The 57,671-nt window shown below is 51.2% G+C and carries 55 protein-coding genes and 1 pseudogene (2 of these 56 cut by a window edge); 46 read left to right on the top strand and 10 right to left on the bottom strand.

Annotated elements, in window-relative coordinates; translation table 11 throughout:
* From MKZ24_RS21860 to MKZ24_RS21850, 3 genes are all read left to right on the top strand, one after another.
* On the top strand, positions 1–922 hold the 3' portion of the coding sequence (locus MKZ24_RS21860; protein ID WP_340786388.1) for a cell wall-binding repeat-containing protein. Its footprint begins 272 nt before the window's first position; the window shows 922 of its 1,194 coding nt (coding positions 273–1,194); its start codon lies beyond the left edge, outside the window; the stop codon is at positions 920–922.
* Positions 923–1,069: 147 nt separating this feature from the next.
* Positions 1,070–1,783, top strand: coding sequence for a response regulator transcription factor (locus MKZ24_RS21855; RefSeq protein ID WP_231637866.1), 714 nt, complete (start codon positions 1,070–1,072; stop codon positions 1,781–1,783).
* A complete protein-coding gene (locus MKZ24_RS21850; RefSeq protein WP_042236288.1) occupies positions 1,773–3,158 on the top strand; it encodes a sensor histidine kinase in 1,386 nt (461 codons plus the stop codon). The genes MKZ24_RS21855 and MKZ24_RS21850 overlap by 11 nt, the downstream gene beginning before the upstream one ends.
* Here the strand turns inward: MKZ24_RS21850 and MKZ24_RS21845 are convergent, their stop codons facing one another.
* Both MKZ24_RS21845 and MKZ24_RS21840 read right to left on the bottom strand, forming a co-directional pair.
* Positions 3,159–3,836 carry a DUF1796 family putative cysteine peptidase gene (locus MKZ24_RS21845; RefSeq protein ID WP_340786385.1) on the bottom strand — a complete coding sequence of 226 codons (678 nt, stop codon included), beginning with the start codon at positions 3,834–3,836 and terminating at the stop codon, positions 3,159–3,161.
* Positions 3,837–4,068: 232 nt separating this feature from the next.
* Positions 4,069–4,554, bottom strand: coding sequence for a DUF6803 family protein (locus MKZ24_RS21840; protein WP_039291493.1), 486 nt, complete (start codon positions 4,552–4,554; stop codon positions 4,069–4,071).
* 121 nt (positions 4,555–4,675) lie between these two features.
* Here MKZ24_RS21840 and MKZ24_RS21835 point away from each other — a divergent pair, with 121 nt between their 5' ends.
* The 8 genes from MKZ24_RS21835 (at position 4,676) to MKZ24_RS21800 (ending at position 17,827) form a co-directional block, all read left to right on the top strand.
* The gene (locus MKZ24_RS21835) at positions 4,676–5,341 is read left to right on the top strand and encodes an HAD family hydrolase (RefSeq protein WP_042236291.1); all 666 of its coding nucleotides are present in this window, start codon (positions 4,676–4,678) and stop codon (positions 5,339–5,341) included.
* Positions 5,342–5,795: 454 nt separating this feature from the next.
* Positions 5,796–7,709: a threonine--tRNA ligase gene (gene thrS / locus MKZ24_RS21830; RefSeq protein WP_042236292.1), complete on the top strand. Its 1,914-nt coding sequence runs from the start codon at positions 5,796–5,798 to the stop codon at positions 7,707–7,709.
* Between the two features lie 56 nt (positions 7,710–7,765).
* Entirely contained in the window at positions 7,766–8,362 is a 597-nt protein-coding gene (locus MKZ24_RS21825; protein WP_340786372.1) for a GNAT family N-acetyltransferase, read from the top strand.
* A 244-nt stretch (positions 8,363–8,606) separates the two neighbouring features.
* Complete coding sequence (locus MKZ24_RS21820; protein ID WP_340786370.1) at positions 8,607–10,112, top strand: hypothetical protein; 1,506 nt, start codon at positions 8,607–8,609, stop codon at positions 10,110–10,112.
* Positions 10,113–10,123: 11 nt separating this feature from the next.
* The gene (locus MKZ24_RS21815; RefSeq protein ID WP_340786367.1) at positions 10,124–10,882 is read left to right on the top strand and encodes a DUF6063 family protein; all 759 of its coding nucleotides are present in this window, start codon (positions 10,124–10,126) and stop codon (positions 10,880–10,882) included.
* Entirely contained in the window at positions 10,869–15,362 is a 4,494-nt protein-coding gene (locus MKZ24_RS21810; protein ID WP_340786365.1) for a hypothetical protein, read from the top strand. The genes MKZ24_RS21815 and MKZ24_RS21810 overlap by 14 nt, the downstream gene beginning before the upstream one ends.
* A 38-nt stretch (positions 15,363–15,400) precedes the next feature.
* A complete protein-coding gene (locus MKZ24_RS21805) occupies positions 15,401–16,231 on the top strand; it encodes an aldo/keto reductase (protein ID WP_340786362.1) in 831 nt (276 codons plus the stop codon).
* 126 nt (positions 16,232–16,357) lie between these two features.
* A complete protein-coding gene (locus tag MKZ24_RS21800) occupies positions 16,358–17,827 on the top strand; it encodes a TPM domain-containing protein (protein ID WP_340786360.1) in 1,470 nt (489 codons plus the stop codon).
* A 129-nt stretch (positions 17,828–17,956) separates the two neighbouring features.
* Here the strand turns inward: MKZ24_RS21800 and MKZ24_RS21795 are convergent, their stop codons facing one another.
* Positions 17,957–18,808, bottom strand: coding sequence for an aldo/keto reductase (locus MKZ24_RS21795; protein WP_340786357.1), 852 nt, complete (start codon positions 18,806–18,808; stop codon positions 17,957–17,959).
* A 168-nt stretch (positions 18,809–18,976) separates the two neighbouring features.
* Between MKZ24_RS21795 and MKZ24_RS21790 the strand changes: the two genes are divergently transcribed.
* Positions 18,977–19,426: a MerR family transcriptional regulator gene (locus MKZ24_RS21790; RefSeq protein WP_340786353.1), complete on the top strand. Its 450-nt coding sequence runs from the start codon at positions 18,977–18,979 to the stop codon at positions 19,424–19,426.
* A gap of 360 nt (positions 19,427–19,786) precedes the next feature.
* Here MKZ24_RS21790 and MKZ24_RS21785 read toward each other — a convergent pair whose 3' ends face one another.
* Positions 19,787–20,155 carry a VOC family protein gene (locus MKZ24_RS21785; protein ID WP_042236306.1) on the bottom strand — a complete coding sequence of 123 codons (369 nt, stop codon included), beginning with the start codon at positions 20,153–20,155 and terminating at the stop codon, positions 19,787–19,789.
* A gap of 131 nt (positions 20,156–20,286) precedes the next feature.
* Positions 20,287–21,237: a helix-turn-helix transcriptional regulator gene (locus MKZ24_RS21780; protein WP_340786350.1), complete on the bottom strand. Its 951-nt coding sequence runs from the start codon at positions 21,235–21,237 to the stop codon at positions 20,287–20,289.
* Between the two features lie 252 nt (positions 21,238–21,489).
* Here MKZ24_RS21780 and MKZ24_RS21775 point away from each other — a divergent pair, with 252 nt between their 5' ends.
* The 15 genes from MKZ24_RS21775 (at position 21,490) to MKZ24_RS21705 (ending at position 38,301) form a co-directional block, all read left to right on the top strand.
* Positions 21,490–22,611 carry a phosphodiester glycosidase family protein gene (locus MKZ24_RS21775; RefSeq protein WP_340786348.1) on the top strand — a complete coding sequence of 374 codons (1,122 nt, stop codon included), beginning with the start codon at positions 21,490–21,492 and terminating at the stop codon, positions 22,609–22,611.
* A gap of 118 nt (positions 22,612–22,729) precedes the next feature.
* On the top strand, positions 22,730–23,662 hold the full coding sequence (locus tag MKZ24_RS21770; protein ID WP_039291538.1) for a LysR family transcriptional regulator: 933 nt from the start codon (positions 22,730–22,732) through the stop codon (positions 23,660–23,662).
* A 15-nt stretch (positions 23,663–23,677) separates the two neighbouring features.
* A complete protein-coding gene (locus MKZ24_RS21765) occupies positions 23,678–24,793 on the top strand; it encodes a 5-methyltetrahydropteroyltriglutamate--homocysteine S-methyltransferase (RefSeq protein ID WP_340786342.1) in 1,116 nt (371 codons plus the stop codon).
* A gap of 686 nt (positions 24,794–25,479) precedes the next feature.
* Positions 25,480–27,033: a lysine--tRNA ligase gene (lysS, locus tag MKZ24_RS21760; RefSeq protein ID WP_340790203.1), complete on the top strand. Its 1,554-nt coding sequence runs from the start codon at positions 25,480–25,482 to the stop codon at positions 27,031–27,033.
* A gap of 95 nt (positions 27,034–27,128) precedes the next feature.
* Positions 27,129–27,848, top strand: a complete 720-nt coding sequence (locus MKZ24_RS21755; RefSeq protein ID WP_042236318.1) for a YebC/PmpR family DNA-binding transcriptional regulator — start codon at positions 27,129–27,131, stop codon at positions 27,846–27,848.
* Between the two features lie 140 nt (positions 27,849–27,988).
* Entirely contained in the window at positions 27,989–28,168 is a 180-nt protein-coding gene (locus MKZ24_RS21750; protein ID WP_042236321.1) for a hypothetical protein, read from the top strand.
* 191 nt (positions 28,169–28,359) lie between these two features.
* Positions 28,360–28,794 (top strand): NUDIX hydrolase, encoded by a 435-nt coding sequence (locus MKZ24_RS21745; RefSeq protein ID WP_042236323.1) that lies wholly within the window; start codon positions 28,360–28,362, stop codon positions 28,792–28,794.
* A gap of 122 nt (positions 28,795–28,916) precedes the next feature.
* Positions 28,917–29,681 (top strand): TSUP family transporter, encoded by a 765-nt coding sequence (locus MKZ24_RS21740; protein ID WP_042236324.1) that lies wholly within the window; start codon positions 28,917–28,919, stop codon positions 29,679–29,681.
* 23 nt (positions 29,682–29,704) lie between these two features.
* Positions 29,705–30,151 (top strand): GNAT family N-acetyltransferase, encoded by a 447-nt coding sequence (locus MKZ24_RS21735; RefSeq protein WP_197073092.1) that lies wholly within the window; start codon positions 29,705–29,707, stop codon positions 30,149–30,151.
* On the top strand, positions 30,144–31,316 hold the full coding sequence (locus MKZ24_RS21730) for an alanyl-tRNA editing protein (protein WP_340786331.1): 1,173 nt from the start codon (positions 30,144–30,146) through the stop codon (positions 31,314–31,316). The genes MKZ24_RS21735 and MKZ24_RS21730 overlap by 8 nt, the downstream gene beginning before the upstream one ends.
* A gap of 130 nt (positions 31,317–31,446) precedes the next feature.
* Positions 31,447–33,018, top strand: a complete 1,572-nt coding sequence (locus tag MKZ24_RS21725) for an ABC-F family ATP-binding cassette domain-containing protein (protein WP_042236328.1) — start codon at positions 31,447–31,449, stop codon at positions 33,016–33,018.
* A 136-nt stretch (positions 33,019–33,154) separates the two neighbouring features.
* Complete coding sequence (locus tag MKZ24_RS21720) at positions 33,155–35,506, top strand: ABC transporter permease (RefSeq protein ID WP_340786328.1); 2,352 nt, start codon at positions 33,155–33,157, stop codon at positions 35,504–35,506.
* 42 nt (positions 35,507–35,548) lie between these two features.
* A complete protein-coding gene (locus MKZ24_RS21715; protein ID WP_340786325.1) occupies positions 35,549–36,325 on the top strand; it encodes an ABC transporter ATP-binding protein in 777 nt (258 codons plus the stop codon).
* Positions 36,326–36,347: 22 nt separating this feature from the next.
* Complete coding sequence (locus MKZ24_RS21710) at positions 36,348–37,028, top strand: response regulator transcription factor (protein WP_340786322.1); 681 nt, start codon at positions 36,348–36,350, stop codon at positions 37,026–37,028.
* The gene (locus tag MKZ24_RS21705) at positions 37,015–38,301 is read left to right on the top strand and encodes a sensor histidine kinase (RefSeq protein ID WP_340786319.1); all 1,287 of its coding nucleotides are present in this window, start codon (positions 37,015–37,017) and stop codon (positions 38,299–38,301) included. The genes MKZ24_RS21710 and MKZ24_RS21705 overlap by 14 nt, the downstream gene beginning before the upstream one ends.
* 98 nt (positions 38,302–38,399) lie before the next feature.
* Here MKZ24_RS21705 and MKZ24_RS21700 read toward each other — a convergent pair whose 3' ends face one another.
* Positions 38,400–38,603 carry a TOBE domain-containing protein gene (locus MKZ24_RS21700; protein ID WP_042236335.1) on the bottom strand — a complete coding sequence of 68 codons (204 nt, stop codon included), beginning with the start codon at positions 38,601–38,603 and terminating at the stop codon, positions 38,400–38,402.
* A 65-nt stretch (positions 38,604–38,668) separates the two neighbouring features.
* Here MKZ24_RS21700 and MKZ24_RS21695 point away from each other — a divergent pair, with 65 nt between their 5' ends.
* The 7 genes from MKZ24_RS21695 to MKZ24_RS21665 all read left to right on the top strand — a co-directional run bounded on the left by MKZ24_RS21695 (position 38,669) and on the right by MKZ24_RS21665 (position 44,215).
* A complete protein-coding gene (locus MKZ24_RS21695) occupies positions 38,669–38,908 on the top strand; it encodes a GNAT family N-acetyltransferase (protein ID WP_042236336.1) in 240 nt (79 codons plus the stop codon).
* Positions 38,909–39,343: 435 nt separating this feature from the next.
* Positions 39,344–40,327, top strand: coding sequence for an aldo/keto reductase (locus MKZ24_RS21690; RefSeq protein WP_340786313.1), 984 nt, complete (start codon positions 39,344–39,346; stop codon positions 40,325–40,327).
* A gap of 9 nt (positions 40,328–40,336) precedes the next feature.
* Positions 40,337–42,295, top strand: coding sequence for a translation factor GTPase family protein (locus MKZ24_RS21685; protein ID WP_340786310.1), 1,959 nt, complete (start codon positions 40,337–40,339; stop codon positions 42,293–42,295).
* Between the two features lie 19 nt (positions 42,296–42,314).
* Positions 42,315–42,716, top strand: a complete 402-nt coding sequence (locus MKZ24_RS21680; RefSeq protein WP_042236340.1) for an NUDIX hydrolase — start codon at positions 42,315–42,317, stop codon at positions 42,714–42,716.
* 183 nt (positions 42,717–42,899) lie between these two features.
* Positions 42,900–43,325: a DMT family transporter gene (locus tag MKZ24_RS21675; RefSeq protein WP_039291582.1), complete on the top strand. Its 426-nt coding sequence runs from the start codon at positions 42,900–42,902 to the stop codon at positions 43,323–43,325.
* Positions 43,326–43,402: 77 nt separating this feature from the next.
* Positions 43,403–43,897, top strand: a complete 495-nt coding sequence (locus MKZ24_RS21670) for a DMT family transporter (RefSeq protein ID WP_042236342.1) — start codon at positions 43,403–43,405, stop codon at positions 43,895–43,897.
* A gap of 192 nt (positions 43,898–44,089) precedes the next feature.
* Entirely contained in the window at positions 44,090–44,215 is a 126-nt protein-coding gene (locus MKZ24_RS21665) for a hypothetical protein (protein WP_340786306.1), read from the top strand.
* A 356-nt stretch (positions 44,216–44,571) separates the two neighbouring features.
* On the opposite strand, the gene MKZ24_RS21660 is transcribed toward MKZ24_RS21665, so the two are convergent.
* Positions 44,572–45,618, bottom strand: a complete 1,047-nt coding sequence (locus MKZ24_RS21660; protein ID WP_340786304.1) for an anthranilate phosphoribosyltransferase — start codon at positions 45,616–45,618, stop codon at positions 44,572–44,574.
* Positions 45,619–45,630: 12 nt separating this feature from the next.
* A complete protein-coding gene (locus MKZ24_RS21655; RefSeq protein WP_042236346.1) occupies positions 45,631–46,227 on the bottom strand; it encodes an ANTAR domain-containing response regulator in 597 nt (198 codons plus the stop codon).
* 342 nt (positions 46,228–46,569) lie between these two features.
* Here MKZ24_RS21655 and nirB point away from each other — a divergent pair, with 342 nt between their 5' ends.
* From nirB to MKZ24_RS21630, 5 genes are all read left to right on the top strand, one after another.
* Positions 46,570–48,996 (top strand): nitrite reductase large subunit NirB, encoded by a 2,427-nt coding sequence (gene nirB / locus MKZ24_RS21650; RefSeq protein WP_340786300.1) that lies wholly within the window; start codon positions 46,570–46,572, stop codon positions 48,994–48,996.
* Between the two features lie 18 nt (positions 48,997–49,014).
* Positions 49,015–49,326 (top strand): nitrite reductase small subunit NirD, encoded by a 312-nt coding sequence (gene nirD, locus MKZ24_RS21645; RefSeq protein WP_340790202.1) that lies wholly within the window; start codon positions 49,015–49,017, stop codon positions 49,324–49,326.
* Between the two features lie 29 nt (positions 49,327–49,355).
* Complete coding sequence (locus MKZ24_RS21640; protein WP_340786297.1) at positions 49,356–50,225, top strand: formate/nitrite transporter family protein; 870 nt, start codon at positions 49,356–49,358, stop codon at positions 50,223–50,225.
* Positions 50,222–50,989 carry a uroporphyrinogen-III C-methyltransferase gene (cobA, locus tag MKZ24_RS21635; protein ID WP_340786294.1) on the top strand — a complete coding sequence of 256 codons (768 nt, stop codon included), beginning with the start codon at positions 50,222–50,224 and terminating at the stop codon, positions 50,987–50,989. Before MKZ24_RS21640 ends, cobA begins: the two co-directional genes overlap by 4 nt.
* 193 nt (positions 50,990–51,182) lie before the next feature.
* Positions 51,183–51,503, top strand: a complete 321-nt coding sequence (locus MKZ24_RS21630) for an iron-sulfur cluster biosynthesis family protein (protein ID WP_042236352.1) — start codon at positions 51,183–51,185, stop codon at positions 51,501–51,503.
* Positions 51,504–51,571: 68 nt separating this feature from the next.
* Here MKZ24_RS21630 and MKZ24_RS21625 read toward each other — a convergent pair.
* Positions 51,572–51,802 (bottom strand): annotated as a pseudogene (locus MKZ24_RS21625) (SDR family oxidoreductase); the annotation flags it as partial.
* A 94-nt stretch (positions 51,803–51,896) separates the two neighbouring features.
* Between MKZ24_RS21625 and MKZ24_RS21620 the strand changes: the two are divergent.
* The 4 genes from MKZ24_RS21620 (at position 51,897) to MKZ24_RS21605 (ending at position 54,957) form a co-directional block, all read left to right on the top strand.
* Complete coding sequence (locus tag MKZ24_RS21620; RefSeq protein WP_340786289.1) at positions 51,897–52,505, top strand: FGGY family carbohydrate kinase; 609 nt, start codon at positions 51,897–51,899, stop codon at positions 52,503–52,505.
* Entirely contained in the window at positions 52,451–53,284 is an 834-nt protein-coding gene (locus MKZ24_RS21615; RefSeq protein WP_340786286.1) for an FGGY-family carbohydrate kinase, read from the top strand. The genes MKZ24_RS21620 and MKZ24_RS21615 overlap by 55 nt, the downstream gene beginning before the upstream one ends.
* Positions 53,285–53,388: 104 nt before the next feature.
* Positions 53,389–54,306, top strand: coding sequence for a class I SAM-dependent methyltransferase (locus MKZ24_RS21610; RefSeq protein ID WP_340786282.1), 918 nt, complete (start codon positions 53,389–53,391; stop codon positions 54,304–54,306).
* A 78-nt stretch (positions 54,307–54,384) separates the two neighbouring features.
* The gene (locus tag MKZ24_RS21605; protein ID WP_042236357.1) at positions 54,385–54,957 is read left to right on the top strand and encodes a GNAT family N-acetyltransferase; all 573 of its coding nucleotides are present in this window, start codon (positions 54,385–54,387) and stop codon (positions 54,955–54,957) included.
* On the opposite strand, the gene MKZ24_RS21600 is transcribed toward MKZ24_RS21605, so the two are convergent.
* The gene (locus tag MKZ24_RS21600; RefSeq protein WP_340786280.1) at positions 54,954–55,556 is read right to left on the bottom strand and encodes an AAA family ATPase; all 603 of its coding nucleotides are present in this window, start codon (positions 55,554–55,556) and stop codon (positions 54,954–54,956) included. The two genes, MKZ24_RS21605 and MKZ24_RS21600, sit on opposite strands and share 4 nt — an antisense overlap.
* A 392-nt stretch (positions 55,557–55,948) precedes the next feature.
* On the opposite strand from MKZ24_RS21600, the gene MKZ24_RS21595 reads away from it, so the two are divergent.
* From MKZ24_RS21595 to MKZ24_RS21585, 3 genes are all read left to right on the top strand, one after another.
* Complete coding sequence (locus MKZ24_RS21595; RefSeq protein ID WP_231637868.1) at positions 55,949–56,428, top strand: GNAT family N-acetyltransferase; 480 nt, start codon at positions 55,949–55,951, stop codon at positions 56,426–56,428.
* Between the two features lie 126 nt (positions 56,429–56,554).
* Positions 56,555–57,160 (top strand): hypothetical protein, encoded by a 606-nt coding sequence (locus tag MKZ24_RS21590; RefSeq protein WP_340786278.1) that lies wholly within the window; start codon positions 56,555–56,557, stop codon positions 57,158–57,160.
* A 289-nt stretch (positions 57,161–57,449) separates the two neighbouring features.
* Positions 57,450–57,671, top strand: partial view of a discoidin domain-containing protein gene (locus MKZ24_RS21585; protein ID WP_340786274.1) — the start only. 3,735 nt of this gene lie beyond the right edge of the window; 222 of the gene's 3,957 nt are visible here — the first part of the coding sequence; the start codon lies at positions 57,450–57,452; the stop codon falls past the right edge of the window.

The following is a 57,671-nucleotide window of genomic DNA, read 5'->3' as shown; positions in this document are numbered from 1 at the left end:
GCAGATTGCGGCGGTAAGCACGGACCTGATCCACCATCCGAACAACGGTCCGGTGCTCTTTTTCACCCAAGATGGTGTGCCGGATGAGACTCTTACTGAATTGAAGCGGCTGAAGCCGCTTGGTGCGGACGGCAATGACGGCATTCAGGTTGTAATTGTCGGTCCTTCGTCTGAAGCTGTCGAGTCGCAGCTCAGCTCGCTTAATCTGAAGCTGGACAAGATTGAAGGGGATGATCCAGCCGCAGTGGCAGGCGCTATTGATGCTTACTATGCGAAAGTGTCAGGCGAGCTGCCGCAGAGTGTAATTATCGGATCGGTGGATAGTCCTGAATATACCCTCCCGGCTGTGAACTGGATCGCCCATATGCCAGAACCTTTACTATATGTGAGAAGTAGCGAAATCCCGGCTGCAACAACAGACGCGCTCAAGGAACGCGGCGGCAGTGCAGCAATCTACATTCTCGGTCCCCAATCTGTCATTTCAGCTGATGTGGAAGAGCAGCTTAAGCAATACGGAACGGTTACGCGTATAGCGGGAGAGGATCCTTATGAGAATGCCATTGCCTTTGCCAAATTCAAGGATACGGCGAACGGCTTCGGCTGGGGAATCACTGCTCCCGGACATAATCTGTCCTTGTTGACTACGGATTCAACGATGCTTGCGATTGCCGCAGCCCCCTTCTCCCATCTGGGCAAACACGCGCCGCTGGTCTTCATGAAGCAGGACGGATTGCCGGATTCTCTGATGAATTATACGATGGAGCTGCAGCCCAAATTCAAGGATTCACCGGCGGAAGGCCCGTATAATCACGCTTGGCTGACTGGCGATGCAGCAACGATCAGCGCCGCGGCGCAGAGTGAGATCGATGACATGCTGGAAATTTCCTCCGCCTCCGGTGACAATCCGCACTCGGGGCATTAGACAGAGCAAGCCGGCAGCGGGACCCGCTGTCGGCTTGCTCTTTTTTCGCGGAAACGGACCTCACCCCAAAAGAACGGCATAACCGTTCCCACTTGGGTATAATGAATGCACGAACGATTAACCATTCCACAAAAAAGGGTGAACGGCTTGTCCAAATCTCAAATACTTATAGTAGACGATGAATGGAATATGCGGAATTTGCTGCGTATATATCTGCTGAACGAGGGCTTCACCACCAAGGAAGCGGCCACGGGGCAGGAAGCCATCCGCATGGCGGGGCAGCACGCGTTTGATCTGATACTGCTCGATGTGATGATGCCTGACATGGATGGCTGGCAGGTCTGCCGTGTGATCCGGGAGCAGAGCCATATCCCCATCCTGATGCTCACCGCGCGTTCGGAGATTAAGGATAAGGTGCAGGGTCTTGGCATCGGCGCGGATGATTATCTGACTAAGCCGTTTGAGCCGGAGGAGCTGCTGGCCCGGATACATTCGCTGCTCCGCCGCTCTGCACTGACGCAGTCACTGGCACCCCAGGAAGAAGTACTGGAGTACCCCGATTTGCGGATTTACCCGGAGGCACGCGAGGTGCGTGTACAGGGAAAGAATGTTGATTTTACGTTAAAAGAGTTCGATCTCCTGGCCTTGCTTGCGCGCAGCGGACAACGGGTATTCACCCGCGATGAGCTGGTCGAACGGTTATGGGGCAACGATTACGGCGGTGAAACCCGGGTCATCGACACCCACATCAAGAATATCCGCGAAAAGATGCAGAGAGCGGGACTGGCGTATAATCCGGTGCAAACGGTATGGGGCCTCGGTTATAAATTCCAGGTCACGGGTAGTCCGGATGAAACATAATATCATCGGCTCCAAGCTTGGGCTGGTCATCATGTCCGTATTCCTGATCGTGCTGCTGTCGCTGGGCATGGTGATCGACAGGATGTTCACCAGCTTCTATTACAACGAAATGCAGACGGAAACGGAGGAGCTCGCCTCCCATTTCACGGTCATGGCCCAGTCCAAGGAATCCACGACCAGCCAGATGATGACGACGTTTGCTGAATTCTCTAATGTCAGTATATTTAACATACTTCCCGACGGCCATACGAATCTCCATTCAGGCGTTCACGATTCTTCGGACAGGGCGTTTATCCGAACCGGGGATCTAACTGATATTTTCAACGGCAAAACGGTCAGCTTCCTGTACAAAGATCCAGAGGGGCACCGTTATTTCGTTACTGGTCAGCCTATCTCGGGCAGTGAAGGTGTCAGTTCGGCGCTATATGTGATGTCCTCCACCACGAATATGGAAGAATCGCTGGCCTCAGTACGTAATATACTGCTGCTTGCCGGGATCGGCGCATTCCTTCTGGCGCTCGGCATCACCTGGATTATTGCCGTGGTCCTGTCCCGTCCGCTTCTGCAGATGCAGAGAGCCACCCGCAAGATCGCCGCCGGTGAACTGGAGACACGCCTTACCATCCGCGGTAAGGATGAGATTGGTTTCCTCGCAGGAGCCATTAACGATCTGGCCGTTGATCTGCAGCGTTACAGGGATACCCGACAGGAATTCCTCGCTAACATTTCACATGAACTGCGGACACCGATTACTTACCTGCAGGGATATGCCAAGGTATTGAAGAGCGGGTTGTATGAGACGGAGGAAGAGAAGGGACTGTATCTCGACATCATCGATCAGGAAGCGCACCGGCTGCAGCATCTGGTCGACGACTTGTTCGAGCTGGCCAAGATGGAAGAGGGCAGAATTCCACTGAACCTGGAACAGGTCGATCTCAGACAGATCGTGGATCAGGCGGTCCGCAGGGTGGAATTACCGGCGAAGGAGAAAGGTCTGCTGCTGACAGCGTCGTACGATGGCGGGCAGGACGTGAGGGTATTAGGCGATGGCAAACGGATGGAGCAAATTGTGATGAATCTGCTGGAGAATGCTGTCCGCTATACCGAAAAGGGACAGATCAAGGTGAATCTAAGATTCACTCCGGACTCAGCAATATTTGTTGTAGAGGATACGGGAATCGGAATTCCGGAGGCGGAGCTTCCCTTTATTTTTGACCGTTTTTACCGGGTAGAGAAATCCCGCTCGCGGCAATACGGAGGCTCCGGCCTCGGGCTTTCAATTGTGAACAAGCTGGTCGAGCTGCTCGGCGGTACGATTGTATTTACAAGTAAGGTCGGCGTAGGAACACGCTGTGAGGTTACTTTTAAGAGATAACTAAGAATGATTTAGACTTATCCCTTGGAGGATGTAATCCCAATTCGCATAATCATTCATATCGCCGGGCACTTCCAGAACGCAGACATTGCCGATACCCCATTCCGCTTCTCTTGTTAGGGTAAGGCCGGGTATGGGATTTAGGATGAGTATTGTGAATTTCTTGTTGTCTAAAAGTTTTGATAATATCCTATGCAGCTCCAGTACCTGTTCAGCGCTTGCAAACCATCTGATAAATAAACTATTGTCGCTGCTGAGCAGACTGTTCCAGAACCGGCCGACCCGGTATTCCAGCTTCAGTCTGTAGGCGGGATAGGAAGCGCTCCAGCCCTGACCTGGAATAATCGGGAAATCGTGGGCAGAGATGATGTTATACAGAGAGTCCCGTATGAAATAGGATGGTGACAGATTGTTCCTGGAATGATCCAAATATACGGGATCTCCATCATCCAGCAAAAAATGAGTCTCATCCAACGGATGCAGATTTCTGAAATCCATAAAGTTCTTGAACTCATTCTTTAGAAGCCGGTTGACGTCTGCCAGTGAATACGAAATCATCCAGTCTAGAGGCATTGAGAATTTACGTAGACCGTATCTCTTCAGGTTAATTGCTGGCGCACAAGATGAACCTAAGCTGACGATCAGTCCATAGTCCTTTTTGACGTCTTGTAGTTTCATGAATTCACCCATCTCTATCCAGACTTCATCGTTAGTAAATCATATACGAGATGCTCCGGGATTGATTGGACGGATGAGACAAAATTCAGCGGTACACATGCTTCGGATAGCTGAGAGGCGATTTCATTCTGAGGGGTTTGTGCGTAATGAAAACCAAAAGGCGCCCGGGCAGCTATTTCTATAGTCTCCCCGGACACCTGTCAATCTTTTATAAACTTAGGTGACTCAACTCTTAGTGGCTCATGCCAGCCATTCCGCCCATAATTTCCGGATTCACCATCCCGAAGATCATAGCGATGTGGGCAACAACGAGGAAGCCGCTGATCAGCAGGAAATGCAGCTTAAGCTTGCTCTCTTCACTGCGTTTGCGGGCGATGAGACCGAGATCCAGCAGGGCCAGAGGCAGCAGGAAGATGACTCCGCTCAGATAAAAGCTTACCGCAACCACATCCACCCAGGTGTGCCATTCACCATTTGCGGTGAGCGGAATGAAGGCGGTAGGGAACAAGTACAGGAAAACTCCGGTGAAATAGAGTCCGGCAAGAATACTACATACCCGGTTGAACGCTCGGAGCGGCCCGTTCAGCTTCTTGGTGAACAGAATAATAAACTCCGTAACCGTAATCGTCTCGGCAAAAATCACGGGAATCGCCATAAAAAGAATCAGATTCCATGGCTGATTGTCCGCCAGCAGGGACATATAATGCGTCATGTTCATGTTACATCCTCCAAATTCAAATATAGCTTACATAGTGATGTTAGTAGATAAGTGTGTGGAAAGTATGAAGAAAGGAAGGTATGATGGATAAAAGTTAAACAGGAAGGGAGCACGAACGGAAGTGAAGGACGCGTTGCATCATATTTTATTTGATCTGGACGGCACATTAACCGACCCCAAAGAAGGCATCACCAAATGCGTGGAATATGCACTGCATAAGTTAGGGATCGGGGTGGAGCATCCCGACCTGCTAATCCCGTATATCGGGCCGCCGCTCTACGATTCTTTTGTTCACATCCAGGGTCTGACACATGAAGCTGCCCTGCAGGGCGTGGACTTCTACCGGGAGCGTTACCGGACGCTAGGCATGTTCGAGAACAATGTGATCCCAGGGGTTCCGGAGTTACTGGAGAACCTGCGGAATCAGGGGTTCAGCCTGTATGTGGCGACATCCAAGCCCACGGTCTTTGCTGAGGAAATTCTCCGCCATTACAAGCTGGATCACTTCTTCAGGTTCACCGCTGGCAGCAATCTGGACGGGACACGCTCGAAGAAGCGCGAGGTGATCCAGTATGTGCTGGACCAGAATGATATTCCTGCCGCACAGGCGGTGATGATCGGGGACCGGGAGCATGATATTATCGGGGCGAAGGCCTGCGGTGTGCCCTCCATTGGCGTGTTATTCGGCTACGGTTCGGAGGAGGAATTATCAGCTGCCGGAGCGGATTATATTGCTCCTACGGTTGAAGAAACGGGTAAGATTATTTCACGGATTTCAAGTGAATGATAGTAACGGATAGATTGCCGGGGGGGCAGCGGCATACAACTATTTTTACATTGAGGTATTGACTTATAGCAAAGGCATTCAGTATTATGTAACCAGCAACACCATATCTAAGGCAATGACCAGAGACAGGATATCCTCCCAGGACTGACCAGAGAGAGAAGTGCAAGGTGAGAGCTTCTTACAGAGACCAGCCGGATGTTACCCCTTTGCAGCCGTGACACTGAACCCTCCTGCTGTTAGTGAGGCTGTAAATGCCACCGACCCATCCCCGTTAACGGATGCCATGAGGATTGTGCTTATCACGTTTCCGCCGAACAGCCGGGGGTCCGTGAATACATAGTCGAATTAGGGTGGAACCACGAGCGTAGACGCACTCGTCCCTTTCCGGGATGAGATGCGTTTTTTTGCGTTCAAATCACACTAACAGAAACCTGAAGAAATGGAGGCCACAATCATGGAGATTCAAGTGAAACTGCCGGATGGAACAATTAGGAGGTATTCGCGTAACACCACAGTTGCGCAGGTTGCGGAGTCAATCAGTGCAAATCTGAAGAAGAATGCGGTAGCAGGTAAGATCGACGGCAGGCTCGTTGACCTTGATCACCCGGTTGAACAGGATAGCCTCGTTGAAATTATAATGGCGGACAGCAGTGACGGTCTAATGATCCACAGACATAGTACTGCTCATCTGATGGCCCAGGCTGTCAAACGGATCTACGGGGATCAGAATGTTAAATTGGGTATCGGTCCGGTCATAGAGGATGGATTCTATTACGATATTGATATAGCACGTCCGTTGTCCGTGGAGGATTTGAGTGCGATTGAGCGGGAAATGGAGAAGATAATCGGAGAAAATCTGCCGATTCTGCGCCGGGTTGTCAGCAGAAGTGAAGCGATGGAACGGTTCCGGCAGCTGGAGGAGCCCCTTAAGCTTGAACTGCTCCGTGACCTGCCGGAGGATGCAGTGATCAGCTTGTATGAGCAAGGTGAATTCACTGATCTGTGCCGGGGGCCGCATTTGCCGTCTACTGGCCGGATCAAGGCCTACAAGCTGCTTAGCGTAGCGGGAGCCTATTGGCGCGGGGATTCAGATAATCAGGTGCTCCAGCGGATCTACGGAACTTCATTCTTCAAGAAATCCCAGCTGGAGGAGCATCTCCACATGCTGGAGGAAGCGAAGAAGCGTGATCACCGCAAGCTGGGTAAAGAACTTGGGTTGTTCATGTTCTCCGAAGAAGCGCCGGGTATGCCGTTCTATCTGCCGAAAGGGATGCTTATCCGTACAGAGCTGGAGAACTTCTCGCGTGAATTACAGAGGTCCAGCGGCTACGATGAGGTCCGTTCACCGTTGATGATGAATAAACGGCTATGGGAGCAGTCCGGACACTGGGATCATTATAAAGACGAGATGTATTTCACAAAAGTAGATGAAACAGATTTTGCGCTCAAACCGATGAACTGCCCCGGACATATGCTGATCTACAAGAACAGCCTTCGTTCCTACCGTGAGCTGCCGATCCGGATTGCTGAATATGGCCAGGTCCACCGCCATGAATTCTCAGGGGCGCTGAATGGTATGATGCGTGTCCGCACGTTTTGCCAGGATGATGCCCACCTGTTTGTCCTGCCGGAACAGATTGAGGATGAAATTAGCCGGGTGCTGGAGCTCATTGATCAGATGTACAAAGTATTCGGTTTCGAGTACAAGGTGGAGCTGTCCACACGTCCGGATGATTATATGGGGGCTGAAGAACTCTGGGATCAGGCGGAGCTGTCGCTCGAACGCGTGCTGAAGAATAACGGGACCCTGTATCGGGTGAACGAGGGGGATGGCGCTTTTTACGGGCCTAAGATCGATTTCCATGTCCTTGATGCCTTGAAAAGAAGCTGGCAATGCGGTACAATCCAGCTGGATTTCCAAATGCCGGAGAAGTTCGATCTGACTTATATTGGTGAAGATAACGTAAAACACCGTCCGGTAGTCATTCACCGTGCTGTATTCGGCTCCATTGACCGGTTCATGGGCATTCTTACAGAGCACTTCAGCGGAGCTTTTCCTCTATGGCTGTCTCCCGTGCAAGTCAAGCTGCTGCCTGTATCCGGGGTTCATGCTGATTATGCCTTCGAGGTTAAAGAGCAGCTGCAGGCTGCCGGACTGCGGGTTGAGATGGATGTGCGGGATGAGAAGCTGGGCTACAAAATCCGTGAAGCACAGCTGGAGAAAGTGCCTTATATGCTCGTACTTGGAGATCAAGAACAGAACAACGGTACTGTTTCCGTTCGGGGCCGTGCGGAGAGTACACAAATACCGCTCAGCGTGCAGGAATTCATTCAGCTGCTGGCCGGCCAAATCGCTGATCGGAAATAAATTGCTTCATTAATAGGTAGTCGAAGAATAGGTAGTCAAAGTTCAGGAGGGCTGATATGATTTCGAAGAATGCTGAGCAACTGGAGGGCAGCGTGATCAGGCTTGTGCCCCTCATGGAAGAGCATAAGCCGGAGCTGGTTAAGGTGCTGAACGATCCGCTGATCTGGGAATACACCTGGAGAAGAATCAGTACAGAAGAGCAGGTAGGGCAATTGATTGACGCGGCATTGGTGAACAAGGCTAAAGGTACGGATATGCCTTTTGTCATCATTGAGCAGGCTTCCGGCCGAATTGCCGGCACTACGCGGATCATGCATCTGGACCGGACACACCGCAATGCTGAGATCGGCTGCACCTGGATTTCGCCGGATTACTGGAGAACCGCAGTGAACACGGAGTCGAAGTCGCTGCTTCTGCAATACTGCTTCGAGGCGCTCGGATTAATCCGTGTTAACTTCTCTATTGTCAGTAGCAACCTTCGGTCACAGCGGGCGGTTGAACGGATTGGTGTTGTCCGGGAAGGCGTGCTGCGCAAGCACCGCCTCACTTCTGACGGCATGGTTATGGACAATGCGCTGTACAGTATCATTGATGACGAGTGGCCGGCGGTGAAGGCTAATCTTGATTATTTGTTGAATGTGAAGTATAAGTAGCTGCATCCATCCGGGTGCCCAAGCGAAGCTTAGAGGGGTCCCATTGCGGGCCCCTCTATTATTTTTTTGCAAATAGCCATATCTGAGAAACATTGATATAATAGAAAGAACTGAGGATAGAAACATACATTCCCCAATATATCGTTTATCGTGATCCTAGCCCATACTTCACCCTTCGGGGCAGATGTGGGTTTATGTTATGTTGTGAGGTAAATTATGAAGTGATGGCGAGGTTGGCTGGAGCATGAACTGGAATGATTTTGGAGAACGGAATAAACGGCTGAATCCCCTATGGAGTCTGGGGGCAGGCATGAATCTCGGCGAGCTTCAGCCTTATAAGGAAATGATTGCTCTAAGCGTGCTGCTGCAGATCTATTATCTGGAGCTGGAATCGAATGAACAGAGATCCAGGGAGGATCTGGTCCAGCTGACCTGGAGCTCGCTTGAACGCTTCGGCATCGCGAAGCTTGGCAGTCCGGAATCGGTGGAACGGCTGGTGGACGGGCTACTGTGGAGCGGAGGCGGCGGGGATTTCGAGGCGAACTATTATGATGATCAGTCCCGTCAGATGGCGGTGCAGAAATACAAATATTTCTCAGTGGATGAAGATGCCACCCGTACCAGCTGGGAAGAGAACGGGACCACAATCTATCGGCTCTCCGAATATGCGATGGAGCTGATCTTCATGAGCCATGAGATCATTGACGAATTTCAAATCAGCATCAAGCTGCTCGAGATTCAGATGCATATCAAGCATGGACGGGTAACCCGGGCGATGCAGGATGTGAACGAGCTGATCTCCCGGGTGCGGAAGATGACCCAGCAGCAGCAGGAATACCGCAATGCGCTACGCCGTAATCCGAAGCATATCTTCAGCGAATATGGCGCTCAGCGGCACCAGCGGCTGGAGGAGATTCATCAGCAATTTGACGAAGAACGCAAGCATTTCGATAATATTCACCGCTCGCTGGCCCGGCTGGCCAATGATGAGAAGGATGTCATCGACTTCAATGAGCTGCGCCTGCTCTCCGAGCGGGTCGAACTCTCCCGTCGGGTGCATGATGAGCTTGCCGAAGTGGTACTTAGCATTTTTGAAGCGGAAACCAATCTCAGGCTCAACTTCCCCGAGCTGTTCTGGGGTGCCGCCGGCTTCAACTTCCGTACCCACGTCTGGGAGGAATGGGTGAAGCCGGAAGGGTTGCCGGATGGAGACAGCATGGAAACTCTGATCAGCGGGCTATTCTCTCCCAGCCAAGACTTCATTTATCCGCTGGCCTGGGCCTGGGAAGAGCAGGATGTCGGCTTCCTGCCGGACGAATTGCCGGAAGACCCGGATGAAGCCGGGGAGGAGGAAGAACTCCACTATGTCCCCAAAAGCATACCGTGGACCGAGGTATCTGAGCTTTGGCTGCCGGTCTTCGCCGGACTGGCAGAACAGGGAAGCTTTACATTCTCGGCAGAGGCTTTCTCTGAGGATGAACAGCGGCGCTGGGCGGATACCCCCAATGCGGTGGACCTGTGGGTTCAATTTTTCCATACCGAAATGAAGGTGCAGGAGCAGGAAGTGGAAGGTCACGGCGGGGCCGATGAATGTCAGAAGCTGATTGGGCGGCTGATTGCGGACCACCCGGAGCTTGAGACCTTGCGGGGCAAAGTGCTGCAGACCAGGATTGCTAACGGGCAGCAAGGCAGCATCCGCTGGCCCGGTCTGGAGATCAGTCCTTATACCATTACTATAGTAGAGAAGTGAGATGATTCAGCATGAGTTATTCGTTAGAGCAAGTACAACAGGCTTCACGGCTGTTCTTCGACCTGCTTCGCCGCAAGGTGATATCACTTGATGATCCCGCTGCGGCCGAATGCCTGCAGGATACCGTCGCTTATGATGCCTTACAATATGTAGCCAAAGAAGCCGGCTGCCGGATTATGAACTCCGGGCATCGTCTGCACCTGCTCGTGAGTCCAATGGGTTCCGGCTTTGCCAGCAACTTCACACAGCTGCGCAATAAATATTCGCGCATCGAACGCAAGACGCATCTGCATATCATCAACGTAATTATTCTGGTGTTCCTGGCTGAGATGGATCAGGATGAACAGCATTTCAAGCCGGGTCAGGACAGCATGTCCTACATACAGCTCTCGGATCAGGTATCCGTCCTGTTCCAGACATGGATGGACATGGACGAAGACGGCAGCTTCAGCAAGCAGTGGCGGCTGGATATTCAGGCGATGTACAAAGTATGGAGCAGCCTGTATATGCAGACCAAAAGCCAGGAGGAGGGCGATTCGCTGACCCGCGGCGCCGGCTCACGGATCGGCCTGATCCATGAGGGGATGAAGCTGCTGGAGGAAGAGCATCTGGTGTTCATCTCCGAGAACGAGAAGCGGATTTTCCCCCGGGAAGAGCTGTATGAGCGGATGCGTTATCTCTATCATGATGTGGACCGCTATAAGGAGCTGAAGGCCCTGATTGGCCGGACACTCAGCGAGAAGGAGGAGGAAGCCCATGCCGCGCATTGAGCGAATCCGCATCGCCGGACTTAAATATGAGAAGATGCTGAAGAAATATGAGGATATGATCCTCGACCTGTGCAATGAGGAAGGCCCGTCCAACACGCTGATTACGCTGATGAACGGCGGGGGAAAGGGCGTACTGCTGCAGTCGATATTCCAGCTGCTGATGCCCAAGGCTGCCTGGGGTAAAGATAATGAGAACCAGGTAGAAGCCTTCTTCCATAATCACAAAAAACAGCTGAAGCCCTATACGTTCCACGTTGCCATCGAATGGCGGCTGGACGAGCCGGAACGGACGGAATACATAACCACCGGAATCGCAATGACTGCCCAGAACTCCATGGATCAGCTGGAGATCAAAGTAGATTATCTGCTCTATGCGCTGCTCAATTATGATGAGAATGCGGAGCTTACGTTGTCTACTCTGCCGCTCTATGATCACGAGCTGAACACTCCGGCCAGCTTTGAAGCGATTCAGCAATTTGTCCGTGAGCGGCGTAATGAGATCGTTGCGTATGGCAGCCACAGCTCGGACCTTAAGAAATATTATGCTTTTCTGGCAGACCGGGATATCCATATTGATGAATGGCGGAATATGCGGAGAATCAACGGTGAAGAGGGCGGAATTAAAGGCTATTTCCAGAAGAATGACGCCTTTACCAACCACAATCTGTTCGAGAAGCTGATTATTCCGGAAATCGGGTCGAGTCTGAACGGCAGCATGCGCGAGGATGAAGGCTCGCTTCAGCGGATGTTCATAGATTCCGCTACGGTTGCACAGAGGCTGCCGATGCTGGAGCAGAGAGAGCGGGCTTTTGCTGAATTCACTTCACTTGCCGCCCCGCTCTATGAGGCCATCAAGCAGGGGACTGAGGCTGACCGCAGCTTTCAGGAGACCGAATTGTTCGGGCGGCAGCTGTACACGGTGATCTATGATGAGCTGAAGAATGCCGAGGACAAGCGCCGCAAAACTGCGGATGAGCTGGCCGGGCATTATCAGGAAGCGAAGCAGCTGAAATTTGAGACGGATAATCTGAAGTATCTGAAGCTTAAGGAAGAGCGTGACCGCAAACAGGATGATTTCAAAGCGGTCTCGGATAATCAGGCACGGGCTAAGCAGCGGTTGGAGGAATCGAAGATCAAGGAAAAGGCTCTTGAGGTTGCCCATTATCTAGCCAGACGCAGACTGCAGATCCGCCAGATGGAGCAGTGGCAGAAGGAAATTGAAGCCATCGAAGGCTCCCTTGCGATGAAGGAGCGCCAAGAGGTCATTCAAGCGGCCAAGCAGGAGCTTCGCCTGCAGTGGGATGAGGTCTACCGGCTGTGGCAAGCGCGAATTCTGTTCTTCAGCGGCCGCCAGCAGGCTCTGGGTGCAGAAGAGGGCGTTCTGCGCAAAGGCCGGGAGGCATTCCTGCTTGAACTCGGCGGACTGGAGGGCAAGATTCATGAATTAACGGCGCTCATCCGCCAGTATACCGAAGATCTAGGGGTGTTCGCTTCCCGCCACGGGCAGGAGGCTGCCCATTCCCCGGCAGCCGCACTTCAGCGCACGCTGATTGCAGCCAGAAGCATAACCGAGAATATCGTTGCCCTGAACGAGCAGCGCAAATCCGCAGAAGAAGAGAAGCTTGCTCTGCATACCAGACATACACGGCTGACTGAGAAGCTGCTGGGGGCTGCAAGCCAGGCGGAGGAGCTTACGGACCGGATTGAAGCTCAGATGGGCAAGGAATCACAGCTCTGGTCACAGCTTGTAGTTCTGCTGGAAATGTATGAAGAACATCAGCAGCTCGGGACGACAGCATTGTTCGAGGCCAAATCACTTATTCAGGAACGGTTCATCCGCAGACTGGAGGATGCCGAGCAGCAGACGAAGCGGCTCAGACGGGAATACTATAATCAATTGCTGGATGTAGAGCTGCAGCAGGAAGCCTATTGGCTGCCTAATAATGATATCCTGACAGTGAAGGATGCCCTGGATGCCCTGAAGATCAGCTCCATGATCGGCAGTGCATATCTGAACGACCAGTCTTACCTGGTCCGTGAAGAGGAGCTGGAACGTCACCCGCTGCTGCCTTACGGGCTGATTGTAACGAAGCGTGAATCGGCTAAGCTTCAGCCTGAGTTGCTTCAGGAGCTTTTGCTCAAGTCGCCTGTCCCGGTCTTCGTGCGTGAGGAAATGGCGGATGCCACAGGAGCTTCATTCCTGCTGCTCACCCATCAAGGGCCGCAGATGGTGCTGCAGCCGGAGCGTTTCCTGGACTGGAAGCAAGGGATCGCCTCCCGGCTCAAAGAGCGGGAAGAAGAGCTGCAGGATGCGGAAGGGTATCTGGCGAAGCTGAAATCAGCCAGACAGGAGTATGACCGTCTGCTCCAGGGTGAACACACCGTAAGTCTGCGGGCCAGACAGCAGGTATTAGAGACCCGGCAGCAGGAGCTTGGCAAGAGTCTAAATGAATTGAATGCTGAAATGTCCCTTAATGAAGAGAATATATCCGGAATAGCCAGAGATCTGGCTGTCAGTGAGGCGGAGAAAACCGAGCATGAGACCAGGGCAGCGGCGCTGCGTGAGTGGGCGGAGCGGAGCAGGAAGCAGGAGCAGGATTACAAAGACAAACAAAAGTCAGTTGAATTGAAGACAGCCTTAAGCAAAGAGATTGCCGTCAAGGAACAGCAGCTGGCACTTCTGAAGGCGGACATAGACAGCCTCGCCCTGCAGCGGGAGAAGTGGCTGGGAGAAGCTAAGTATTCCTTGTTCCCGCGGCTGCAGAATTGGTTCCCGGAAATTCACTTCCCCAGCGAACATGTCAATGTCGCTAGTAGTGATACAGAGCAAGAAACTGCTGTGCCGGATGAAGCATTACAGGATAAGCTGCTGCAGCTGCTGAGTACCGTGGAAAGTCTGCAGCAGTCCCTCAGCCAGAATGAGCTGGAAATCCGCACACGGGCTGCCCAGATCAAAGCGGCGGGACAACAGCTGGTTGAACTGGAAGCTGCAGTACATCAGGTCGATGACGGATGGCAGTCTGCGCCCGAACCGGATGAATCACCGGAGGTTATTCAGTCGGCCAGAACACGGCAGAAGAGTGACACGGCGATTCTGGACGAGGATTATCAGCATATCCGCGATTCCTACATCCGCTGTATGGCAGAGCTGGACAACCTGCAGAAGGAGCTGGGCAAAGCCGAGAAGGCCATCAAGGAGAAGCACGAGCGTGCAGTAGAGCTCTGGCATGAGCCGCTGGTACAGAAGGAAGAAGAGCTAAGTGCGCGCTTCCGGGAGAATGAGTATTTGCTGAATACAAGCAAGCAGGCGCTTGCCTCAATGGATATTTGGCTGCAGACTCTCTCCAATCAGAGCAAGGTCATGGATACCCATGTGGAGAGCCGCATGCCGCTGCGGGATGTGCCCGAGGACGTGCAGCTGGATGTGCGGGAGAACTGTGAGCAGTTGGTTGCAGACTGGCTGCTGCGCAGCAAGGAGAGCCGCAGTCAGCGTGCGGAAATCTCGCGCAAGGTCAAGGAAGAGAAGACAACGCTCAGCGGCAGACTGGCCAAATCCGGATGGAACGTTGAGCTGGAGACCAAAATTCAGGACCGGCTGAACACAGTTCACTGGGATGATTTCTCGATTGCACTGCAGGTGCTGGACTCGATGCTCCAGAGCTCACGTGATCAGATTGAGAGTATCCGCAGTGACAAGGAAGATATGGAGCTGTCGCGTAAGCTGTGGGTAGGACGTGCCGCGAAGCGGGTCGTGCAGATTACCGACATTCTCAAGCGGATGGAACGCCGGATGATCATTCATAATGAGAACGGGCATGCCTTCCCCCTGGTCCGGCTGAATTACAAGAATATTACCGTTCCGAGAACGACAGATGACATCGAACCGCTGGTCAGTGAGTATTTCAACCGCTGCATCAGCAGCCTGCTAGAGAAGTTCCCGAAGATCGAGCAGGTTCCGGCTTCCGTAGTCAGAGAGCTGATTAATGACGGGCGGATGGTGTATGCCGCGCTGCAGAACCGCTTCCCGGTGCTCCAGGTATATAAACCGGTGACCGAGAATTATTTCCTCTACGCAGCACCGGAAGAGTACCATTACTCGGATTGGGAGGTCATTAACCGCGGGGCGCTGGATGAGGCCGTCGGCAGCGGCGGTCAACGCCAGTCGGTTCAGCTGCTGGTGGCGATGATGATTATGACCCACAAGCGCGTCAACCGGGAGAATAAAGGCTGGACGGTCTTCCTGTACGATAATCCGTTCGGTGAAATGGTCTCCAATAACGTGCTTGATCCGGTATTCGAGATTTCCAAGGCGCTGAAGTTCCAGTGGCTGATCGTTACGCCGCCGGAGCTGGTGAAGAATGACGTCAGCATCCGTTTCGGTGTGTACTGGCAGCTGTATTTTGGCGGGGATAAAGGAGATGCACTGGATTCAACCCTGATTAAGGGCGGACGCAAGCTGGTCCCTGCCTCATTGTTCTAGCAACAATCCAAATCATATAGATGGGTGGTACTCTGATAATGATGAACCTAAAGTCGGCAACGAAGTTAGCTAACGGTGTAGAAATGCCTTGGTTTGGTCTGGGAGTGTTCAAGGTCCAGGAAGGCCAAGAGGTTGTGGATTCTGTCAAAGCAGCAATTAAGGCCGGATACAGAAGCATTGATACAGCAACTGTGTATGGTAATGAAGAGGGAGTCGGTCAGGCGATCCGTGAATCCGGGATTGCCCGCGAAGAGCTGTTCATCACCACCAAGGTATGGAATAACGATCAGGGGTACGATTCTACGCTGGCGGCATTTGACCTGAGTCTCAGCAAACTGGGATTGGATTATGTGGATCTGTATCTGGTGCACTGGCCGATTAGAGCCAAATATAAAGACACCTGGCGCGCACTTGAGAAGCTGTATGCAGACGGAAAAGTCCGTGCGATCGGTGTCTCGAACTTCCAGATAGATCATTTGGAAGATCTTTTAACTGAAGCCAAGGTGAAGCCGATGGTTAACCAGGTGGAACTGCATCCGCTGCTTAGCCAGCTTGAGCTTCGTGAGTTTTGCCGGGCGCAGGACATTCAGATTGAAGCATGGGCTCCGCTGGCCCAAGGCCATCTGCTGGACAATGAGGTGATTGCTGACATTGCGGCACGCCATAACAAAACGCTGCCTCAGGTCATCCTGCGCTGGGATCTGCAGAACGGTATTGTGACGATTCCAAAGTCGGTCAAAGAAGAGCGGATTATCGCGAATGCCGATATCTTTGATTTCGAACTGTCAGAGGATGAAATCAGCCGTATTAATGCGCTGAACAACAACCAGCGCTTTGGATCGCATCCGGACAGATTTAATAACGAGTAACCTCCGGGCAGTCTCTTTTGAATATGTACTAGATTCGGACATAAGTATAAGGGGAATGGAACTATATCCCATTGTGAGCTTAACCGATATAGTATAGTAGAGATATAAGTAGCCGGAGGGGTATTAATGTATGAGAAAACTTTAAAAACTGCGCTTATCACTATTCTGATGATCCTGCTTCTGCTGCCGCTGGCGCCAAGCCGGACGGAGGCAGCTGTTCCCGCCCATTCGGAGTCCTTTTATGTGAATGACTTCGCGGGCGTAATCGATCAGAAGACAGAGAATTATATGGTCAATTACGGCGTGAAGCTGCATCAGCAGACTGGTGCTCAAGTTGTGCTGGTGACGGTGAATACTACGAACGGAACATCGATGGAAGAGTATGCGACCTCGCTGTTCAATGCATGGGGAGTCGGTTCGGCAGATAAGAATAACGGAGTTCTGCTGCTGCTCTCCACCCAGGATGATGATTACTGGGCGGTTCCGGGCAAAGGTCTGGAGGATACGCTGAACGACAAGGTGTTATCCCGGATTCTATCGGAGTCACTGGAGCCGGATTTCGCGGCGAAGAACTATAGCGCTGGTGCGCGCAAAACCTATGGTTCATTAATTCAGGAGCTTGGCGGAATCTATTCGGAGACTGTCGGCACCAAAAACTATGTATCGGATAATGCCGGGGTCTTCAAACAAGTTACGAAGGATTATCTGAACCAGTCCAGCAACCGTTATGCGGCAACGACCGGAAGCGGGATCTATGTAGTGACAATCAAGAATTCCGGTGATAAAAGCCTGCAGGATTATACGTATGCGAAGTTCGCCGGCGTAGCCGCAGGGCCTAAAGATGTAATGCTGGTGCTGGATATCGGCGGAGATAATTATCATGTCCTTCAGGGTAAGGCAATCGATGGAATTTTGACCAATGAACGCATTGGCGGAATACTGGACACGGTACTTGAACCGGAATTTGCTACAAAGGATTACGCAGGCGGGGCAACCGGGACGGCGAATGCTTTCTACAGCTTCTTCCTGGCCAGAGCAGATGCCAGCCTGGAGGCTGCGGCGGCGGGCTCCAAATCTACCGCTGCAGCAGGAACCCAATCACCCGTAAAATCGCATATTAACGACAAACCGAAACCCGTCAGCGCATCTACAGGATTAAAGATTATGGGAGTGTATCTGATAATCATTGCTATATTCAGTCTTGCTGCTTCCGGCCGCAACCGTTTAATTGCCCGTTTTGGATCACGGCTTAATCCGTTCAATCAGCAGAATATTAACCGTCTAGTTACCAGGTTCGGCTCAGGTTCTACTATGCGGCAGCGGCGGCACCGCCGGCATGAGCGGCATCGTAACGAAGCCTTGAATCACAGCAGTTCGCAGAGCAGCTTCTGGGGTAGCAATGAGGGAGGTGGCGGTTCATCAAGCGGTGGCGGAGTAGGACGCCATTCCTCTTACCAGGATGAAAATGAGGGGGATGGCAGTTCTACCAATGGGGGTGGAGCGGGGCGTTATTCTTCCAATGATGACGATGATGATAATAATGCCGGCGGAGGCGGCAGTGCAAGCAGCGGAGGCGGTGTAGGCAGACACCGGTGATAGGCTGGAGCTGTAGACTATGCAAATAAAGTATTGTAAAAAAGGACAGTGGCCGTGTGACCGCCCTGTCCCTTTTTCATTGATAAAGATAAAGATAAAGATGTGACGAGCTTACGGTTTGATCAAGGTTTACAGATCAACCCTCAAGGTGCCCAGCATCTTGACGAACTTCGGATCGTGGTAGGATAAGAAAAGACTGTCCCGCGTATCGAGGGAGGTAATTTGTCCGATATCATCCGCGCTCAACTCAAAATCGAAAATATTGAAGTTCTCCGCGATCCGCTCTTTTCTCACTGATTTTGGAATCACAACGATTCCACGCTGAACAAGCCAGCGCAGCACGACCTGGGCGACGGACTTGTTGTGTTGTTCTGCAATCGAGGCCAGGACTTCGTTGCCGAACATGTTGCCCAGTCCTTCAGCAAACGGCGCCCACGACTGGTGCTGCACGCCCTGATCTTTCATAAAAGCAGCGCTCTCGGCCTGCTGGTAGAACGGGTGCGTTTCGATCTGATTGACAGCGGGTACGATTTCGTTATGCACAATGAGGTCCATCAGACGGTCGGGCAGGAAGTTGCTGACACCGATCGCCCTGATCTTGTTATCGCGGTACAATTCTTCCATAGCACGCCAAGCGCCGTAGTAATCCCCGAACGGCTGGTGAATAAGGTATAGATCGAGATAGTCGAGCTGCAGCTTATTCAAGGATTTGGCGAACGCCAGCTTGGCACTCTCATAGCCGGCATCCTGAACCCAAAGCTTGGTCGTGATGAATAGTTCCTCACGCTTCACGCCGCTACGCTTAATTGCGCGTCCAACCGCTTCCTCGTTGAGGTAACCGGCCGCTGTGTCAATGAGGCGGTATCCAGCTATTAGTGCTTCATATACGGCGTTCTCGCATTCTCCAGCATCCGGGATTTGGTAGACACCAAAACCGATGATCGGCATTTTCACACCATTGTTTAAGGTTACGTTTAGCATTATAATTCCTCCCAGTATTCAGATGTACAACAGCAAACGGTGCGTATCCCCAAGTAGGATACTGAAGCGGGGATTCCACTTCCATCCGAGTTGCATTACAATAAGCCTATCGCCTTCGTGTAACACGAAGTCAAGCGGTCTTATCATTTTTTTCAAGGAGGATCACACATGCATACGGTCAAAGAAGCCGCCCTGATTACAGGACTCACTGAGCACGCTGTACGCTATTACACGGATAAAGGGCTGGTGCCCAGCGTACAGCGAAACCAGAATAATATCCGGCTGTTCGATGAAGAATCGATCAACTGGCTGCATGGCGTCAGATGTCTCAAGCAATCCGGGATGCCGATTGAAGTTATCAAAATATACATTGATCTCTGTCTCGAAGGTGATTCGACCCTTCCGCAACGCAGTGAACTCATGATGAAGCATAAAGAAGCAGCGCTCATTAAGCTTGAAGAAGCCAAACGGCATATAGCCCATCTGGAACAAAAAACTGCCCTATATCAGGACATTCTGGAGCATGGTATACCAGATACGACCAATCCCCGCAACTGGGCCGAAATTCAGCATATGCATGCTGACGTGTTGTACTCCCCCGCTGTCCGGAAGGCGTGAGATGCTCCGAACGAACAGATTTGCACAATATTGTTGTCTTTGAAGAAAATTCGAAATCGGAGGAGAAGCAAACATGAGAAAACTCGATTTGTCCGGTCATCTTGGGCAGTGGGAAATCAGCATTCCACGATGACGGTGAGAAAATCAGGCTCAAGCTGCTATCCAGCCGAACGCTCAAGTCGGGCATTATCGCGGCCCGCTATGAGTTGGAGAAATAGCCTTGCCGTACAAGGTGTTCCACTTAGCCTGACAATTCGCCGACATGAAAAAACTCCCCATACTGTAGACAGGTTGTATGATCTCACCTGTCTACCATATGGGGAGCCTATCCCTAGTTATTAAGCTGAATACTTTTGCGTATTAGCCTTTACTATGAAGAGTAACCTGATAACCGTCCGGGTCGGCAAATGTAAAGGTTCGTCCGAAGGGGCCGTCTATGGGTGCGGATGTAATCTTTACGCCTGCTGCAATAAGCTTGTCGTGGATTTCTTGCGTATCAGGGGCATGAAGCCATAGAGCGACACCAAGTCCAGGTTGAGTGCCTGTACCGAGTTCTATTCCAGGCATTAGATCACGAAGGGCAAATGCAATGGGCTTGGTATCAAAGACCACAGCATGAGGTGGGCCCGCCTGGGAGCGGACCAGTCCGAGATAGTTCTGATAGAATTCCGCAGAGCCTTCAAGATTGCTTACTTGTAGTGAAATGAAGTCGGGTCCAATTGCTGACATAATAATGTCCTCCTGTTTATGTTATTAGAATAATCATCTGACTCGCCATCGCCTCAAAATCAGCATTTGCAAATCTTCAATGCACTATTCGTATATCTTGATTATACAAGCCCCCTACTGCCAACAGCATGTCAGTAGCGTTCTTTCATTTTTTCGATTTCTTCTCTTATCCGGTTTTTGAAGGATTCAGGTTCAGTGACTACTACATCTGCCCCCCATCCAAGCATCCAGCTCAGCAATTCTTCCGGCTCGTGGACACGAAAAGTGACATGGTAACCGTCCTCTTTAGATTCGGCAGTCTCCATATAATAGTTATTGGCTTCTTCAACTCTATCTGTGACGTTTGGATTAAAAATTGCGCAGACCCGTACGCTACGGGTATCCTTCGGCCGGTAGGACTCAAGGTTGAAGTTATCGGGAGTCTGAAACGTATCCTCAGTCATGGTAAGGTCACTGATCCGGGAGACCCGGAAATGGCGAATATCCTCCCTTAGGTCACAGAAAGCAAGTAACAGCCAGCCATTCTGCTCATCATGTGCTAATCCGTATGGCGATACAATTCGCACATTTACCCGGTTCCCATCAGCTTCAGCCACCCGCTTGTGATAGGTTAAACGAAGTTTCTTGCCCTCCAGCATGGCTTCACGAATGATTCCCAAGTTTACTTTCTCCCGGGCCATTATGACCTTTTCATCCCTTTGAAGCAACCGGATGCTCCCTTGGATTCGGGTTGTCTCTTCACGCATGGGCCGGGAAAGAATGGCTTCTATTTTTCTGCGGGAAGAACGGGCACTATTGCGATAAGTCGGATCAAAACGTTTCTCTATGAATTCAGCTCCAAGAAGAAGTGATACTGCCTCTTCTGTGGTAAAACTGATGGGTGGAAGAAAATAGCCTTCCATTAAGGAGTATCCTAATCCAGTCTCACCGATGATGGGAACTCCCGCTTCACTCAGAGCCTGCATATCACGATAGATCGTTCTTACGCTAACCCCTAAGACCGCTGCTAATTCATCAGCTGTCTGCAATTTACTTCGCTGTAGTTCCATCACAATCGATAAAAGACGCTCTGTTTTATTCAATTGAAGCTGCACTCCCTTGCTTAGAATTCAACCCTTGATCATATCTTTCGTGGTTTCAAAATAACGTATGATAGTTTCTACATTTCTATTTGCTGTATTCTGATTGATTCCTATCCTTGAGCAGAAAATAACAGATAATGGACAGGAAATTGACCAAACTGAAACTTTTAAACTTCTATATTGCTCTATTATGAGATATGTGAGTGTATAGAAGTATACAACAAAAGGCTTGTTTAGGGAGGATATCTAGAAGTGAATTCTTCATCATTACCGCAACGTTCCACTGTCCGCAAGAAGAAAAAACCGGCCCGTAAGCGCAAGAAAAGGGGCTTTTTCCGTACAGTCTTCAGAGTATTTATGTTCTGCCTCATCCTGCTGATTATAGCCGGAGGCTGGCTCTACCTTGCACCGTCTGCCCAGAACACCCGATATCTGATCGCCGATACACTGATTACGACCCAACACCGGTATATGGCCAAATATATAATTGGCGAAGATGAGCTTAAGAACCGCGTCAGCGAATATACAGAGCGGTTTCAGGAGATGGGCAATGAGGTAGACACCCATGTGATTGAACCGGAGCCCGTGGTCCCGGAGGATAAACCGCTGGTCGAAATTGAAAAGGTTACTGGCAGCGGGTATGCCGGTTATGTGATGATTGTGAATGATCCGAAGAAGGTCCGTCTGGGTGTACCCGATAAGGTTGGTTCAGGGGAAAAGGTATCCAGTATGGTGGCGCGGACAGGGGCAATCGCCGGGGTGAACGGCGGGGGCTTCGCCGATCCGAACTGGAAGGGCAATGGCTTCAAGCCGATCGGGCTGGTCGTCTCACAAGGGAAGCTGTACTATAACGGACTTGGCGGCAAGAAGTCTACACAGATTGTGGGTCTTGATAAAGAAGGCAAAATGATCGCCGGAAACTACACGTTAGATGAGCTGAGCAAGATGGGAGTACAGGAGGCGGTGACTTTTCAGCCGCGGATTATTGTGAACGGCAAAGGCCAGATCAAGAATGCCGCTGAAGGCTGGGGGATCGCCCCAAGAACGGCTATGGGCCAACGGGCGGACGGTGCGCTGATCTTCGTGGTCATCGACGGGCGGCAGCCGGGCTACAGCATCGGGGCGAATCTGTATGATGTGCAGCAGATTATGTTGAAGCAGGGTGCGGTAATCGCAGCCAATCTGGACGGGGGTTCATCCACTGTACTGGTGAAGGACAACGAGATTCTTAACAAGCCTTCTTCACAATACGGGGAGCGTTATCTGCCTACGGCATTCCTGGTGTTTGAAGATCCCGGACAGGCGGATATCAGGAACATCTGGGAAGGACTTGATCCGTCCAAAATCGATGCGGGCAAGAAGCGGACCCAATAACTTCAGCTTTTCACGCTGCATAATCCCTAGTAGATTGGGTGCGGTAAGGTGTGATAGGATAACTATTAAATTCTTATTTGTAGTATAGGTGAATTCCTTGATCAGAGGGGGAACAGGTTTGACATTGCAGCAGCTCCGCTACGCAATTGAGATTGCGAACAGCGGCTCTATGAACGAAGCGGCCAAAAGGCTATTTGTGTCACAGCCCAGCCTCTCGAATGCTATCAAGGAGCTGGAGAGCGAGCTTGGCATTACAATCTTCGAACGCAACAACCGGGGGATCAGCATCTCGGCGGAAGGCATGGAGTTTCTGGGCTATGCCCGGCAGATTATTGAACAAACGGAGTTTATGGAGAACCGCTATACCGGCAAGAAACGCAGTCCGATCTACTTTTCGGTATCCACGCAGCACTATGCTTTTGTTACGGACGCATTTGTGAAGCTGATGAAGGAGAGTAAGATAGCGGAATACAATTTCAGCCTGCGGGAGACGCAGACCTATGAGATTATTGAGGATGTGCGTACCCTGCGCAGCGATATTGGTATTCTGTATATCAATGAGAGTAACTATAAGGTAATGAACAAGCTGTTCAGCGACGGTAACCTGAAGTTTACACCGCTATTCAATACGAATCCGCATGTGTATGTGCGGGCAGGACATGTGCTGGCCGGCAAAGAGAGAATCACTATTGATGATATTCTTGCGTTTCCTTATATTACTTTTGAGCAGGGGGATAACAACTCACTGCACTTCTCGGAGGAAATGCTTAGCTTCACGCAGATTGAGAAGAATATTAAAGTTACCGACCGCGCCACACTGACTCATCTGCTGCTCGGAAGTGATTCGTATACGGTAGGCACAGGGATAATGGCCTCTGAGCTGAATGATGCGGGACTGGTCACTATTCCTTTTGACAGCAAAGAGGTGTTCTCTGTCGGCTGGATTGCCCACAAGGACCGTAAACCGAGCGAGATTATGTCGGGGTATATTAACATTCTGAATGATCTGGTGTCGGATAATTATTTCGAGCTTGAGTCATTCTTACTTTAACAGCAGGAGGGACGTATGAGTAGTCCAGTTATCGGATCGACAAGAAATGCACCGCCCTTTCGCTATGACATTGTCGGAAGCTTCCTGCGGCCAGAGGCGCTCAAAGCAGCGCGCAGCCTGTATGCCCAAGGTATCATGACTGCCGGGGAACTGCGTGAGGTTGAGAACATAGAGATTGCCAAGCTGCTGCAGCAGCAGAAGACCCTGGGGCTACATGCCGTAACCGATGGCGAGTTCCGCCGCTCCTGGTGGCATCTTGATTTCTTCTTCGGGGTCCAGGGGACGCAGAAGATCACGCTCGGGCCGGCCGGCAGCTCCAAGGAACCGGTGAACCGGGCAGAGAGCTTCAAGATTACCGGGAAAATCGCATTCGGCGACCATCCTATGGTGGCAGACTTCAGCAGTCTGCAGCAGATGGCCGGAGTCACGCTTGCCAAAATGACCATTCCTTCACCGGCGCTGTTTCATTTCGTGCAGGATTATAACGGAAACGAGGTCTACTCGGATTCCGCAACGCTGTATGGAGATATCATCCAGGTGTACCGGGATGCGATACAGGCCTTCTACGATGCTGGCTGCCGGTATCTGCAGCTCGATGATACCACGTGGGGCACACTTTGCAGCGGCAAACACCGGGCGCATCTGCGCAGCAGAGGCGTCGATCCCGACCAGCTGGCGAAGGACTATGTCCGGCTGATTAATGAGAGCATCGCTGCCCGCCCTGCGGATATGACGATTGCGCTGCATGTGTGCAGAGGTAATCTCCGCTCGACCTGGTTTGCTGCCGGGGGCTACGGGCCGGTTGCCGAAGAGCTGTTCGCTGGCGCCGAAGTGGATGCGTTCTTCCTGGAGTATGACAATGAACGTTCCGGTGATTTCGAACCGCTGCGCTTTATTCGTAACCAATTTGTAGTGCTGGGGCTGGTGACCACGAAGCATGGCGGCCTGGAGAGCAAAGAGCAGCTCAAAGCCCGGATCGCAGAAGCGTCACAATACGTGGATATTAATCAGCTCTGTCTCAGCACCCAATGCGGCTTCGCCTCCTCTGAGGAAGGGAATATCCTGACGGAAGAAGAGCAGTGGGACAAGCTGCGGCTGGTGATTGAGACGGCGGATGAGGTTTGGGAGTAGAAGGTATATGCTGCATAGAGGGCGGGTTTGCCCGAAGGGGTGACCTGCTCTCTTTTTGAGGGGATATATAAGATATATACTTCTCCAGGACCTGATGGGATGGAGGGTTGACCACCACCTTGGGCCAAGCACCGCGCGCCGGGATGAGGACCCGGAGTTAGTTGGATTTAATCCACTTGCTTATCGTGCGAGGCGGTACCCTCACAGCTTCCACGCTGTCATCTCCAAAGGGTGGACCGTTCCCGGTTAATGCTTTGTTATTGACAGATCCCTCCCTCCCGAAGTACACTTGCAAATAATTACTTACATACACACAAGCGATGAAGAGAAGAGTAGGCAGGCGGCAGCGTTCACAGAGAGCTCCAGAGTGGTGAAAGGGGGCAGCGAAGCGTCTGATCTGAAAAAAGTCTCTGAGCTGCATACGGAATTGGGCACAGCCCCAAGGATGCTATGCCGGGATCTCCCGTTACAGAGATAGGGTATAAGCGTAAAGGCCGTACCCGAAGAGGCGGAAGATTAGCAATAGGTCCGCGAACAGAGGTGGTACCACGAAGCTTATTCAAGCTCTCGTCCTCAAGATAACAATCTTGAGGGCGGGAGCTTTTTTGTGTTCCCGGGCGGCCGGGCGTCGTGCCAAATTTAACAGGCTCCACATGAGCTCCATACTAACAGTAGAGGTGATTGTCATGCATTGGGCAGAGAGAATAGCAAGCCAGTTAATCGTGAACCATCCGGAGCGGCAGACTTTTGTATGTGCATCGGGGATCAGTCCGTCCGGATCGGTCCATATCGGAAATTTCCGCGAGATTGTGACCACTTCGTTTGTAGCCAAAGCGCTGCGGCGGGCGGGGAAGGAGGTACGGTTCATTTTCTCGTGGGATGACTTTGACCGGTTCCGGAAGGTGCCGAAGCTTGTGGACCCTTCGTTCGGACAATATATAGGGCTGCCGTATTCGCAGGTTCCCTGTCCCTATGGCTGCCATACTTCGTACGCGGCACATTTCGAGGCGGAGTTTGAGCAGGCGCTGCAGGCGTTTGAGATCGAGCCTGAATTCATCTACCAGAGCCGGGAATACCAGTCACACCGCTATAATCCGGCAATCCTGCATGCCCTGCGCCACCGGGAAGAGATCTACGATATTCTGATGTCGTTCAAAACAGGGGAGAGCTCTGCGGAAGACCGGGCAGCTTTTTATCCGGTAAGTGTATACTGCAGACGATGCGGAAAAGATGCGACAACGATTCACAGCTTCGACGACAGCGCAGAGACCGTGGTGTATAGCTGTAAGTGCGGTCATGCCGATACCATTCGTGTTCCTGAGGCTGACAACCTGAAGCTGCACTGGAAAATCGACTGGCCGATGCGCTGGAACATGGAGCAGGTGGTGTTTGAGCCTGGAGGGCGTGATCATTCGTCTGAAACCGGCAGCTATAATGTGGCCGCAGTAATCTCGGAGCGGATCTTCGGCAACCCTCCGCCTATGTATGAGCCCTATGAATTTATCAGCATTAAAGGCAGTTACTCCAAAATGTCCAGCTCTTCCGGGCATAATTACACACCCGATGATCTGCTGAACATATATGCCCCGGAGAATATCCTGTTCCTGTTCGCCAAATACCAGCCGAATGCTGCTTTTCATATTGGACTGGATGAGGATGTGCTGCGCAATTATGCGGAGTTCGAGCGGTATACTGCTGGAGTTCATACCGGAGCATTAACTGGTGATCTTGCGGATGCGCTGGAGTTATCGCTGCTAAGCGGCTCTACCGGAACGTCCCCGAGCTTCAATCAGGTGTCCAGTCTGCTGCCATTAATCAACTTCGACCGGGAACTGCTCCGGGATATTCTCACCAAGAATGGGGAGAAGGCAGATGAGTATCAGCTGCTGCTGACGGCGGACCGGGCGGAGCACTGGATCAGAAACTGGATGCCGCACAAGCTGATTACGGTCAATTCTTCGCCGAACTTAGCCTATTATCATTCACTGGACGCGGCAGAACTGAAATGGCTGCGCACCCTCTGCGGCCTGCTAAGAAACTGTGAGCTGGACGAAACGCAGAGAATGACTCAAATCTACGCGATCTGTCATCATGAAGACAAAAAAACAATGCGGACTCAGCAAAAAAGGCTGTTCACCATCATCTATCAGCTGGTTCTGAGTGCGGATGAAGGCCCGCGTCTGCCAATGCTTATTCAGGCTGCGGGGACGGACCGGATGCTGGCTTTACTGGATTTATGAATGAGCGCCGGACGGCCCTTTACGGGATATATCGAACAGAGGTATAATATACAGGACTGTTTTTAATCAAATGTTGGAAAGCGAGCGGTAACGATATGGGTCGTAAGTGGAATAATATTAAGGAAAAGAAAGCATCCAAGGATGCCAATACAAGTAAGGTCTACGCCAAGTTCGGTGTAGAAATCTATGTTGTCGCTAAGAAGGGCGAACCTGATCCGGAATCCAACCGGGCACTGAAGGTTGTTCTGGAACGGGCCAAAACCTATAATGTGCCGAAGGCGATTATCGACCGTGCACTCGAAAAAGCAAAAGGCAGCGGCGACGAAAATTACGTGGAGCTCCGTTATGAAGGCTTCGGTCCAAGCGGTTCGATGATCGTGGTCGATGCGCTGACGAATAACGTCAACCGTACAGCTCCGCTGGTACGCTCCACCTTCAGTAAGAACGGCGGGAATATGGGTGTCAGCGGTTCGGTAACGTATATGTTCGATCCGACAGCTGTAATCGGTGTAGAAGGCAAATCGGCGGATGAAGTGATGGAGCTGCTGATTGAAGCAGACCTGGATGTCCGTGATGTGCTGGAAGAGGATGAAGCAGTGATTGTATATGCCGAACCCGACCAGTTCCACGCTGTACAGGAAGCTTTCCGCGGCGCAGGCATTACGGAATTTACCGTAGCCGAGCTGACTCTGCTTCCACAGAATTATGTGGCCCTGCCTGAAGATGCACAGGCGCAGTTCGAGAAGCTGATTGACGCTCTTGAAGAACTGGACGATGTGCAGCAGGTCTACCATAACGTGGATTCGGAAGAATAGAATAAGCTGCTTTGCTAAGCGGACAAGCCCATTCTCAGGCTTGTCCGCTTTTTTACTTCTGCCATGCTGTGTATATTCTGTACCGATCTTTGCCAAAATAAACCGAACCGAGTAGCACACTACTTAGAGGAGGCAATACAGTGGAAGAATATACAGCACCGGATAAGAACCTGGTTAATACCGTCAAGGAGCTTGATCAGGACCCGGTCACCAGCCAGGAAGCGCAGCAGATGGAACAGAAGAAGAGTGACATCCGCAAGGAATCCCTGAGAGATGACAAAACGACCTATAAGAAAAATGAGCAGAATACGTATAAATGATTTACTCCTGTAAATGTAGCAGGGGCCATGCGGGCGGTGAGGGCAACCTTACCGCTTTTTGGCATTCAATGAAGAAGACAGTAACCCTTTCCGTCTGACAAAGTACAGCCTGGTATGCTATAGTCGATTGTAAAAAGGCAAACTAATGTTCTCTTTAATTGGTTAGCTGATCATACAGGAGGGATTAACAAATGGAACCTTTCCGGTTGTTGAGTGTAGTCCATGTATTTCTGATCAAAGATGGGCAAATATTGCTGCTGAGGCGCTTGAACACAGGACATCATGACGGGGATTACGGTCTGCCTGCGGGCAAGCTGGATGGAGGTGAGGAGTTGTTCTCCGCCGCCATCCGTGAAGTCCGGGAAGAATGCGGTGCTGTCATCGCGCCATCAGACCTTGAAATGCTCGGAGCGATGCATATCCGGACTCCCGGAAATGAACGGATTGATTTCTTCTTCAAAGCGGAGCATTGGAGCGGTGAGATTTGCAACACCGAGCCGGATAAATGCGATGATCTGCGCTGGTTCCCGCTGGATGATCTTCCGGAGAATGTAATCCCTTTTGTGCAGGAGGCCTGGAGCAAGTTCAGGGATGGTGTCTGGTTTGCTTCACATGGCTGGGCGTGACAGGAGTAACCGGAGCCGTACGCATTTTCACAAATCTATGGTGCATCCTGCGAAAATTGTGTATGCTGAATGAAGTTTACTGAAAACAAATGTAAAGTACATAGCAGGAGGATTTTCGCAGGATGGAAGATTGGACGATTGGCATGGTCGCAGTATTGGTGCTTTGCGGTTTTTTGGCCGGATTAATTGACTCTGTGGTAGGCGGGGGAGGACTGATTGCAATTCCTGCACTGCTGTCCGTAGGGATTCCTCTCCCTCTGCTGCTGGGCAGCAGCAAATTGGCCGGGTCAATGTGCTCCCTGACCAGTACGGCTTCTTTCGTGCGGTCCGGCAAAATCAATTTCAAGCTGGTCCGGACACTGATTCCGTTGTCCATTATAGGTGCGGTAGCCGGTACACTTACCGTCCGTCAGGTACCTTCAGAGTTTCTGAAGCCGCTGGTCATTGTCATGCTGGTAGTGATAACGGTCTATACGTTGTTCAAAAAAGCCTGGGGAGATGTATCCACCTTCTCCGGCAGCAATGGCAGAACACGGCTGATCGGGATTATCGCGGCACTGGTCATAGGCTTCTACGATGGCTTCTTCGGACCGGGAACCGGATCTTTTCTGATCTTTGCTTTTCTGATGATGGGCTTCGAATTTGTTACGGCCGCAGGCAATGCCAAAATGCTGAATTTCGCCAGCAATATCACGAGTCTGCTTACGTTTATAGCCCTTGGCTCTGTCAGCTATACCCATGGGCTGATTCTGGGCATTCCGATGGTGATCGGAGCTATTGTGGGCTCCAGAATTGCCATCCGCAAAGGCGCGGCGTATATCCGCCCGCTATTCATAACAGTCACTGTCATATTGATCGGCAAACAGATATGGGATACGATGCATTAAGTACATATATTGGAGTGGATGAGATGGAGATCAGGATCATACAGAAGGAAGAAGCATGGAAACTTAGGCATGAAGTGATGTGGCCCGAGCGTGAGCCAGATTACATCAAGCTGGAGGATGATGAGCGGGGTGTACATTACGGGCTGTATCTGGGAGAACAGCTGGTGTCGGTGTTATCTCTGTTTATTAATGGTACAGAAGCACAGTTCCGCAAGTTTGCTACGCTGGAGCTGGAGCAGGGTCTGGGCTACGGCAGCAGACTGCTGCAGACGGTGCTGAAAGAGGCAGAGCAGGCAGGGGTACAAAGGATCTATTGCAACGCACGAACCTACAAAGCAGGCTTCTACAAGAAATTTGGTATGCAGGCAACAGATGAGGTATTCAGCAAGGGCGGCAAGGACTATGTCGTAATGGAAAGGTTCTTCACGCCCGCTGAAGACGGTAACGGAAAGGAGTCTACGCATGACTAAGAAGCTGTATTATGATTCAGCCTACTTGAATGAATGGAGTACAACCATAAGTGGTACAGTTGAACGTGAAGACGGGATCTATGTGACACTTGCGGAGACAGCCTTCTATCCCCACGGGGGCGGACAGCCTTGTGATACAGGGTACATAGGTGAACTTCCAGTGCTGGATGTTGTGCTGGAGAATGATGAGGTGCTGCACAAAGTAGCGCAGCTTCCTGCACATACAGAGATCAATTGCAGGCTCGACTGGAACCGGAGATTTGACCATATGCAGCAGCATAGCGGACAGCATTTACTGTCGGCGGTCTTCCGTGATTTATACCAGGCCATGACACTCAGCTTCCATCTCGGCAATGACTATGCCACGATTGACATCGGGTTGCCGGAGCTGTCTGCAGCACAGATGGCGGAGGCTGAACAGGAGGTCAACCGGCAGATATACCTGAACCGGAGCATTATCAGCTACTTCGTAACGGCAGAAGAAATGGCCAAGCTGCCGCTTGTGAAGCTGCCTAAGGTGACAGAGGATATCCGGATTGTGGAGATTGAAGGTGTTGAACATAACGCCTGCGGGGGGACGCATGTAGCTTCAACAGGTGCCATCGGCATGATCAAGCTGCTGCGTTCCGAGAAGCAGAAGGGCAACACCCGGATTACCTTCAAATGCGGAAGCCGGGCACTGGATGAATTCAATGACAATGTACGTATTCTGGGGCAGCTGTCAGCCAAGTTCAATACCGGTAAGGACGAAATTATCGACCGGATTGAGAAATGGGAGCATGAGCAGAAGCTGGTGCAGACTGAACTGGCTTCGCTTAAGGAACAGAATGATATTTATCTGGCCCGGGAGCTATTATCCGCACTGGAACCCGGCAGCGGACTGATTACACATATTTCTGATACCCGAGCGCTTAAGGATTTGCAGATTCTGGCGGCGAAGCTTACAGCATTAACGGACCTGCCTGTTCTGCTGCTGAGCGCGGCGGAGAATAAAGCGGTGCTCGCCCACAGCGGTGCTGCGGATCTGTCCTGCGGAGCCTTCTTCAAAGCCCATCTTGGCGAATATCAGGGCAAAGGCGGAGGCAGCGACAAGCTGGCCCAGGCCGGCTTCCCGGTATGGGAATCAGCCGTGGCCTTTTATGATTTTGCCCAAAAACAATTCTAGTTTCAAGTGAAAAGGCCGCGGATCGCGGCCTTTTGTGTAATGTGACAACGGTTATGCGGATTTAGTGTTATAATCACCCCTGAGTGTGGATAGATGAATTTTGAGGTTATGAACCAGAGGGGCGATAGGTTTGAGCGTAATACGTATGGAGAATGTGACAAAGAAATATGAGGATACATTGATCTTCAGAGATATCTATTTCCGCGTAAGCAAAGGTGAACGAATAGGTCTAATCGGACGCAATGGTGCAGGTAAATCGACTGTATTCAAGCTGATCATGGGACAAGAACAGCCTACGGCCGGGAACGTGGAGCTGGACCCGAAGGTTAAGATCAGTTATTTCTCCCAATTCTCGGAGCTATCCGGGTCCTTGTCTGTGCAACAGGAGCTGGAGCTGTGCTTCGGGCAGGTGACGCTTATCGAACAGGAGCTTCAGCAAATTGGGGAACAGCTTGGGCAAGTAACGGATGATAACCAGATGAATACCCTGTTAGAACGGCAAGCGGAGCTTTTTGAACAGATGGATCATTTGGATGGCTGGAATGTCTCGGTGGAGATTAATACGGTGCTCACTAAACTGGGGTTTGATGAGAGATCACGGCATCAGCCTGTAGACGAGTTATCAGGAGGGTGGCGGAACCGCGCGGCACTGGCCAAGGTCTTAATTGAGGTGCCCGATGTCGTATTGCTCGATGAACCTACCAACTTTCTGGACATGGATGGCATCGTATGGCTCGAGCAGTGGCTGCACCGTTTCACCGGGGCGATGCTTCTGGTCTCACATGACCGGCAGTTTATTGACAGGGTAGTAACACGGACCATAGAAATCGAGAATTATCATTTCCAGGAGTACGAAGGCAATTATACCGATTATGTTCAAAAAAAGAAGATGCGCAAAAAGGTACTCGACCGTCAGTTTGAATGGGAGGAAGAACTTCTGCTTATGGAGTCTGAAGCCATGGATAACCGGGGCCGTAAAAAGTCTCCCAAAGACCGCCTGTCGCGCAAGCTGACGGAGATCAAAAAGCGGGTGGAGCCGCATCCTGTGAATGTCCTGATTACCGATATTTATAGCAATTTGCGTTTTCCGGACAAGCTTGCTGAAGTGAAGGGAATTGGCCAGACGTATGATGACCGGACCATCTTCCAGAACATTAGCTTCGACATTCAAAAAGAAGACCGGCTGGTCATCGTCGGCCCTAACGGAAGCGGGAAATCGACGCTAATCAAGGTGTTGACGGGTCAGGAGGAGCCGGATTCCGGGGTTGTGACCTGGGAGCGAGGTGTCAGCTACGCGTATTTCAATCGTATGTGGGACGAGCTTGATCCTAAAGATACAGTAAGCCATGCGGTTAATGTGTATGGTCTGGGTCTCGATGCGCCGCGGAAAAAAGTGAACAAATTCCTGTCTATGCTGCAATTCTCGGAAATAGATTTGAGCAAAAGGATCGGACATCTATCCGGCGGCCAGCAGGCCAGAGTAGCGTTAGCGAAATGCCTTCTCTCCGGTGCTGCTGTGATCATCCTGGATGAGCCTACCAATCATCTGGATCTGACCAGTATTCAAGTGATGGAGCAGGCACTCATTCATTTTCCCGGGGCGGTTGTTACCGTCAGCCATGACCGGTTCTTTATTGATAAAATAGCGACGAAGATGCTTACCTTTGACCCGGAATCGGGCATCTCGGAGCAGGACGTTTAGGTTAGAAGTAATTAGAGAGCTATGGATCATTCTGTAGCTCTTTTTTTGCGCGGATTTCTTTTGCAGCGACTTAAGGATTATTTAATATTTGCCCCGCTATAATCAGGACAGAGCTTGACGAAAGGAGAACAACATCGTGTTCCTGAAAATACTTAAAAAAGATCTGCGGCGTAAAAAAGTGATGAATACCGTTCTATTGGTACTCATTATTCTGGCTTCAACGCTCGTAGCGAGCAGCTCCAGCCTGATGTATTCCACCTCCAGCGCCCTCGACAGTTTTATTGACAAGAGCCGGGTGGCAGATCTTAATATTGCGCTGGCCGATCATCCGGAATATAACAAGGTCATCCAGGAATGGATTCGGAATGAGAAGAGAGTAGAGACTTCGTACATGGAGAAATTTATCTCAATAACGCTGAATCAGATAGAAATGCCTGACGGGCGTGCCAGCTTTTCCGGGAATATGAGTCTTATGCTGTCTACCGTGCCGGAGCAGGTCAATCTTATCTTTGGAGAAGACAATGAGCCTTATAGCCTTCAGCCAGGGGAAATAGGACTGCCGACAAGCCTAATACTAGCCAGTGGCATTAAGTCAGGAGAACCAATCACGCTTACCTTTGACAATATAACGAAAACCTTCAAGGTGCACGGTTTCTTCAAGGATGCCTTTATGGGGTCGGATTTGATGGGCTTCAAACGGATTATACTGGCGGATGAAGATTTTGCAGAAATAGAGCAGAGCCTGCCAGACGATTCTCTGGTGAATCTGTGGAGCTTAATCGCGGTCCCGGGTATATCTCCCACGGAATTGTCGGGCTCATTCGCCACAACGAATCTGCCTATTAACTTCGATGCCGACAAGTCGCTAGTCTCCACGTCTTATTTAACAGACCAGATCATCTCCGTGATGATGTTTGCGATCAGCCTGTTTCTGATCTTCATTGCATTTCTCACCCTGCGGTTCACGATTGTCTCTACGCTGCAGGATGAGTACAAGGAGATCGGCGTGATGAAAGCGATCGGGTTCAGGAGCCGGGGGATCAAGCAGCTCTATTTAACAAAATATATGGGTCTCGCCTTTCTTGGCGGCGCCATCGGACTTGGAATCAGCCTTCCGCTGACAGAGCTAATGTCCCGCAGGACCTCGCAGTATCTGATCTTACCCGGCGGCAGCATCAGCATCATTATTTCAGCGTGCAGCACTGTGGCCATTATAGGTTTCATTCTGTTGTTCTGTTTACTCTGTATGCGCAAGATTAACAAGGCTTCGGCCATTGACGCTATCCGCCAAGGCCAGACAGGAGAACGCTTCAAGGCTTCCCGCAGCATTCATTTACATAAAAGCCGGTTCCTGCATACCGCATTCTTCCTGGCGCTGAGCGATGTGCTGAACCGGCTGAAAAGCTATACCTCGCTTATTCTAACTCTAATCTTAAGTACAGCCATCATTCTGATTCCGGTGAATTTGACCAATACAATTGTTTCTCCTACGTTTCTGGATTATTTTGGTACGATTGGAGCGGATTTCTATACCAAGACTGTGGTCGGGGATAAGACCACTCAAGAGATTCAGCAGGAGAAGGCAGAAATCAGCCGGAGTATGAAGGAGCAAGGGTTTGACGTGTCACTTGCGGCGAATTACGCATTGATGACCAAGTACATTTCTGATGACGGGCAAGAGAACCGGAGAATTAACGGACAGAAGAATGACTTCGCTGAATCCGTTCCATTCCTGGAGGGCACTGCGCCTATTCTTAAGAATGAAATTGCTGTTACAACCATTATGAGCGAGAAATACGGCAAGCAGGTTGGCGACAATATGATATTTGAGATTGATGGCGTACAAAGCACTTTTATCATTACCGGATTGTTCCAAAGTATCTCTAACGAGGGCTATGCAGTCTGGATTGCACAGGATTACAACCCGCAGGTGATAGGTGCTTATCTGTTCTCCGGAACAATCAATGCCCCGGCTGACCAAAAGGCAGAGATGATTAAGGAAATCCAGAGTCAGTACAGTGACCTGAATATCAAGACGGCGCTGGAAATGCTGGGCGAAATCACTGGAGGCTTCATGGGCCAGTTAAAAAGCATCAATTCGCTGCTCACGGCAATTATCTGCATCATTACATTCTTCATCACTAGCCTGTTTGTCAGGCTGATGATTACGAAGGAAGTGCACGGGATTGCGGTGATGAAGAGCATCGGCTTCACGAATTCAGCCATCCGGCTGTGGCAGGTGCTGCGCATTCTGATTATTATGGCAGCCTCATTAATCCTGGGTGTAATCGCTGCAAACACCCTTGGAGGACGTTTACTCGGCATCCTCTTCCGGATATTCGGTCTGACGAAGCTGGAGCTCACGATTGTCCCGCTTCAGGTCTATGTGTTCTATCCGCTGCTCATCCTTGCTGTCGTCATGCTGGCGGTATACACCAGCTGCGGTCAGATCAAACGTGTGCAGATCTGGAATATGAATAAAGAGTGAGCTTCAGCGAACAGAAATCATTTACCCAAGGAGGAATATTGAATGGCAGCTGTACTTGAAGTGACCAATCTATGCAAAACCTATATTGTAAATAAAGGACAGAATAATGTCCTGCGGAATATTAATCTTACGCTTCATGAAGGAGAATTCGTGTCCGTGATGGGGCCGTCCGGCTCAGGTAAATCAACACTGCTCTACACCGTCAGCGGGATGGACCGGCTCACGGCGGGTGAAGTGGTGTTTGACGGGCAGAGTCTCTCGCAGCTCTCCGAGAAAGGAATGGCTGACCTGAGGCTGCACAAGATGGGATTCATCTTTCAACAGATGCATATGCTGAGCAATCTGTCGGTTTATGATAATATCATTCTATCGGGCTATCAGGCGATATCCGGGAAGGGAAGCAGGCGCAGCCGCAGCGATGTCAATCAGTACGCAGATGCGTTGATGCGGAAGCTGAATATTATTGAAACGGCCGGACATGACATTACAGAGGTATCCGGCGGACAGCTGCAGCGGGCCTGTATTTGCCGGGCACTGATTAATGAGCCGGCGATGCTGTTTGCCGATGAACCGACGGGTGCACTCCATTCGAAAGCTGCGCAGGAAGTCATGAATGAGCTGTGCCGGATCAACCGTGAGGGAACAACCGTTATGATTGTGACCCATGATGTGAAGGTAGCCGCACAGAGTGATAAGGTATTATATATGGTGGACGGCAATATTCAGGGCAAGCATGTCCTGGGCAAATATTCACCGGAGCAGGGTTCGAGGGAACGTGAGCGCAGCCTGGCGGGCTGGCTGATGGAGATGGGCTGGTAACAAGCAGCAGGAGGAGATAGCCGTGGCGGATATTCTGATCATTGAAGACAATGCGGAGCTGGCGGAGGTGATCAAGGATTTTTTGCAGTTGGAGGGGTATTCTGTATTCATTGCGGCTTCCGGGGAAGAGGGGTTGGCATATTTGGAGATGCATCCGGTCAGGCTGCTGCTGCTCGATATTATGCTGCCGGAGCTTGACGGCTTCGCCGTCTGCAGAATCGCCAGGGAGAAGTTCAATTTGCCGATTCTGATTATGAGTGCACGCCATGGGGATGACAATAAGATTATCGGCCTTACGCTGGGCGCAGATGATTATCTGGAGAAGCCTTTTTCGGTCAACCTGCTGACAGCCAAGGTCAAAGCACATCTGCGTCGCAGCTATGAGATGAACGATGATAAGCAGCTGCTGGCCGATGGAGATCTTACAGTTAACCGGACCTCGATGATGGTATATAGAGGCGGGCAGCAGCTCGGGATGACGGCCAAGGAATATGAGCTGCTGGTGCTGCTGATGAATAACAAGGGAAAGGCTCTGCGTAAAGAGTGGCTGTTCCAGCAGGTATGGGGGGCAGACAGCTTCAGTGAGCCTTCGACGCTGACGGTACATATGAATAAGCTGCGGGACAAAATCGAACTGAACCCCAAAGAGCCAAGGCGGATTGTAACCGTCTGGGGGGTAGGATACAAGTATGAAGGCATTTAACAGACTGATTCTCTGGACAATACTCGGCGGGTTCATCGTGATTGCCATTCTGAATACATATGTATCCTACCGGGAAATAAGGGAGCCCGGCAAAGCTTACCGGGTGGAGATCAACCGGATTATTGAGCAGGTGCAGCGCGGGGTGCGGCCGGAAGAGATTATACTTACTCCGGGAGATTATACATACGTTAACGGCTTAAGCTGGATAGATCAGGGGGCGGAAGCACAGGCAGTTGAGCGGTTTTTTGCCGGAATAGGTGTAGCGGATTCATACGAATTCACGGTCAAACCTGTCTATCTGGAGCAGCAGCTGACAGGGTATTTAAGGTTCTCATACCGGTTGCCCGGTGCGGACCGCAGCGTATTCCTGGTCCTGAATGTGTTCCTGCTGGCGGTGCTTGGGGCAATGATAGCCCTGCTGTTCTATATCCGTAAGCAGATTCTGCAGCCGTTTCACACCCTACAAGAGTTGCCTTATGAGCTGTCCAGGGGTCATGTGAATACAGGGATGAAGGAGCACCGGAGCCGGTTCTTCGGCCGTTTCGTATGGGGGCTCGACCTGCTGCGGCAAACGCTGGACACCCAGAAGCAGACCAATCTCCGCCTGGAAAAAGACCGCCAGACGCTGGTCGCTTCTCTATCGCATGAGCTCAAAACACCGGTCGCCTCGATCAGGCTATACGCCAGTGCGCTGGACGGAAGCCTCTATGACAGTGAAGAGAAACGCAAAGCTGCTGCAAGGCTGATTGGTCAGAAAGCAGAGGATATTGAACAGCTGATCGGCGATATTATCACGGCTTCAGTCTCCTCACTGCAGGAAATGGAGGTCGTGCCGGGGGAGTTCTATATCAGTGAGTTAATCAAGAAGGTGGTCCTGGGTCATAAAGAACGGTTGGAGTTGCTGAAGATAGAGCTGAAGGTGGGTCCTTATCAGGACAAGCTGCTGTTGGGTGATCTGGATAAGCTGCTTGAAGTACTTAATAATCTTATCGAGAATGCGATAAAATACGGCGATGGCGGTACGGTCAGCATGACCTTCCGGGAAGAGGACTACCGCCAGCTCATCGTCATTGAGAATTCAGGCGAACCGCTATTGCTGGGCGAGCTGCCCTATATCTTCGCCAGCTTCTGGCGCGGCTCCAATGCGGACGGGAAGCCTGGTAACGGCCTCGGCCTATTCATCTGCAAGCAGCTGCTGGTGAAGATGGGCGGCGATATCTTCGCGGAGCCGCTGGAGCGGGGCATGCGGTTTGTGCTGGTGCTGCGGTACTGAACCCAAAAGACCTGAGTGGCGGCGGATCGCCGGATCAGGTCTTTTGGCGTGCGGGCTTGTATAGGCTATGAGCTTACCCGGCGCAAGCCGTAAGCCGATTATGCCATCAGCAATACGGAGGAAGCTTTGATAATTGCCGTAACAGCAGAGCCTTCCTTCAGTTCCAAATCGCGTAGCGCTTCTACTGAGATAATAGAAGTGAGCTTCTGGCCTCCGGTGTCCACCACAACCTTCGCATTGACTTGTCCCTCTTCAATCGACACTACAGTACCTTCAAACTGGTTTCTGGCGCTGATCTTCATGATTGTATTGGAGGTTGAATATGGCGTGACCGTTGACTACAGGGAATTTACTGTTCTGGAGGCTCATGAAGAGGACCGTGAACAACAGTTATTTCATTGATGTGGTTACATACTCAGAAGCTGAGCGCGGTAAAGGATACGGGACGCTAGCCGCCCGGTCACTGATTAGTTATTACCTGGAGAGAGGCCAGCTACCCTTGTGGGAAACCACACATGAGAATACCGCGTCACATAGGTTGGCACTGAAGCTGGGATTCGAGCATGTGGAGAGCTATCCGGTGTTTGCTTATGTCATGGAGAGCTAGGAGCTTAAACTTCAGTCACCGGCTGTGCTCCGTTAGAATGGAGGCGGTCTTTTTTAATGTAAACAATTTTATGTTGCATTTGGGTAAGAAATCCAGTGTTGTAGGATGCGGACTGAGTGCAGTTAGAGATTCCGTTATCTAGTTAAATCGTGTCTGAAATGAACAGTATTGAGTAATTTAAGCGATTCTGAGTCCGATTGTTCAGCAAATCACCCTGATAAGCTCAATTAAGGGAATCTCAGTCCGCGTCAGAGGTGGATGGACTTGAAATCTCCCGCAAGAACGGACTAGTATGCAATCTGCGATTAAGTATGGGGCGGTATAACTATACAGAGACTGGACCTTACCGTGCAAACCATTCATAATAATAAGGTCAGTTGTTAACGGTTCCATAGGATTCATTATACAAACTAAACTCAAAACGGAGGTTCTACGATGAAATACCGCAAGCTGGGAAATACAGGTTTATCAGTAAGTGAAGTCAGCTTTGGCACTTGGGCAATCGGCGGGGACTGGGGCAGCAGCAGGGATGAAGACGGACTCAAGGGATTGCAGCTGGCTATGGAGCAGGGCGTTAATTTCTTTGATACTGCCGATGTATACGGCTCCGGGCATGCGGAAGAGCTACTCGCCAAGGCAACCAAAGGCAAGCAGGATGAGATACATATTGCCACTAAGTTCTGCCGTGGTGGAGATATTCATGATCCGCAGAACTACTCCGTACGCAGAATTAGTGAATATTGTGAACAGAGCCTGCGCCGGCTGGAGAGAGAGGCCATTGATCTGTATCAGATCCACTGTCCTCCGATTGAGATTCTACGGGACGGCAGTGTCTTCGAAGCGCTTAACCAATTGAAAGCTGAAGGCAAAATCCGCCATTACGGCGTGAGTGTTGAAACGATCGAGGAAGGTCTGCTATGCCTTGAATATCCAGGTGTGGAGGCGCTGCAGGTGATCTTCAATCTGTTTCGCCAGCAGCCTGCACTTGAACTGCTGCCGCGTGCTGCCGCGCACGGAGCGGGTATTCTGGTGCGTTTGCCGCTGGCCAGCGGACTGCTGACTGGTAAATTCAAGGAATCCAGCACATTCCAGGAGAACGACCACCGCAGCTTCAATGCGAACGGGGAGCACTTCAATGTCGGGGAGACCTTCGCCGGACTGCCGTTTGTCACCGGTGTTGCATTGGCCCGCAAGCTCGACTGGATCGCAGAAGGACGCGGGAATATGGCCAGAGCATCTATGCGCTGGATTCTGGATCATCCGGCCGTCAGCTGTGTCATTCCTGGCTTCAAGAACGAGGCTCAGATCGCAGACAATCTTGCTACACTGGATGTTCCTTCCTATAGTTCAGCTGAAATGGAGCGTCTTAGCGAATTTTATCAGTCCGAAGTAGCTCCGCATATCCGTGGAGGTGTGTAAGCGCACCGTATGAACAATATAACTGTCGGACTGCTCGCACATGTAGATGCCGGCAAGACGACCTTCGCTGAGCAGCTGCTCTACCATACCGAAGCGATCCGCAGCCGTGGCAGAGTGGATCATCAGGATACCTTCATGGATACCCACGAGATTGAAAAAGCGCGCGGAATCACTGTTTTTGCCGATCAGGCGGAATTTGTGTATAAGGATTCGCGGTATTTCCTGCTGGATACTCCGGGCCATGTTGATTTCTCTCCAGAGATGGAGCGCTGTCTGCAGGTGCTGGATTATGCGGTGGTCATCCTCAGTGCGGTGGAAGGCGTGGAGAGTCATACGGAAACCGTATGGCAGCTGCTGCGCCAGCATAACATTCCCACCCTGTTCTTCATTAACAAAACCGACCGTGCTGGTGCGGATACGCAGCGTGTACTCGAAGAGATCCGGCAGCAGCTCAGCGGCAATGCCTTCCTGCTGCCGCAGCAGCCGGGGGAAGCGTTGACTGATGAGCAGAGAGCATTTATAGCCGAGCGTGATGACGAGCTGTTGGAAGTGTATCTGGAAGGAACACTGTCTGACAACGTCTGCCATAGTGCTCTGCCAGACATGTTGAAGCGCGGAGAGATATTTCCATGTATGCAGGGCTCTGCATTGCTTGATCAAGGGGTGGACGGGTTCCTGGAGGTTCTTAACGCGTTAACCTTCACGGAGTACGATCATGAGCTGCCTTTTGCGGGGAGAGTCTACAAGATCCGCCACGACGAAAAAGGCACGCGTATCACCTACATCAAGGCTCTACAGGGAGTTCTGAAGAATAGGGACAGCATAATGTACGGACATGGACCGGAACGTTTATCGGCGCGGGTCACCGGAATCCGGAAATATAATAGCACCAAATATATTTCCGCCGATTGGGCTGCCGCAGGGGAACTGTTCGCGGTTGTAGGGCTTACTGAGGCCCTGCCCGGTGAGGGCGTTGGTGAACTGATGGACTCACAGGAAAGCGGCCTGATATCTACGCTGAAATCCAAAGTCCTTTTTGAGCCGCCGGTACACCTGAAAGAACTGATGAATGCCTTTGGACAGTTGGGTGCGGAAGATCCTTCGCTCAATGTAAGCTGGGATGAAGAGCTGCAGGAGCTGCATATCCATGTCATGGGAGGAATTCAGCTGGAGATTCTGGAGCAGATCATGGCTGAACGGTTTCAGATCCGGATCACTTTTGGTCCGCCGGAGATTCTCTACAAGGAGACGATCACTGGCACCGTCTATGGCTACGGACATTTCGAACCGCTGGGCCACTACGCCGAGGTTCATCTGAAGCTGGAGGCTGGGGAACGCGGCAGCGGTATTACCTACATTAACAATTGTCATCCGGATGACCTGGCCGTGGGCTATCAGCATCAGATTGAGCAGCATTTGCTGGAGAGCGGCCATCACGGCCTGCTGACCGGTTCACCGCTGACCGACCTGAAGATCACCCTGCTTAGCGGCAGAGCACATAATAAGCATACGAACGGTGGAGATTTCCGTGAAGCGGCTTACCGTGCCTTACGCCAGGGGCTGGAGCAGGCCGTGAATCTGCTGCTGGAGCCAGTCTATGACCTGAAGCTCCGGATAGATTCAGACTACGTGGGCAAAGTAATGAGTGATATCCAGCAGGCCAGCGGCAGCTTCAGCCCACCTGAGATTACGGAGTCCAACGCTGTCATTACCGGTACGGTTCCAGTGGCAAGCTTCATGAATTATGGGGTGAGACTGGCTTCCATGACCCAGGGCAAGGGTTCGCTGTCGCTTAGAGTCGCGGGTTATCAGCCGTGCCATCAGACCGGGACAGTAATTCAGCAGCGGAATTATAATAAAAATGCCGATCCGGCTTACTCCTCTACCTCGATCTTCTGCGCCAAAGGCCAGGCGTATCCGGTACCCTGGGATGAAGCGGAGCAGCAAATGCATATTAAAGTTCGATGAAGAAAGGTGCAGACGGACAATGACAGAAGTAATTGATAAAATTGCCTGGATATATATTGTGGACGGCAAGGTGCTTGGTGCGCGTTCCAAAGGAAAGGACACTTATTATTTCCCGGGAGGCAAACGGGAGCATGGTGAGAGTGATGCACAGACATTGATCCGGGAGATCCTTGAGGAATTATCTGTTCAGATCATACCGGAGACTATTGCGGAATTCGGAAGCTTTGAAGCTCCAGCGCATGGCAAAGCAGAGGGCATTTCAGTCCGGATGACCTGCCTCACGGCAGATTTCACGGGTGAACTGAGTCCGGCTTCCGAAATCGAGGAATTGGCCTGGTTAACCTATGAGGATAAAGCCCGTGTATCAGCTGTCAGTGTGTTGATTATGGACAAGCTGCGGGAAATGAAGCTACTCTCCTAAACCATACAGTTATAAGCCCGTTTCGAGCCGGAAATCCGGTTTGGAATGGGCTTTTTATCTCTTTACCGGCCGCTTTCGGGCAGCTGTTCGCAGACACTTTTTACAACTCAGGACATATGTCCTTCCCGAATCCGGCAAACTGGCTTTTAATTAAAGCAGACAGTATATAGAGGAGAGAGACAGATGAAGGGGATAATTTTCGCATTTATAGGCGGGGCATGCATTACGCTGCAAGGGGTAGCGAATGCAAGAATCAGCCAGGATATTGGTACATGGCAGGCAGCAACGATCACACAGTTCACCGGATTCCTGATGGCGCTGGTCATTGCGCTGATCGTACGGGACGGGAAGAAACACGGCTTCCGCAAGGTTAATCCGTTGTATCTGATCGGTGGCGGATTTGCCGCATTCGTTATTTTCAGTGAGGTTACGGCGATTCAGAGCATCGGTGTCACCTTAACCATCTCCGCTTTGCTGATTGCCCAGCTGTGCCTGACTTTTGTCATCGACATCAAGGGCTGGTTCGGGGTAGCCAAGCAGAAGATGAAGCTGCCGCAGTTTATCGGGATCGGGATGATGATCCTGGGTGTGGTCGTGCTGAAGTTCTGATGATTAGGTCAAGCAATGTAGAATATATCCAGCAGGCAACAAGGCAATACAAATTAGTATATAAGGGAGCAACAGATATGTTAGCAGGAATATTACTCGCGCTAATCGCGGGTGCACTGGTTAGTCTTCAGAATATTTTCAATGCCAAGGTCAATGAGCATACAGGCTCCTGGACAACCACCACACTGGTGCTGGGCATGGGATTCGCAGCTTCACTGATTATGGGGCTGATTATGGAAGGGAAGAACATGTTCACGCTGCAGCATATGCAGCCCTGGTACTGGTTCAGCGGTATGATCGGTGTGGGTGTCGTCATCTGTCTGGTCCAGGCCACCCGAATTCTTGGCGCAACTTATGCCATCTCCATTGTCCTGACCGCTCAGCTCGGCTTCGCCTTACTCTGGGATTCCTTGGGCTGGCTGGGCCTGGAGAAGGTTCCGTTCTCGTTCAATCAGCTGATCGGTGTGCTCATCATCGTCGGGGGAATTCTGGTGTTCAAATTAGGAGGCAAAAGCGATTCTAAAGAATCCGCCGGAGCCATCGAGCGCCGCAATGCGCTGCATACGGATTAAATGTGAGGCGCGCACCGTTCAAATACGGACTGCGTGCTTTTTTTTCAATATACAAGAATTTATTGGCATCCACCATAAATTTATCCTTCTATTCCTTGCTGAAAAGATGCTTTCCTTATAGGGACGGGTAAGCTGCCGTTACAGGAGAGATGCTGATATGTGAGGGCTTGCTAAGAACGGGTACTGGTGGGGATGAAGGTACTGGTGGAGCTGGTAGTGCTGGTAGCGTACTGGTGGAGTTGGGGAATTGGAAATACTGGTGTGTTGGAGGTGCTTGTGGTACTGGAGATGCTTGTGGTACTGGAACTGTTCGACTAAGTGAAGAAGCGGACTGATATTCCTCTATTTCATGTAAAAAACTCTATTGCAGCGTACGCGGACTGACATTCCGTTATCCTGTACATTCGGACAAAAAATGAGCGTGTTTCGGACACTTAACGGAATCTGAGTCCGCTTGTCAAGCGATTTCGCCAAAACTGCTGAAATAACGGAATCTCAGTCCTCATAATAGTGTGTTAGTTGTGTAGAACCCGGTATGCTCCCGCAGAAAAAGTGCCTGATCGCCAGTACTCCCGCAAAGGAAAGCAACACCAGGCAGCAGCCCGGTGCTTAACCGCGCGCAAAAAGCAGACCGCAAATACGGTCTGCCGCCCCTTTATACGCCTGCAAAGAGGCTACACCTGCCCAAGGGAGGCTGCCCTGCTTGCTAACATCGTGCTTTTCCATTTCGCATACGTATTCCAGGCCTGACCGTTATCCAGCAGATGCTTGCAGGTATAGACGCCTTCCTCAATAGAGTTGACCCTGCCGGCGGCATGGAGTCGGGCTGCGCCATTGAGCAGTGTCTGATTGTAGAATGCCAGATGTCCGCCGCCCTGCAGCACTTCCTCGGCGGTACGCAGCTGTCTTTCGGCTGTCCAACTGAACTCCGGAACGGGCACGTCCAGTCCGAGCGACTCCGGATCAATAATATCCAGCTCCGCCGCTCCATTCTGAATGCGGTATACGCGGTTCGGCCGGTCGATATACAGATCCTCTGAGCCTTCCACGCCTTGAACAACCAATCCCCGCTGATAACCGAGCTTCACAATCAGCCGGGAGATCCGGTCGAATACCGTATTATGAAAAATGCCGAAGACGATATAAGGTGAACAGGAATAATCATTCAGCTTCTCGGCTGTGTTGAAAATCGTGCGCAGCCCAATGTCTTCACGCAGGCCGCGCAATGCACCCAGCGGCGGGCACCACTGCTCAGAATTTGCGAACAGCACACCGCTGGCCTCCGCCGCCTCAATGGCGGCACTGCGGCTCAGACCGGCAATATCAATTCCGGATGCATGAATGATATCCTGCAGCGTAATTCCCCACTTCGGAGGCAAGCCTGCGGAGCCATGCAGGGTAACCGGCAGACCGGCGGCAGACAGCAGGAAGGCTGCCGGGAATGTGGCGATGAAAGAATGAACCCTGCCGTCATAGGGGCCGGCACAATCGATCCCCTGTTGGACAGGTTCCCGTGAGGCATATTTGCGGCAGACCGCGACGAAGGCTTCCAGCTCTTCCAGGCTCTCCAGCTTCATGCGTTCGGCGATCAGGAACGCGCCAATCTGCACCGGAGAAGCAGTCTGTCCGAGAATGGCTTCCGCCGCATATTCCGCTTCCCCGTAGCTTAAATCCTTGGCACCGCGCTTGCCGCGGGCCACTTCTTTCAGAATATTAATCATATGGAAGTCTCCTTAAGTTTGATCCTGCAGCATCTGGTACACCTTGACAATGGAAGTAGCGACATCGACCATCCGTTTCCGTTCATTCATGGCCTGCTTGCGCAGCAGGTCGTAAGCTTCGGATTCGCTGATGTTCCTGGCTTTGGAGAGAATACCTTTGGCCATGTCGATCCATTTACGCTCCTCAAGCCGGGATAACAGCTGTTCCCGTTCCTTGAGCCATTGCTGGCGCTCGAAGCATTGTCTGGAGCTGAAGTGGAGGATCCAGTGGATCTCCTGAGGCTGCATCGCCGGAGACAATATTCCATCCACCATAATATCATCTCCACAGGCAGAGACGGATAACGTTGCGGTTCGCGGGGTACACCACCAGAGTACCGGGGCAACCTTGTGCTGAACCAGAATACTTCTCCAATAACTGATCTCAGTAACGGGGAGATGGAGAATGAAGGCATCCGTATCACTGATCAGCGGAAAGACCTGATCTTCCGAAGCAGCCGTCCCGGTTACATAACCGCAGGAACTGAGAATACTGTCAGGACTTGGTGAGGAGCGTTCTTCTGCGGAATTCTCTGTTCTGCCCGGATCTATAACTAACAGGGAATGCATAGTTGACGACGCTCCTTTTACATATAATAAGGGGTTAAGTCTGCACATCAGTGGAGAACAAGTACAGTCGGAATAAAGATGATGTAATATTATATAACACAGTTCAGGTAATTTTGTCGATGAATTAAAATAATAAAATTTTATATGTCATAATTATTGACGTAATCAGGATGGCTGTAGTATAGTCGTTTTAACAAATTCATCAATTCTTCGAATACAACGATGTATTCGGTTGAAGCGGCAATGGCGCCTGCTTTCACTTAAATCGCAAGGGAAGAAGTATGTTTCCGGGCGGAGTGAAGCGGGCTATTTCTGTTGTTTACCTGGAGAGGAGAGAGAGACATGTCAGCAATTCGCAAAAAACTGATACTAGTCGGCAACGGGATGGCGGGGGTACGGGTGATTGAGCATCTGCTCAAATTAGCGCCGGAGGCTTATGACATTACAATCTTTGGTTCGGAGCCGCATCCGAATTATAACCGGATCATGTTGTCTTCTGTTCTTGCAGGCGGTGCAAGTCTTGATGAGATCGTAATCAACGATCTGGAGTGGTACCGGAGCTTCAATATTCAGCTGTATACAGGACACACCGTAACCTCCATTGATCCTGTAGAGCGCAAAGTCCATACGGATAAAGGAATTACTGCCAGTTATGATGAGCTGATTCTGGCAACCGGCTCCAACCCCTTCATGCTGCCGATCCCAGGTGCAGATAAGGAGGGCGTTATTGCCTTCCGGGACATCAAGGATACACAAATCATGCAGGAGGTATCGCAAAAATATGGCAAAGCGCTGGTGATCGGCGGCGGTCTGCTCGGACTGGAGGCGGCAAGAGGGCTGCTGCATCTGGGGATGGAGGTATCGGTAGTCCACATCCATGAATATATTATGGAGCGCCAGCTGGACGAGTCCGCCTCCGTAATGCTGCGCAAGGAACTGGAAGGCCAGGGAATGAAGTTCCTGCTGAAGAAGCAGTCCGAAGCAGTTCTTGGCAAAAAGCGGGTCAAGGGCCTTTTGTTCGCAGATGGCAGCATAGAAGACGCGGATCTGATTGTGATGGCTGTCGGCATCAAGCCGAATGTAGAGCTTGCCCGCAGCAGCGGGATTGAAGTCAACCGCGGGATTATTGTGAACGATTATATGGAGAGCAACCTGCCCGGCATCTATGCCGTCGGGGAGTGCGCGGAACACCGGGGTATTGCCTACGGGCTTGTCGCCCCGCTATATGAACAGGGAGCCGTCCTGGCTAAAAGGCTGGCAGGTGTACCAACAGAAGGCTACGCCGGTTCGGTTACCTCTACCAAGCTGAAGGTATCCGGCGTTGATGTGTTCTCGGCAGGACAATTCACCGAACAGTCCGGCACCAAGGCGCTGCGGTTCCAGGATGAGACCGATGGTGTGTATAAAAAGCTGGTCATTCACGGTGATAAACTGATTGGAGCCGTGCTGTTCGGAGATACAGGTGACGGAGCGCAGCTGTTCTCGATGATCAAGAAGGGCGAGAATATTAAGGGGAGAGAAAAAGAGCTGCTGCTCGGAATATCTGCTGATGCGCTGGCGCCCAAAGGGAACCGGCTTGAAGGAATGGCAGATGATGAGATCATCTGCGGCTGCAATGGAGTCTCGAAAGGGGCGATTGCTGAGGCGATTACCTCCGGCGGCTGTACCAGTGTAGGGCAGATCAAAGCCTGCACCAAAGCCTCGGCTTCTTGCGGCGGCTGCAAGCCGCTGGTGGAAGGACTGCTTCAGCTATATGCCGGCGAGGATGCCGTGACGGTCAAAGAAGGGATATGCGGCTGCACCACGCTCGGGCGGGATGAGATTGTCGCCGAAATCAAGCGGATGAAGCTGATGACCGTCAAGGAGGTCATGAATGTCCTGGAGTGGAGCAATGAAGAAGGCTGCGCCAAATGCCGGCCTTCCCTTAACTACTATCTGGGGATGCTCTATCCTGAAGAATATATTGATGAGAATGAATCCAGATTCACCAATGAGCGCTACCATGCCAATATCCAGAAGGACGGTACTTACTCCGTAGTACCAAGAATCTACGGCGGGGTCACTTCCCCGGCTGAACTGATCAAGATTGCACAGGTTGCGGTGAAGTTCGATGTTCCGCTGGTCAAGTTCACGGGCGGACAACGGCTCGATCTGCTTGGTGTCAAGAAAGAAGACCTGCCGAAGATGTGGGAGGAGCTGGATATGCCCTCCGGCCATGCCTACGGCAAGACACTCCGTACAGTGAAGACCTGCGTCGGCTCCACCTACTGCCGGTTCGGAACACAGGATGCTCTCGGAATGGGGATTCGGCTGGAACAGGCTTTTGAACGGCTGAACGCTCCGGCTAAAGTGAAGCTGGCGGTATCCGGTTGCCCGCGCAACTGCGCAGAAGCGACAATTAAGGATTTCGGAGTTGTAGCCATAGACGGCGGCTGGGAGCTGCATATCGGCGGCAACGGCGGCGTTCATGTCCGGGCCACGGAGCTGCTCTGCGTGGTGAAGACCGATGATGAGGTGATGGAGTGGGCTAGTGCGTTCCTGCAATATTACCGTGAGAATGCCGGATGGAATGAACGGACCGCTCAGTGGGTGGAACGCGTGGGCCTTGACAGCATCAAGCAGGCGCTGGAGTCCCGAGAGGCACGATTGGCGCTGCAGGAGAGAATTCAGAAGACGCTTAGTCTCACCACTGATCCATGGAAGCAAATTGTGAATACACCGGAGCTGCGCAAAAATTTCGAACCGATCTCCTTGCCGGAGACAGTCTAAGGGGGCTTACAAATGACAATGACCAAGATGCTCATAGGTAACTTGAACGATATTGACATTAAGGGCTCGCGCAAGTTACGGGTGGGAAATACCGAGATTGCCTTGTTCCGGTTAAGCAGCGGTGAGGTGCTGGCGGTGGAGAATAAATGCCCGCATAAAGGCGGAGTCTTATCCGAAGGGATGGTCTGCGGTTCTAAAGTGCATTGTCCGCTCCATGACTGGCGGATCGATCTCCATAGCGGTGACGTGCAGGCACCTGATACAGGGCATGTGACAACTTATGAGGTGGAGATTGATCACACCAGCGGCAGCTTGTACCTAACGATATAATTCATCCGAGCATATAAGGGGGATTCCTAATGGACTATGTCAAACCAAGTGAAGTATTGACCTCAATGATTGAAGCCGGTAAGACCAAAGCGGAACTGGGCATTATACAGCTGATTGTCCGCGGCAGCCTTGGCGGTGCCATACTGGCCTGTGCCACAACGCTGGCCTTTACCGCAACCGCCCAGACCAAGATCCCGATGGTTGGTGCACTTCTGTTTCCTGTAGGCTTTGTGATGATCATTCTACTTGGGCTTGAACTCGTCACCGGCAGCTTTGCCCTGGTCCCGCTGGCTGTGCTGGAGAAGCGGACAACAATAAAACGGATGCTGGGTAATTTCTTCTGGGTTATTATCGGACATCTGATTGGATGCGCAGTATACGCAGCTCTCTATGGACTCACAATTACGAAGATGGGGACGGATATGTCGAATCCGCTGATCCAGACACTGATTACGGCCAGTGAAGGCAAGACAACGGCCTACAAGAGTATGGGGGCAGAGGGGATGACACTCGCCTTCATCAAAGCCATACTCTGCAACTGGATGGTTACGCTGGGTGCGGTTCTGGCCATGACCTCCAAATCCACATCCGGCAAAATCTTCGCCATGTGGCTGCCGATCCTTACCTTCTTCGGGCAAGGCTTCGAGCATACGGTAGTCAACTTCTTCGTTATTCCTGCCGGAATGATGCTTGGCGCCAATGTCAGCTTCGCGGACTGGTGGATCTGGAACGGCATTCCCGTACTAATCGGCAATTTCGCCGGAGGCCTGCTATTCACAGGCATTCTTCTATATCTGTCGCAAAAAAGCTTCAAACCCGGAGCCTCTTCTGAAGCCGGGTTGACGCCGGGACGCGATACAGTAATCTCAGCCACAGCCGCCCTGGAGAAAAGCCTATGAAGCAGGGCAGCATATCCATTGTCGGTGCAGGCCCCGGTGATCCCGAGCTGATTACAGTCAAGGCACTGCGGCGTATTCAGAGTGCAGATGTGATTCTGTATGACCGCCTGGTGAATGAAGAGCTGCTGGGCTATGCCAAAAGCGATGTTCTGCGCATCTACTGCGGCAAAGCACCCGGACTTCACTCGATGCCGCAGGAATCCACCCAGCAGCTGATGATCAACTATGCTGCAGCCGGATGTCATGTGGTACGCCTGAAAGGCGGAGACCCGTTTGTCTTCGGACGGGGCGGGGAGGAAGCGCTGGAAGCCGCCGCTGCAGGAATCCCATACGAAGTAATTCCAGGGATCACCTCGGCGATCGGTGCAGCAGCTTCTGCCGGCATCCCGCTGACCCATCGCGGTTTGGCAGCCTCATTCGCTATCGTGACCGGCAGCCGCTGCCATGATCAGGACTCTCCGGTACGATGGGATGCCCTAGCCCATAGCGTGGACACTCTTGTCATCTATATGGGAGTCAGCAAACTGGGCGAGATTTGTGATCAGCTGCTTAAGCACGGGAAAGATCCGCTGACACCTATTGCACTGATTGAGAACGGGACAACAGTGCGCGAACGGACGGCGACCGGAACGCTCTGCAGTATTGGCAAACTGGCAGCGGCGATGAGAATCAGCAATCCTGCCATCATCATTATTGGCGAAGTGGTTAAGGTAAGAGAGGAACTGCTCAGCCTGGAAAAGGCAGTGCGCTCACAGATCGGCTAAGATATAGTATAATCCCTAATCAGGCGTTGACATGACCCGGCGGCGGCCGGGGCACGTCAACGCCTGATTATATGTTATATTAATGTCAAACCCAAAGTGACTGCTGTCACAGGAGTCCAGGCAAAATACACACTATACTTGTCACCTGATCGAATTCTCAGGCATTTTGCCCTACAAAGGAGAGAAATATCTGATGCAAATACAACTAAACCCGCTTACTGAAGAACGTCTTACGCAGAGTCTTGCCGGCCAGCCCGGGCAATTCAAAATGTTCTATGATACGGAGGATTGCGGCTGTAATGGCGTTCTGGTCATCCGGATTGTAAGCGGTCCTTCCCCGACGGATATCGTATTTCAAACCGAACCCTTCACCTTTCTGTGTGACCGGCAGCAGGAATCCCTATTCGATGAGATCATGCGACTGGAAGCAGAGGAAGGCTACCCGGCCTACAAACTGACAAGCGATTCTACTTTGTTCGGCAGTAATATCAGGGTGCAGGATGCACGCAACTAACAACGGTATGTAATAAGGCCATCCACCGTGAATAACGGGAGATGGCCTTTCTTTTGAAGCAGGGCAGACTATTCATAAGCAGTCCATCCGCCATCGGCTGTCACTACAGCTTCATTAATAAAGCTTGCTTCGTCTGAGCCGAGGAACAGGGCAAGCTGCGCGATTTCCTCCGGTTTGCCTGTGCGCGGATTGAGAGCCACCCCCGGCTGGGTATGTCCCTTCCCGAATTCATTAATATGCGTCATGGTAGATCCGATATTACTCTCCACCCCGCCCGGAGCAATCGCATTGCAGCGGATGCTACGTTAATAATCACTCCTTGCTGCCTGGTTGACGCTGTACTTCATGAAGGCTTACCATAGAGGCTATATGAACGGGAAGAGGATGAAGTATATGATCATGATCGGACTGGATATCGGAACCACCTCAATTTCCGGATTGCTCTACGATCTGGAGATACGAACCGTCCTGCATTCGACGACAGAGGAACAGGTAAGTAAACCCTTCAGCCCGAATCATGAATGGGAACGTCTGCAAGAGCCGGGGATTATTCTGCAGCAGGCTGAACGTATCCTTGGTCTCCTGCTGTCAAGGGGGCCGGAAGCAGCACGAATCGGCCTGACCGGGCAGATGCACGGGATTGTATATATAGACCAGAACGGCAATCCTCTGGGCCCGCTCTATACGTGGCAGGATGGCAGAGGAAATCTGCCTTCCGGGGCGGATAACAGCCTCACTTATGCGCAGCAGCTTAGCAGGCTAACCGGATATCATATAGCTCCCGGCTACGGACTAGCCACTCACTATTATAATTTGCAGCATCAGCTGGTGCCTGAGCATGCAGTCCAATTCTGCACGATTGCGGATTACATCGCGATGAGGCTGGCGAACAGCGTGGTACCTCTAATTGATGCAACACACAGGCGGCTGGCATCGGGGGCTACAGCTTGCAGACAGGTGCTTTTGATATCACTGCGCTTATGCAGGCCGGAATTGATGTGACGATATTGCCGCCGGTTGTCCCTTCCGGAACCGCAATCGGTACAACACTACAGGGAATACCGGTGTATACTTCGCTCGGTGACAATCAGGCCAGCTTCCTGGGCAGCGTACCGCAGCCCGCCGGTTCATTGCTGCTGAACATCGGCACAGGAAGCCAGCTGTCGGCCTGGCTTCCTGAATACAACCCTGCTCCATCAGCAATGGAGGTGCGTCCTTATCCGGGCGGTGGAGTACTCATGGTAGGGGCTGCGCTTAGCGGCGGCAGGTCGTATGCTCTGCTGGAAGGCTTCTTCCGGCAGCTGATCACTGCTTACACAGGAGAAGCACCTGCAGATATCTATTCTCTGCTGGCCCAGTTGCTTGCGGAAGAGCCAGCAGATGGTATGACCGCCGGACTAAAGGTGAATACACAGTTTCTGGGTACAAGAGCAGATCCGGGCAAGCGCGGCAGCATCGAGGGAATCACTCTGGATAACTTCACACCTGCCGGACTGTCCCATGCTTTTCTCCAAGGTATGATTGATGAATTATACGGCTTCCTGAAGGATCTTGAGCAGCAGGGGGCGAAGGGGTTCACCCGCCTCATAGGTTCCGGTAATGCATTGCGGAGTAATCCGGTGCTGTGTGCCAAGGCTGAAGCAGCATTCGGAGTACCGCTCACAGCTGGTGCGCAAATGGAAGAAGCTGCGGTAGGGGCGGCTCTCTGTGCCGGTGTGGGCAGCGGGGTGATCTCCAGTTTCAAGGCTGCTGGTGCTTTTCTTAGGGATGTTTGTCATTGACAAAATATATTAAATATGCTATAATTTACATATTAATGTTTTGTGTATATAATAAGATTCTCCCGGCCGGGGGAATCTTATTTTTTTTATGGGAGGATATACGTTTGAAGCAGAAAGAGTCCAGTTTAACTTCCAAAGTAGCAGCGTTTGGCCGAGCCTATCACAGTAAATATGACACACCCAAAATTTTTGATGATTATTTGGCCCAAGACTTGATTTCACCGCAGGAGTTTTCAGACATCAGCAAGAATATGGTGCAGGGCATCCCTTTTTTCAACACAGACATTGCAAATCAACATCAGGATGATCCGGACGCCATTCTGAAATGGATTACACATGTACAGCTGTCCCCGACACCGCTCGCGCGTGCTGCATACTGTGAGGCCATATTACTGCATGAGCTGATCTTAGGATTGAAGCAGTATGTCATCCTTGGAGCCGGACTTGATAGCTTTGGCTACCGTCATCCTGAATTGAAAGACCGGCTGGAGATCTTTGAAGTGGACTATCCGGCTACACAGGAGTTCAAGAAGCAGAGGCTCAGTGACGCCGGGTTGGAAGTTCCGGTCAATCTTCACTTTGTACCTATGGATTTCACCAGGGAATTCTCTTCTTCCAATCTGATTGGGCGGGGGTTTGATCCACAAGCCAAGACCTTCTTCAGCCTGCTGGGTGTATCCTACTACCTGACGAAAGAGGAGAACGCCAGCCTGATTACTGAATTGTTCAACGGTCTCCCTGCAGGCAGTTCTATTGTACTGGATTATGCGGATGAGCGGCTTTTTGAAGAGAAGGGGCTGTCGGGCCGGGTGGAAAAGATGGTGCAGATGGCTGCCGCCAGCGGTGAGCCGATGAAATCCTGTTTCGCTTATCATGAAATGGAGCAGCTGCTGGAGCAAGCGGGTCTGCTTATTTATGAGCACTTATCCCCGGCGGAGATCAATGACAGGTTTTTCAGCAACCGGAGTGATGCTTTGACCGCCTTTGAGACGATTCATTATCTTCATGCAATCAAGAAATAACGTCTAATCACAAATCCGCCTCCCAATCTAATATTATTGATTGGGGGGCTTTTCAAGAAATGTGGAGGATGATAACCTATGCAGAGCAAAGGTGAAGAATGTGTACATACAGGGACCCAACTGATTGTTACGGAGCGTCTCAGTTTAAGGCCATTCCTATTGCAGGATGCAGCCAGCATGTACGGCAACTGGATTGGCGATCCGGCAGTTCAATCTGAATATGGAGAGCAGGCCTGCGATACTGTTAATGATGTGAATGAGCTGCTTACGCGCTGGACCGCCGCTTACGGCAATAAGGACATTTATAGATGGGCCATAGTGCTTCAGGAGGACGGAGAATGCATCGGGCAAATTGCCTTCTGCAGTATAGATCACGAACACCGGATTGCGGATATTGAATACTGCATCGGACAAGCTTACCAGCGGCAGGGATATGCCAGTGAAGCTTTGTCCGCTGTGATTAGATATACTTTTGCGGAGACGGGCCTGCACCGGCTGCAGGCTTTTCACCGCGGGAGGAATAGTGCTTCCGGAGGCGTGCTGCGTAAGGCGCAAATGACGTACGAAGGCACGCTCAGGCAGAGCTTTTATTACAGGGAAACCGGAGAATATGATGACAGAATCTATTATGGAATTATAAAAGGGGACTAGGCAGTCCCTGCACCTGCTCCGTAAATAAAAGCTTCCACAGCCGCAGCAGCAACGTTCCTGTCCGGATGGGAATTATCAATCTGTGCCACCTGCGAAGCCGGAAGCGGCCATGCCACGGTGCGGCTGCCCAGGGAAGCGCTGAACTCATCCCAGTGTGCGAACTTCCAGGCGTCCAGAGGGGATTGTCTGCCCTCAAGCCGTTCACGAAACGCTGCCGCATCCGGAAGACTGACCATCACAACTTTGACCTCGACCTCCTCCAGTGTACGTCCGATGCGCGACAGTTCACGCACGATCCACTCCGGGTCGGCCGCTTCTTTGGTGAAGGGACCTACGACGAATATATCGCTTTGTAGTCCGATATTGTCCAGTGCAGCGTCCATCGTAATCCGGTACCCCAGGTCTCGGCATAAGCTTTTATATTCATCCGAATCCCTGTCATCGGGGTCCAGTCCATGCATAGTCATGATCGCTGTAGCTGCCGGACGCAGCAGAATATCCATATCGAATACAGAGGCCGGGCGCCGGGCTGCTATGGTTTTGGCTAGTGTTGTTTTGCCGGTCCCGCCCGGACCGAGGAAAAATACAAGTTTGTTCATTAGACTCACTCCTTGAAATGTGCAGAATTCTCGGATACTCCTTATGGAACCGGATAACCGCAGGAGAGATCAGGCAGCTCTCCAACGGATTTGGATTGGCTGAAGCTATGATAATGATAGCCTATTCTGAATAGAAAAAGCACCTGCCAATCTCTAAAATAAGAATTGTCAGAAACAACAAAACCTAGAATAGAGCAATTACAATGGCAAAAGCGGTGTTTTTTCATGCGGGTTGGAGTGAAATCCGTACCGGTACTTGTTCTGGATGGATGGGGCTATCATATTAATTTCGTAGCTTTTTTGCGAGTTGATGGATTAGGAAGTCTGCTGTTATGATAAAGTGTATAGGATAGCGGGACATAGCCCGGAAGAATGGCGGGAGGCTTAACAGAATGATGAATATCAGATACATAGAGCGAAGAGATAATGCGGCCATTGAAGGGATTATACGGGAATGTCTGATTGAATTCGGGGGCAACCGTGAGGGTCTCGCCTGGGCTGATGACAGCATGCATGACCTATACACCTATTACAATAGTGCTGCGAACAGGGCTTACTGGATTGTTGAAGAAGATGGAGAGGTGCTTGGCGGCTGCGGAATTGCACCTTTTGATGAGGAGAACGGGATCTGTGAGTTGCAGAAAATGTATCTGTCATCCGCCATCCGCGGCCAAGGAGTTGCTGCAGATCTATTAGGGACGGCGCTGGCATTCGCCAGGCAGCATTACGGCAGATGTTATCTGGAGACGCTGCAGACCATGCAGGCCGCAGGCCGTTTTTATGTCAAACACGGTTTCGGGCTGCTGGATGCTCCGCTTGCCGGCTCAGAGCATTATGCCTGTGATGCCTGGTATATCAAAGAATTGTCTTAGAATGGAATAGTAGGTCATCTAATCCTCCTTGAAGATTCAGGGAGGATTTTTGTCACATTCCAGAATAAACCACCGGGATTATAATACTCGGGTGTAAGCACCCAGTAATCGCAAGGAAGGTGGATTTTGAAGAAGCTTGTTTACAGAATCATCAGAGCGCTGTTTCTTGTAGCCTTTTTGATCCTAGCCCTTGACTATTCCGGCAAGGTTGCCAAAGAAAAGCGTTATGAGAGCTATGCAACGGAAGCTGTTGATGTGGATACTATCGCAGCCCGAAGGGAGTACACCAAGTCGATACTCAGCCTGACAGAGCCGTTCCGTATCAGTTTCCAGAAGCAGTGGATTCCTGAGGATGAAGAGCATGTGATTGATATTCAGCAGGTGATCCGCAAGATAGGCGATACCGTCGTTACGCTGGAGAAAGCCTACCTGAGCCGGGGTGACGTAACTTTGGCACTGTCGCTGGAGCATCATACTGTAGTGCGGAGCGGTGCTTTTTTGTACGATTATATGATTGATAAAGATGGAGCGCAGCATGGGATAACCCCTGTGCTGAAATTCTATTCCCGCAACGAGCCGCTTGCTGTTGAATCCTTCGGTTACGGGTATGGTTCAGGCAGCAGCAGTGTCTCTGTGTCTATTCCCCTCGAAATCCTGGAACAATACAATTATTCTATTGATGTAGAATACGATGGTTTCGTATTATACGGGTACGAATATACGGGTGATTAATATGATGCAGGCATGATCCTTGAGCACTTCCCGGGCGGAAGTGCTTTTTTTTGATCACGATCATTGAATCGCCTATCTTTTAAGTAGAATTAGCTATTAAAGATCTTGCTGCATTATCTTTATAATTAGTGTGTATTGCAGCGAAGTGAAGGGAGGCGATGAAGATATTATAGATTGTTACGTAAAAAGATTAGACCAGAAGGGTGGCATAGACAGGTTGTAAGAAGATTGGCTCATGGGTTCTGCATTTGTTGTAACCGCTCTCACAATCGAAATGAGGAGGAATATAATGCGCAACAAGTATGTCTTATGGTCACTTGTAGCCACGCTGCTAATCTCAACTCTGTTTATGGCCGCTGGACCGCTGACACATTCATCAGCTGCCGGGGGACAGAATCTGACGCTTAACAAAACCATCACCTCCAGCGGCCAATCTCAGACGTATACGCCTGACAACGTCAAGGACAGCAACCAGAGCACCTATTGGGAAAGCACAAATGATGCTTTTCCC

Source organism: Paenibacillus sp. FSL R7-0297 (assembly GCF_038009025.1).
GTDB lineage: Bacteria > Bacillota > Bacilli > Paenibacillales > Paenibacillaceae > Paenibacillus_AQ.
Note: the sequence above shows the minus strand (reverse complement) of the source record. Positions and strands in the feature narration are given on the sequence as shown.

Bases quoted from the DNA above. Each gene is read 5' to 3' on its own strand.
- thrS (WP_042236292.1), top strand. From the start codon at position 5,796: ATGGAGATTCAAGTGAAACTGCCGGATGGAACAATTAGGAGGTATTCG.
- MKZ24_RS21795 (WP_340786357.1), bottom strand. From the start codon at position 18,808: ATGCTAAACGTAACCTTAAACAATGGTGTGAAAATGCCGATCATCGGT.
- MKZ24_RS21640 (WP_340786297.1), top strand. From the start codon at position 49,356: ATGGACTATGTCAAACCAAGTGAAGTATTGACCTCAATGATTGAAGCC.
- MKZ24_RS21785 (WP_042236306.1), bottom strand. From the start codon at position 20,155: ATGTCAGCAATTGGACCCGACTTCATTTCACTACAAGTAAGCAATCTT.
- MKZ24_RS21850 (WP_042236288.1), top strand. From the start codon at position 1,773: ATGAAACATAATATCATCGGCTCCAAGCTTGGGCTGGTCATCATGTCC.
- MKZ24_RS21800 (WP_340786360.1), top strand. From the start codon at position 16,358: ATGTATGAGAAAACTTTAAAAACTGCGCTTATCACTATTCTGATGATC.
- MKZ24_RS21745 (WP_042236323.1), top strand. From the start codon at position 28,360: ATGGAACCTTTCCGGTTGTTGAGTGTAGTCCATGTATTTCTGATCAAA.
- MKZ24_RS21680 (WP_042236340.1), top strand. From the start codon at position 42,315: ATGACAGAAGTAATTGATAAAATTGCCTGGATATATATTGTGGACGGC.
- MKZ24_RS21670 (WP_042236342.1), top strand. From the start codon at position 43,403: ATGTTAGCAGGAATATTACTCGCGCTAATCGCGGGTGCACTGGTTAGT.
- MKZ24_RS21815 (WP_340786367.1), top strand. From the start codon at position 10,124: ATGAGTTATTCGTTAGAGCAAGTACAACAGGCTTCACGGCTGTTCTTC.
- MKZ24_RS21655 (WP_042236346.1), bottom strand. From the start codon at position 46,227: ATGCATTCCCTGTTAGTTATAGATCCGGGCAGAACAGAGAATTCCGCA.
- MKZ24_RS21765 (WP_340786342.1), top strand. From the start codon at position 23,678: ATGAGTAGTCCAGTTATCGGATCGACAAGAAATGCACCGCCCTTTCGC.
- MKZ24_RS21820 (WP_340786370.1), top strand. From the start codon at position 8,607: ATGAACTGGAATGATTTTGGAGAACGGAATAAACGGCTGAATCCCCTA.
- MKZ24_RS21685 (WP_340786310.1), top strand. From the start codon at position 40,337: ATGAACAATATAACTGTCGGACTGCTCGCACATGTAGATGCCGGCAAG.
- nirD (WP_340790202.1), top strand. From the start codon at position 49,015: ATGACCAAGATGCTCATAGGTAACTTGAACGATATTGACATTAAGGGC.
- MKZ24_RS21695 (WP_042236336.1), top strand. From the start codon at position 38,669: ATGAAGAGGACCGTGAACAACAGTTATTTCATTGATGTGGTTACATAC.
- MKZ24_RS21690 (WP_340786313.1), top strand. From the start codon at position 39,344: ATGAAATACCGCAAGCTGGGAAATACAGGTTTATCAGTAAGTGAAGTC.
- lysS (WP_340790203.1), top strand. From the start codon at position 25,480: ATGCATTGGGCAGAGAGAATAGCAAGCCAGTTAATCGTGAACCATCCG.
- MKZ24_RS21620 (WP_340786289.1), top strand. From the start codon at position 51,897: ATGATCATGATCGGACTGGATATCGGAACCACCTCAATTTCCGGATTG.
- MKZ24_RS21675 (WP_039291582.1), top strand. From the start codon at position 42,900: ATGAAGGGGATAATTTTCGCATTTATAGGCGGGGCATGCATTACGCTG.
- cobA (WP_340786294.1), top strand. From the start codon at position 50,222: ATGAAGCAGGGCAGCATATCCATTGTCGGTGCAGGCCCCGGTGATCCC.
- MKZ24_RS21755 (WP_042236318.1), top strand. From the start codon at position 27,129: ATGGGTCGTAAGTGGAATAATATTAAGGAAAAGAAAGCATCCAAGGAT.
- MKZ24_RS21595 (WP_231637868.1), top strand. From the start codon at position 55,949: ATGATGAATATCAGATACATAGAGCGAAGAGATAATGCGGCCATTGAA.
- MKZ24_RS21700 (WP_042236335.1), bottom strand. From the start codon at position 38,603: ATGAAGATCAGCGCCAGAAACCAGTTTGAAGGTACTGTAGTGTCGATT.
- MKZ24_RS21600 (WP_340786280.1), bottom strand. From the start codon at position 55,556: ATGAACAAACTTGTATTTTTCCTCGGTCCGGGCGGGACCGGCAAAACA.
- MKZ24_RS21805 (WP_340786362.1), top strand. From the start codon at position 15,401: ATGATGAACCTAAAGTCGGCAACGAAGTTAGCTAACGGTGTAGAAATG.
- MKZ24_RS21735 (WP_197073092.1), top strand. From the start codon at position 29,705: ATGGAGATCAGGATCATACAGAAGGAAGAAGCATGGAAACTTAGGCAT.
- MKZ24_RS21730 (WP_340786331.1), top strand. From the start codon at position 30,144: ATGACTAAGAAGCTGTATTATGATTCAGCCTACTTGAATGAATGGAGT.
- MKZ24_RS21665 (WP_340786306.1), top strand. From the start codon at position 44,090: ATGAAGGTACTGGTGGAGCTGGTAGTGCTGGTAGCGTACTGGTGGAGT.
- MKZ24_RS21630 (WP_042236352.1), top strand. From the start codon at position 51,183: ATGCAAATACAACTAAACCCGCTTACTGAAGAACGTCTTACGCAGAGT.
- MKZ24_RS21810 (WP_340786365.1), top strand. From the start codon at position 10,869: ATGCCGCGCATTGAGCGAATCCGCATCGCCGGACTTAAATATGAGAAG.
- MKZ24_RS21740 (WP_042236324.1), top strand. From the start codon at position 28,917: ATGGAAGATTGGACGATTGGCATGGTCGCAGTATTGGTGCTTTGCGGT.
- MKZ24_RS21840 (WP_039291493.1), bottom strand. From the start codon at position 4,554: ATGAACATGACGCATTATATGTCCCTGCTGGCGGACAATCAGCCATGG.
- MKZ24_RS21825 (WP_340786372.1), top strand. From the start codon at position 7,766: ATGATTTCGAAGAATGCTGAGCAACTGGAGGGCAGCGTGATCAGGCTT.
- MKZ24_RS21705 (WP_340786319.1), top strand. From the start codon at position 37,015: ATGAAGGCATTTAACAGACTGATTCTCTGGACAATACTCGGCGGGTTC.
- nirB (WP_340786300.1), top strand. From the start codon at position 46,570: ATGTCAGCAATTCGCAAAAAACTGATACTAGTCGGCAACGGGATGGCG.
- MKZ24_RS21660 (WP_340786304.1), bottom strand. From the start codon at position 45,618: ATGATTAATATTCTGAAAGAAGTGGCCCGCGGCAAGCGCGGTGCCAAG.
- MKZ24_RS21790 (WP_340786353.1), top strand. From the start codon at position 18,977: ATGCATACGGTCAAAGAAGCCGCCCTGATTACAGGACTCACTGAGCAC.
- MKZ24_RS21715 (WP_340786325.1), top strand. From the start codon at position 35,549: ATGGCAGCTGTACTTGAAGTGACCAATCTATGCAAAACCTATATTGTA.
- MKZ24_RS21845 (WP_340786385.1), bottom strand. From the start codon at position 3,836: ATGAAACTACAAGACGTCAAAAAGGACTATGGACTGATCGTCAGCTTA.
- MKZ24_RS21605 (WP_042236357.1), top strand. From the start codon at position 54,385: ATGCAGAGCAAAGGTGAAGAATGTGTACATACAGGGACCCAACTGATT.